This window comes from Bordetella sputigena (assembly GCF_965137885.1).
GTDB classification, from domain to species: Bacteria; Pseudomonadota; Gammaproteobacteria; order Burkholderiales; family Burkholderiaceae_B; genus Bordetella_C; species Bordetella_C sputigena.
Window position 1 is genome coordinate 1 of record NZ_CBCSCA010000014.1, and the last position, 57671, is coordinate 57671.

Sequence of the window (57671 nt, forward strand, 5' to 3'; positions counted from 1 at the left end):
CGATACATTACTCACCCGTTCGCCACTCGCCGCCAGACCGAAGTCCGCGCTGCCGTTCGACTTGCATGTGTAAGGCATCCCGCCAGCGTTCAATCTGAGCCAGGATCAAACTCTTCAGTTCAATCTCTGTTTCGTACAACTCAAGACCCTGATAAATCAGGACCCGAGCCGTCTTTCGCTTAGCGCTCTCAAAGGAAGTGATAGAACCCAGACGATCTTTCAATCATCTGATTCCTGACACTTACTTCTGTGAGCACTTGATTTCTTCGGCCCTGGCTATCCAGACACCCGAACTTACGCTCGCGCATCGGACCGCTCAGGTGCGCCTACATCCATCAAGCGCCCACACTTATCGGTTGTTTCGTTGTTAAAGAGCAGCCCTGCTTTTTCGCCTTCACCACCGTCGCGTCGCGCGGCTTTTGCCTTGCTTCGCGTCGTTGCTGTGTCAGCAGCAGAGAAACGAGATTATGAAGACTTTTTTTGGGGCTGTCAAATCAGCGTCGCATCTATTTGCTTGCCGGCTCGGCCCCCGCCTTGCCTCTCNCCTTCGCCTCGACAGCGAAGGGGCGCGACTATAGCACATCGTTTCGCGGCACGCTGGCGGTGCGGGGAATCCGCCCGCCGCGCTGCTTTATGGATAGACTTCGGCTGATGTGCAGAGGAGTCCGGCATCCGGGCGGCCTCCGCGCCTTGCGTTCAAACACATGATGAAGCCAGCCATGTCCGCCACCCATCCCGACGTATACGAAGACATCCTTATCAACGTCACGCCGTTCGAGACCCGCGTGGCGGTGGTCGCCCAGGGGGCGGTCCAGGAGCTGCACGTCGAGCGCAGCATCCAACGGGGACATGTGGGCAATATCTATCTGGGCCGCGTGGTGCGCGTGCTGCCCGGAATGCAGAGCGCCTTCGTGGATATCGGCCTGGAGCGGGCGGCCTTTATCCATATCGCCGATTTGCGGGAGAACCGCGCGGAGCGCAGCCAGGGGTTGAACCCCACGCCGATCGAAAAGCTGCTGTTCGAGGGCCAGACCTTGATGGTGCAGGTCATCAAGGACCCGCTGGGCACGAAAGGCGCGCGGCTGTCGACCCAGATCAGCATGGCCGGGCGCATGCTGGTCTATCTGCCGCACGATCCGCACATAGGGATTTCGCAGAAGATCGATTCGGAAAGCGAACGGATGCAGTTGCGGGAACGCTTGAGCGCGCTGATGCCGGAAGACGAAAAAGGTGGATTCATCGTGCGCACGCAGGCCGAAGGATCGACGGACGAGGAGCTGCGCGCCGACCTGGATTACCTGCGCAAGCTCTGGAGCAGCGTGCAGGCGGCGGCCCGCAGCAATCCGCCGCCAACGGTACTGCACCAGGATCTGACGCTGGCTCAGCGTGTGCTGCGCGATATGGTGGGCCCGCATACCGGGACGATACGCGTCGATTCGCGCACCACCACGGCCGACCTGCTGGAATGGGCGCGCGTGTATACGCCTTCGGTGGTGGACCGCATCCATCACTACAGCGGGGAGCGCCCTCTGTTCGATATGGCCAATGTGGACGACGAGATCCAGCGTGCGCTGTCTCGCAGGGTGGACCTGAAGTCCGGCGGCTATCTGATCATCGACCAGACAGAGGCCCTGACCACGGTGGACGTAAATACCGGCGGCTTCGTGGGCGGCCGCAACTTCGACGACACCATCTTCAAGACCAACCTGGAAGCGGCGCAGGCGATCGCGCGGCAACTGCGGCTGCGCAATCTGGGCGGTATCGTGATCCTGGATTTCATCGATATGGAAGACGCGGAGCACCGGGAAACCGTGCTGGCCGAACTTCGCAAGGCCCTGGCGCGCGACCGTACCCGCATGACAGTGAACGGCTTTACGCAGCTGGGCCTGGTCGAGATGACGCGCAAGCGCACGCGGGACTCGCTGGCGCACCAACTGTGCGAAGCGTGTCCGACTTGCCAATCGCGTGGGCATGTGCGCACCGCGCGCACCATCTGCTACGAGATCCTGCGCGAGATCCTGCGCGAGGCGCGGCAGTTCAATCCCAAGGAATTCCGCATTCTGGCTTCGCAGCAGGTGGTGGACCTGTTCCTGGAAGAAGAAAGCCAGCACCTGGCGATGCTCGGAGACTTCGTGGGCAAGACGGTGTCGCTGGAGGTCGAGGCTGCCTATACGCAGGAACAGTACGACCTGATCCTGATCTGACGCATGCCCGCGGAAGTATCGTCGCCGGAAGTGCTTTGCCTGAAGACGCCATGACGCGGGGGCGCCTTGGAAGGTCGGCACAAGAACAACGCTACCCGGCGAATCCGCCCTGCTTCAGGAACGCCAGCTCCTGCGCCGTTGAAGTGCGCCCAAGCACCGCGTTGCGATGCGGGAAGCGGCCGAAACGCGCGATGATGTCGCGATGCAGGACGGCGAAGTCCCTGCTGCGGGGATCCAGGCGTTGCGCCAACGCCACCGAGAGCGCCTGGTCGGCGGGGTCTTCCGAATGTTCGAAAGGCAGATAGAAGAAGACCAGCATATCCGGCTCCGCCTGCCCGTCCAGCCCCTGTTCCACCGCCTGCCTGGCGAAGAGGCGCGCCAGCGGATCGGTGGCATACATATGCGCCGTGCCGCGAAAGGCGTTGCGGGGATATTGGTCCAGCAGGATCAGCAGGGCCAGCACGCCCGGCGCGGTCCCTGCCCAATGATCCAGTTCGCGTCGCGCGGCCGCCAGATGCAGGGCCGCGAAGCGCGCGGAGAATTCGGCATCGAATGCCGGGTCCTTGGCGAACCATTTGCGCGGGCCCGCATTCCTCCAGAACTGCAGGACGGGGGCAGCCTCAGCCGGCGCGTCCTGTTGCGTGATCGACATGAAGATGGCTCCTTACCGCGATACGGCGAATTATCGGCGATGCGGCGTCCAGTCGGCGGGTTTCAGCGGGCCGCCGGGCGGGTCGCCTCGATATGGCCCTGCCCCTCCAGCGAAATCCCGTCCTGCTCCGGGACCTCACCCTGGACGCTGATGCGCCATTCGCCGGAAATGACCAGGGGCACATCATCGACTACCCATGTTCCCGCGGCATCGCCGTCCACCGGACGGGCAGGCCGGACGATGCCCTCGATGCCCGCTTGCGGCATGGAGAATGTGGCGGACAATTCCTCGGCGGGCAGCGGATTGCCGTCCTTGCCTGTGAGCGCGATGGTCACCCGTGCATGGCCATCCGCGTTGGCAACGATGCGGGCTTCGCCGGCATAGCGCGTGCCGCGCAGTGGCACGGTAACGTGCCGGGCCGCCAAGGTCACTGCTCGTGGCGCCACGAATGGCGGCGTGAAACGCCACAAGGCGACCACGAAGAGGATGGCCGCGGCCAGCGCGATTTCCCAGCGGATGTTGCGGACCAGGCTGCGCAAGGCGTCCATATTGCCGCCCAGGGTCGCGGCGGTCCATCGCCACCGGTTGGCCGCGCCCAGCGCAAGCAGCGCCACCACGAGCGCGAGTTTGGCCAGGAGCACCCTGCCGAAGTATGTCCGCCACAGGTCCCCCGGCTCGCGCAATTGCCACCACGACAGCAGCAGGCCGGTGGCCACGAGCACGGCCACGATCGCCAGCGCGGCCTTGGAAAAACGACGCAGCGGCGTTTCGCCATATCCCGCCAGCAGCAGGACTGGCAGGCAGGCCAGCGCCCCGAGCCAGGCGGCGACGGCCAGGACGTGCAGGAACACGACGATACGCGCGCCGTTCCCCTCGGTCGCGGTGGCCGCGTGTCCGCTGGACGCCAGCGACAGCCCCAGCAACAGTACAGCCAGCAGCGCCAGCCCGCGGCGCCAGCGCTCGGAGGCGACGACGCTGGCGAAGAGCCCCATCAGGGCGGCGGCTTCGGCGATCCAGACCAGCACGCCGTAGGAGGTGCTCATCGCCGCGCTCCAGCAGGCCCGCGTGATGATGGCCGACCAGGGCGCGGCGAGCGCGTCCAGGCCCTGCAGGCCCAGCGATACGGGCGCCGCGACGACAGCCAGCAGCAGCGCGGGCAGGTGCTTGCGGCAGCCACCTGCCTCGTACTGCGCCGCCCAGGCATTGAAGGCCACGCCGCCGATGCCGAACAACAGGCCGGCCAGTAAAGCGAAGGAGACCGCGATGATGGCCGGGTATAGCATGGGCGCGCGGTACGGCGGCGCCGCGGCGCGGGCCTGGCGGTCCGGCGTGCCAACGACAAAGTTCAGGGTGCCGCCCACCGGATGGCCGTCGGCCGACGCCACGCGCCAGCTGAAAAGATAGCTGCCCAGCGGCGCCTGCGGCGGCACCGCGACCGAAAGTCTGGTGTCATGGACTTCGGGCGGGCCCAATTGCACCTGCCGGCCGCCGGGACCCAGCAATCGCAGTACCAGCGGCGTGACCGGCTCGCTGAAGGTCAGGATGATGTCGCGCGGCGGCGCGGCCAGGACCGCGCCGTCCGCCGGCACGATTTCCATCAGCTGGGAGTGCGCATGCACCTTTGCCGACAGCACGAACAGGCAGGCGAAAAACAAAGCCGCCGCGATTCTTCTCATGACGCCGTTCCTGACTCGGTTGGGCCGGCAGGTTCCGCTTGGCCGCGGCCGGATGCGCGGATGGCGAACCTGTCGTCGGCCGTCATTCTATCCACCGGGCGATGAGCTTGTCGCATTCCTGATGAACACCGAGCCGGGAACTCTATACCTGGCCGCCCTACAAAGGCGGGCCGCAAAGTTCGCGGTTCAATATGGAGTACATCATGCAAGTTTCCCAGCCGTCCGTGCCCAGCATGGACGTGGCCATCGATCTCTCAAACGTGACGTCCAGGGATCATGGCGGCCAGGTATCCAGATATCCCGAGGGCGTAGAAGAAGCCACCGCGCGGATAGTCGAGGAGATGGCCAACTGGACGCCCGCCCGGAGGGCGGCCGAGGAGGTGGCGCAGATAGCCGCCAATCTCAAATTCCTGTCGGAACATGGAGCGATAAAAGCCTGATCGCCCGGCGGCCTCCCTGGATTATTCCGAGTCGCGGAATTGCATGCGGTACAGCGACGCGTACAGGCCGTTGGCCGCCAGCAGTTCTTCGTGACGGCCCTGCTCCACGACCTTGCCGGCGTCCAGGACCACGATACGGTCGGCGTTCTGCACGGTCGAGAGCCGGTGGGCGATCACCAACGTGGTGCGGCCCTTCATGAGCCGTTCCAGCGAGGCCTGCACCTGGCGTTCCGACTCGTTATCCAGGGCGGACGTGGCTTCGTCCAGGATCAGGATGGGCGCGTTCTTGATCAGCGCCCGCGCAATGGCCAGACGCTGGCGCTGGCCGCCGGACAGGCGCGCGGCGTTTTCACCCACCGACGTATGGATGCCCTTGGGCAGGCTGTTGACGAAGTCGCGCAGATTGGCGGCTTCCAGCGCATCCAGCACCTGCTGGTCGCTGGCCTGGCCCAAGGCGCCGTAACCGACGTTCACCGCGATGGTGTCGTCGAAAAGCACCACGTCCTGGCTGACCAGCGACAGATGTGAACGCAGGCTGCCGAAAGTCAGATCCTGGATATCGACACCGTCTATCGATATCCGGCCCGCCGTCGGACTGACGAAGCGCGGCAGCATATTCACCAGCGTCGTCTTGCCGCTGCCGGATCTGCCGACCAGCGCCACGGTTTCGCCCGGATTCACCGTGAACGATACATCGCTGACCGTATCGCGATCGGCATCCGGGAACCGGTGGGATACGCCGCTGAATTCGACCTGGCCGCGGATAGGCTCGGGCAGCGAGCGCGTGCCGGTTTCCCGTTCCGGGACTTCGTCGATCAAGGTAAAGACGCTCTCAGCCGAAACCAGCATGCGCTGCATGCGGCCGGCCAGGTTGGTCAGGCGCTTGATCGGGTCGAACAGCTGCGCCAGCGAAGCCATGAAGGCGGCGAAGCTGCCGGCGGTAAGCGTGCCGGCATTGGCCTGGCCCAAGGCCACGGCGATGATGCCGGCGACCGACAGCGCGATGCAGACCTGCGTCAAGGGCGTCATCGCGGCGTCGGCGATGGCGCTGCGCATGGCGAAGCGGCGCAGGCGCGAGTTGACGTAGCCGAAACGGCTGCGTTCGTATTCATAGCCGTCGAACAGCTTGATGACGCGCTGGCCGTCGATGCCCTCGCCCACCACGCGCGTCAGCTCCGCGTTCATATTGACCGTATCGCGGTTGATCTTGCGCAGCCGGCGGATGAAGATGCGTGCGATCATCACGGATATCGGCAGCATGACCAGGATAATCAGCGTCAGCAGCCAGGACATGTACAGCAGCACGCAAATCAGGGCCACCACGACCAGGCTTTCGCGTACCAGGACGGTGATGACATCGGTGGCGTAGCCCGTGACATTGCCGGCATCGATGGTGAACCGGTTCAGCAGGCGGCCGGTGTCGCCCCGCTTGAATTGTTCGTCGGGCAGTCCCAGCAGCCGGTCGAACATTTCCTGGCGGATGCCGCGCAGTACATTATTGGCGACCCAGGCGAGCAGATAGTCGCTGAAGAAGTTGCAGATGCCGCGCAGGACGATGAGGCCGACGACCGCCAGGGGTATGGCCCAGACATAATAGGGCTTGGCGCCGCTGAATCCGTCGTCCAGCAGGGGCTTCATGATGACCGCCAGCGTCGGCTGGGTGCCGGCGGCGCCGGCCATCAGAAGGACCGCGAGCAGCAGGGCCTTCCAGTGGGTGCCGACGCGCGAATAAATACGTTTCCAGAGCACGGCCTTGACCGGATGCGATCCGGAAGGGCGGGTGCGATTGGCAGAATCCAAGAATCTCTCGCTTTTATACAATCCGTACGGGGCATTGTACCGTCGGCCGCGTGACCGCCCGGGCCAGACTGTGGCATGCCTTACCGTGTTGAACGTCTCTCCGGAATCCCTTTGCGCCGGCCGCCGGCGCCCCTGCTTTTATGCCATCCATAACGCGTCTGTACGTGCGGCTGCCCAACTGGGTAGGCGATGTCTGCATGAGCCTGCCCACCTTGCGGCTGTTGCGCGACGCCGGCCTGCCGCTGGTCCTTTGCGCCCGCCCCTGGGCGCGCGATCTGCTCGCCGGCGTGGCCGGCCAGGATGACTTCATCGCCATGCGAGGCGGGTTCTGGCAGGACCGCGGCGCGGTGCGCCAGCACGTCCGCCGGGCCGGTCCCGGCGGGGTCGCCCTGGCGCTGCCGGATTCCCTGTCCAGCGCCGCCGTCTTCCGGCTGGGAGGGCTGCCGGTAGCCGGCTACCGCGATGATGGCCGCAGCCTGCTGCTGCGCTGGCCGGTGAACAAACCCGCGACGCCGACGCACGCCGTGGAGTCCTGGTATTACCTTGCGCGCCAGGCCCTGCTGCGCTGGGGCCTGCCCGCGGGCGAGGCCGCTCCCGGCGCCGAACTGGGCCTGGCCCTGACCGCGACGCATCATGCACAGGCGCAGGCCTGCCTGGAGCAGGCGGGCCTGGAGGCAGCACGCTTCGTGCTGATCGGCCCGACGGCGACCGGTCTGCATCGGGGGCGCAACAAGGTATGGCCGGGCTTTGCCGCGCTGACGCGCGAGCTGCGAGCCCGCGGAGTGCAAGTGGCCATGTGCCCGCCGCCGGCCGAAGTGGATGCCGCCCGGGCCAATGCGCCCGAGGCCCTGCTGTTGCCCGCCCTGGGCCTGGGCGCCTTCGCCGCGCTGACGACCCGCGCCGCCCTGGTGATATGCAACGATTCCGGGGTCTCGCACGTGGCGGCCGCCGCGGGTGCGCGCCAGATCACGCTGTTCGGCGTCACGCAGCGCGATCGCACCGGCCCGTGGTCCGCCAAGGCGCATTGCCTGGGGTCGGACCAGGGCTGGCCGGACGTGGCGGAGGTCCTGCGCGACGCGGAAGCGTTGTTGAATGGGGATACGGGCAGCCGGGCGCCGCGTGAATTGACAGGCGTGGCGCCGGCCTGAACAATCGTGGCGGTATGTCTATCGTTAGTCTTCTCGCATATCTCATCATCCCGCTCTATCTGGGACTGACCCTGGCGGGCCTGGGCGCGCTGCTGGCCCTGTTCCGCTGGCGCAAGACCGGTCTGGCGCTGGCGCTGATCGGGGCGGCCTGGGCCTACGCCTGGTCCCTGCCCGCCACCACGCTATGGCTGGGCGGCATCCTCGAAAGCGAATATCCCTACCGCTCGCCGGCGGAATTGCCGACCGCCGATGCCATCGTGGTATTGGGCGGCAATATCGCCAACGACCGCCAGAACTGGTTCCTGCCCTATGAACGCGAAACCGCGATCCGGCGTTTCCAGACCGCCGAACAGCTATACGACGCGGGACGGGCGCCCAAGATCGTTCTGTCGGGCGGCGCCTTGACCGGCGACGTCAGCGAGGCTGAAGGCATGGCCCATGCACTGCGACTGTCCGGAGTTCCGCGCAGCGCGATGATCCTGGAGAACGACAGCCGCACGACCTACGAAAACGCCATCCTGACGGAAAGCCAGTTGAAGGAACACAACATCCGGACCGTGCTGCTGGTGACGTCGGCCCTGCATATGCCGCGCGCCATGGCGGCATTCCGCAAGCAGGGCGTAACGGCGATTCCCGCGCCGTCGCAGCCGCAGATCGTGCTGCCGTCGGCGCCGCGGATTTCGCCTTGGCTGCCGGACGAGCGCACCTTCGATGCCAGCCGCTCCATCATCAAGGAGTACACCGGCTTGTTCCTGTATTGGGTGCGCGGGTGGATTTGAAGAGCGCCGCTCCCCTCTCCTGCCGGCCGGGCTGCGGCGCCTGTTGTATCGCGCCGTCCATTACCCGTCCGCTGCCCGGCATGCCGGCGGGCAAGCCGGCCGGCGTACGCTGCGCGCAACTGACCGACGACATGCGCTGCGCGGTGTTCGGGAAACCGGAGCGGCCGGATTTCTGCGGCGGGCTGAAGCCGGCGGCGGATATGTGCGGCGCGGACCGCGAGCATGCCATCGCCTGGCTGACCCGGCTGGAGCACGCTACCGCGCCTTGAGCCGGCGGGCCGGGCGCCGAACCTACCAGCGGCGGCGCTTGCGGTCTTCGTACGTGGTCAGGGTTTTGCGCAGGAAACTGAACAGGCCGGTCGAACCGGCGACCAGTACGCGCGGCAGGCCCATGGGGTCATCCTGGGCGTTCGCCACGCCACGCCTCGTCAGCGTGGCGTTGTCATAGCCGGCGTCGCGCGCCATCGCCATCAGCGCTTCGTTGTATTCGCCGTAGGGATAGCAAAAGGCCGTGACCGGCGCGCCCAGCGCCTCTTCCAGTTCGCGGCGCGATTCGGCGATCTGGCGACGGGCTTCATCGGGACCCAGCTGCGGCAAATGGACATGATCCAGGGTGTGGGAGCCGACTTCGTTGCCGGCCGCCGCCCATTCGCGCATTTCTTCCACGGTCATCAGCGGTGATGGCGGCACCCCTTGCGCATGATCCCAGACGTTGCTGCCGCCGAATTGGCGGGCGACGAAATAGTTGGTGGCGGTGAAGCCCAGCTGCGCCAGCACGGGCATCGCGTTGCGATGCACGTTGCGATAGCCGTCGTCGAAGGTGATGCCGAATACCTTGCCGTTGCGTTCCCCGCGCAGATAGGGCATCAGGTCGCGCATCGACAGGCCGCGATAGCCGAAGCGGCGCATCCAGGACATCTGCCGCTTGAAGCCGGCGGTGTCCACGGTCAGGCCGCGGTAGGGCGTGCCGCGTGGCGGCAGCGGGCCGACCTGGTGATACATGAGGATGGGGATAGCCATGGCGGCGATTATAGGGAGCGCCGTTCAGCCGCCGGCGAGCGCGGCCTGGTATACCGCGAACGTCGCTTCGACGAACGCGGCCAGGTTGAATTCGCGCAGGCTTTTTTCGCGTGCCGCGGCGCCCATGGCCAGCACGCGCGACGGATCGGCCAGCATGCCGCGCAGCACCTCGGCTATGGCCCGCGGATCGCGCACCGGCACGATCCAGCCGTCGCGGCCGTCGACGACGTTTTCCGGCAGGCCGCCGGCGTTGGACACCAGGGCCGGCAGGCCCAGCGACATGACCTCACGGCAGGCGAAGGACAAGGCTTCGCGGTACGACAGCACGAAGCCGACGTCGCAGGCGGCCAGCACGGGCCGCACGTCGTCCAGCAAGCCGGGGAATACCACCTGGTCCTGCACGCCCAGTTCACGGACGCGCGCCATTTTTTCCTCGTTGGGTGGATCGCCCGCGACCAGGACGCGAAAGCGCTGGCGCTCGTCCGGCGCCAGTTGCGCCAGACCGGCCAGCAGGTCCAGCCAGCCTTTGTCGTAATCCGTGCCGCCGGAACTGCCCAACAGGATTTTGCCTGGCGCCGTCGGACCGAAGTACTTTTCGCGCAGGGCGGGACGCAGCGCGTCCGACGGCGGCGCGAAGTAGTCCGTATCGATCCCGTGACGGATGGTCGTGATGGGCAGCCGGCCATACGGCGATGCGCGCAGCAGACCGGCGACGAAATCGCTGACCGCGATGACGCGATCGGTGCCGAACCGCGCGCGCAGGCGATGGCCCACGGTGCCCAGCGGCAGGTCGTTGTGCTTGGTGAACACGATGGGCGGCCGCCGCATGCCCAGGGTGGCGATCATCGCCAGCCGGTGGTCGGTGGAACCGTTCACATGGATGACGTCGTAACGCTCCTGCCGGATCAGGCGGCGCAGCGCCGCCGACTCGCTGAACAAGGCGGCCGCGCGCGAGCGAAAACGCATATCCACCGCCCGCACGCCGGGCAGCTCGCCCGCATAGCGGTACAAGCGGCTGGTGCCCGGCGTGGCGACGGTAATCTCATGCGCGTGCCGCAGGCCGCGCGCCAGGTTCATGATGTAGGTGACGTGCCCCCCGCCGTTGCGCGGATGGAAGTTCGTATAGAGGATTTTCAAGGACGGGGAGCGCCGTCGCGGCGCGCGTTTTCGGATAGGAACATCAGCTTGGCGTAGCGGAAGAAACTGCCGGCCGCCGCGGTCACCGCGAGCACCAATCCATGGCGGCCGTCGAGAAAGCCGCGCCGGATCAGGTAGATGCGGATGAAAGTCCAGAAGCCATGGCCCAGCGCGCCGAAGATGCCGGTACGTTTGCCACGCGCGTGCATCATGGCGGCCGCGTCGGATGAATAACGATTGACCTTGTTGACCAGCGCATCCAGGTGCGGATACGGGTAGTGCAGGAAATGTCCCTGCAGCCGGCCGATGCCGCTGCCCTGCGCGGGCACCACTTTTTCATGCACCGCCGCGTCGCTGAAGCGCGCGGTGCCGCGACGGAACAGGCGCAGCACGTAGTCGGGCCACCAGCCGCTGTGGCGGATGAAGCGTCCGCAGAAATCCGACAGCCGGGCGATTTCGTAGGCATCGTAGCGGGGCGCCGCGATGGCCTCCTGTATGGCCTTGGCGAGCTCCGGCGTCACCCGCTCATCGGCATCGATGGACAGCACCCATTCGCCTTCCGCCAGATTCAGCGCGCGATTCTTTTGCGGGCCGAAGCCCGGCCAGTCGTGGGTCTGTTCGACCGTCGCGCCCATGGAGCGCGCGAGTTCGACGGTGTTGTCGGTGCTGCCGGAGTCGACCACGATGAACTCGTCGGCGAAGGCCACGGAGTCCAGGCATGCGACGATGTTGGCTGCTTCGTTCTTCGTGATGACGATGACCGAAAGCTTCATGCGCGTCCCCTCAGCCGGCGTTTCCAGGCCTTCCAGGCGTGGTAGCGCGGTCCCCAGAAGGGATGTCCGCCCAGCCACAGCCGCCGCGCCAGCCAGCGGCCCGGTTGATCGCGCACGGCGAAGCGGTAGATATGTTCCGGATCGCCGCCGGCCGTGTTCTGGCCCAAGGCGTCGGTGGTATAGAAGTAGCGGAAACCGGCCTGGCGGCCGGCATCCAGATAATCGGCGTCGAAATAGCCCTGCGGCCAGCACAGATGCGGGCTTTGTTCGCCCAGCCGCTGGCCGAGGATCTCGCGGGAATGCCGCAGTTCCTCGGCAACGTGCTCGCGTTTCGCGGCGGTGTCCGCACCGCAGACCTTGTCCCAACGGGTATGGGTGTGCGTGTGGCTATGAAATTCGAACGTACCCGCCGCGCGCATGGCTTCGATCTCGCTCCAGCGCGCCATGACCTGGTCGGCCCGCCCATCCGCGATGGCTGCCTTGCAGGCGGCGTGATCGGGCGCAACGGGCGCCCCCGCCTGCCCCGCGACGGGCCGGGCCGGGCCCTCGCCTATCCAGCCGGTGACGATGAACATGACGGCATGCATGCCGTAGCGATGCAGGATGGGATGGGCATGCACCCAGTTGTCCAGATAGCCGTCATCGAAGGTAATCAGCACGGACTTCTCGGGCGCCGGCTCGCCGGCGAGGTGGGCGGCGAACCGATCGGCCGTCAACGCGGTATAGCCGGAACGCGCCAGGCGTTCGATCTGGCTTTCGAAATGCGCGGGCGTGGCGGCGATCATGCCACCCGCCGGGGTGACGTGGTGGTACATCAGCACCGGCACATTGTGCGCGCGCCGCAGCGCCTGTTGCTTCATCGCCGCCGCTCCGCCAGCCATTTGCGATAGATGATTTCGGTGCGCTCGGCCAGCCGCTGCGGCGAGAAGATGCCTTCTTCGCGGATCATGCGGCGGCCGGCGTCGCCCATCTGGCGGCGCAGGGCCGGATCGTCGATCAGGCGGCGCAGCGCGTCGGTCAGGGCGGCCTGGTCCTTGGACGGCACCAGAAAGCCGCTGACGCCATCGCGGAACATTTCGGACACGCCGCCCACGTTGGTGCCCACCACCGGCAGGCCGCTGGCCTGCGCTTCGACGTAGACGGTGCCGGAGGCTTCCTGTTCGGTGGCCAGCGCGAACAGGTCGAAACCCGCCAGCAGATTGGGCACGTCGCGCCGCGTACCCATCAGATGAATGCGCGACTCCAGGCCCAGTTCGGCGATGTAGGCCTGCACGCGTTCGAAAGTGGGCGAACCGCTGCCCACGAAGACCAGGTGCAGATTGGGACGCGTGGCCATCAAGGGCCGCATGGCGTCGATCAGGGCGATATGGCCCTTGGCCGGCCGCATCACGGCGACGCAGCCGACGACGATATCGGTGTCGGCCAGGTTCAGTTCATCGCGCAGCGTGGACCTTTCGATGGGCGGCGGCGGCACGATGGGCGAATACAGCGTGGCAACGCGTTCGCGCGGCACGCCGCGCGTGATCAGGTACTCCCGCACATGATCGCTGACGGTGGTAACCCGATGCGGCAGTATCGTGTACGACCACATCGACCCGACCTTGCTGGCCAGATGCCGCGTACGCACGATCAGCGGCGTGCCGGCCATGCGCGCCGCCGGCGCCGCGATCACGGTATCGCGGCGGCTGTGGGTATTCAGCACGTCGAAGCGGCCTTCGCGCAGGATGCGGCGGATGGCGGCGATGCCCTTGAAGTAATTGGGCACGCCGTCCATGTCGACCTGATGGACCTTGAAGCCCTCGTCGCCCAGCCGCTTGACCAGCTGCGCGCGCGACTGGCAGATGGCTTCCATGTGATGGCCACGCTCGCGCATGGCGATCATTTCCTTGAAGATCCGGTGCTCCTGTCCGCCGAAAGCCACCGCGGCCTCGGAATGGACGATGCGTAAAGGTGTCATGAGTAGGAAATCTCCACGCCTTCCGGGCGGGTCCATTCATTCAGCCGGTCCAGCAGCGCATCGGCCATGCGCACGCGCCAATCCTCGCCCAGCCGTACCGTGCACAGGAAATTGCCGCGCGCGTAGATCACCTCCACCGGCGTGCCGGGGATGCCGTTCTCCGGTTCGGCGCGGTAGGGATTGAGCAGCTTGCGCAGGTGTTCGGCGTCGGCATTGCCGTTCAGGCGGATGCGCAGCGACCGGGCGCGGGCCTCGCGCGCCAGCTGCAGGTCGAACAGCGATTCCGCGACGATGCGCATGCCGCCGGAATACTCGTCATTGCTGACCTTGCCATGCACGATCAGCAGTTGGTCTTCGCGCAGCCGGTTGCGGTGCTTTTCGTAAAGCTCGTTGAAGATGGAGATTTCCACCTGCGCGGTGCCGTCGTCCAGCACCGCGAACACCATCTTGCCGCGCCGCGTCATCATGGCGCGCACGCCCGACAGCACGCCGCACATCCATTGCGGTTCGCGCTGCGGCTCCAGGCGCGCCAGCGTCATGGGCACGATGCGGCGGACTTCATCGCGCCAGGCGTCGAACAAATGGCCGCTGAAGTAATAGCCCAGCGCCGATTTTTCTTCGGTCAGGCGTGTGTGCAGATTCCACGGCGGCACCCTGGCCAGCTCGCTGGCGACCACATCGCTGCCATCGTCATCGCCGAACAGCGACACCTGGTTGGCGCTGCGCGCGGCCTGCTCGGCGGCTTCCATGGCGGTGGGCACGGAGGCCAGCAGCGCGGCGCGGTTGGCATCGATGCCGTCGAAGGCGCCGGCCTTGATCAGGGCTTCGATGGTGCGGCGGTTCACCGAATGCTTGTCGACGCGGCGGCAGAAGTCGAACAGGTCGCGGAACGGGCCGCCTTCCTGGCGGGCGCGGATGATGTCTTCCACGGCGCTCTGGCCGGTGCCCTTCACGGCGCCCAGGCCATAGCGCATGGTGCGCGGCGGCAGGCCCTTGGCCGTGCGTTCGTCGGCCACGGGTTCGAAGCGATAGCCCGACGCGTTGACGTCGGGCGGCAGCACTTCCACGCCGTTGTCCTTGGCGTCGCGCCAGAAGGTCTGCACCTTGTCGGTGTCGTCCATATCGGACGACAAGGTGGCGGCCAGGAACTCCGTCGGATGGTAGGCCTTGAGCCAGGCAGTCTGGTACGCGATCAATGCGTAGGCGGCCGAGTGCGACTTGTTGAAGCCGTAGCCGGCGAATTTTTCCATCAGGTCGAACAGCTTGACCGCCAGGTTGGGATCGTGGCCCTTGGCTTCCGCCCCCTTCTGGAACAATTCGCGGTGCTTGGCCATTTCCTCGGGCTTTTTCTTGCCCATGGCGCGCCGCAACAGGTCGGCGCCGCCCAGCGAATAGCCGCCGATGATCTGCGAGATCAACATCACCTGTTCCTGGTAGACGATGACCCCGTAGGTGCTCTTGAGCGTGCCTTCCAGATCGGGATGGAAATAGTCGACCGGCGCGCGCCCGTGCTTGCGGTTGACGAAGTCGTCCACCATGCCCGATTCCAACGGACCGGGACGATACAGCGCCAGCATGGCGATGACGTCTTCGAAGGTGTTGGGCCGCAGCTTCTTCAGCAGCTCCTTCATGCCGCGCGATTCCAGCTGGAACACGGCGGTGGTGTTGGCGTCCGTCAAGACCTTGTAGGCCGCGGGATCGTCCAGCGGCACGGCCATGATGTCGAAGTCGCGCTTGCTCTCGTTGAACTGGCGCACATAGCGCACGGCCCAGTCCAGGATGGTCAGGTTGCGCAGGCCCAGGAAGTCGAACTTGACCAGGCCGGCGGCTTCGACGTCGTCCTTGTCGAACTGCGACACCGCGCTGTTTTCCTGGCCGGGCTGGCAATACAGCGGGCAGAAGTCGGTCAGCTTGCCGGGGGCGATCAGCACGCCGCCGGCGTGCATGCCGATGTTGCGGGTCAGGCCTTCCAGCGGCTGCGCCAGGTCGACCAGGCCGCGGACTTCCTCTTCCTGCTCATAGCGCTCCTTGAAGGCGGGCTCGTCCTTGAGCGCGCGCTCCAGGGTCCAGGGATCGGCCGGGTTGAAGGGGATCAGCTTGGACAGGCCATCGCAGAACAGGTACGGCATATCGAGCACGCGGCCGGCGTCTCGCACCACCGCCTTGGCGCCCAGCGTGCCGAAAGTCGCGATCTGGCTGACCGCGTCGCGGCCGTACTTTTCCTTGACGTAATCGATGACGCGTTCGCGGTTGTCCTGGCAGAAGTCGATATCGAAGTCGGGCATGGACACCCGCTCCGGGTTCAGGAAGCGCTCGAACAGCAGGTCATAGCGGATGGGATCCAGGTCGGTGATGCCCAGCGCGTACGCGACCAGCGAACCGGCGCCCGAGCCCCGGCCCGGCCCTACCGGCACGCCGTTGTTCTTGCCCCAGTTGATGAAGTCCTGCACGATCAGGAAGTAGCCCGGAAAGCCCATCTGGATGATGGTCTTGCATTCCCAGCGCAGGCGTTCGAAGTAGGCCTCGCGCTTGGCGTTGCGCTCTTCTTCGTTGGGGAAGAGGAACAGCAGGCGCTTTTCCAGGCCTTGTTCGGATAGTTGGACCAGATAGTCGTCCAGCGTCACGCCTTCCGGCGTCGGGAAATTCGGCAGGCGCGGCTTGCCCAGCACCAGCGTCAGATTGCAGCGACGGGCGATTTCCACGGTATTGGCCAGCGCCGATGGCACGTCGGCGAAGCGCCGCGCCATCTCGTCGCTGTCCAGCATGTACTGGTCGGGCGTAAAGCGGCGCACCCGGCGCGGATTGGCCAGGATTTCGCCTTCGGCGATGCAGACGCGGGCCTCATGGGCCTGGAATTCGTGCTTGTCCAGGAACTGGATGGGATGGGTGGCGACCACGGGCAGGTTGCAGACGCCGGCCAGGCGCAGCGCGGCCTGGACATAGGCCTCGTCGCCGTCCATGCCGGCACGCTGCAATTCGATGTAGTAGGCGTTCGGGAAAGCCGCCGCCCACTGGCGCGCCAGGACTTGCGCCTGTGCGGCATTGCCGGCTTCCAGCGCCTGGCCGACGTCGCCGGCCCGGCCGCCCGACAGCACGATCAGGCCGCTGGACTGCTGCAGCCATTCACGCCGGACTTCCGCGCGACCTTTGTGTTGATTGGTGAGATATGCGCGCGACAGCAGTTCGCACAGGTCCAGATAGCCCTGGCGGTCGCGCACCAGGACCAGTATCCGGTGCGGCTTGTCGCGATCCTCGTCGTTGGTCAGCCAGATATCGCAGCCCGCGACAGGCTTGATGCCGGCGCCGCGCGCCGCCTTGTAGAACTTGATCAGGCCGAACAGATTGGAAAGATCGGTCAGCGCGACGGCGGGCTGGCCCAGCTTGGCGGCGCGCTTGACCAGATCGGGGATACGAACAGTGCCGTCCACCACCGAAAATTCGGAGTGGACGCGCAGATGAACAAACGGGGACGGGGCGATGGCGGCTTCTTCTGACATGACCGCGATTGTACTCAGCGGACCGCTCGCCGGCCCCCTCCCGCCGCATCCCGGGTCCCATCCCGGCGCCGGCTGTGCAAGAATAGGCGGTTACCCCTTACTTTCCGCGTCTTTCGCTATGAAATGGCTGATCCCCGGCATCTGGCTGGCTTCCATCCTGTATGGACACTATCGCGGCCGCGTGCGCCTGCCCTGGTCCCGTGTGTTCCTGGACCATTCGGTGCTGCTGGCCCCGGTGAACGCCTTCATGGTGCTCGTCTCGCGGGTGCCCACCACGCCCTATGTGTCGACGCGCGAAATCCCGGAATTGCAGGTACTGCAGGACAACTGGGAAATCATCCGTGACGAAGCCCTGCAAATGGCCGAACTGCGCCGCATCAAGGCGGCGGAGCGCCATGACGACATCGGCTTCAATTCCTTTTTCAAGTACGGCTGGAAGCGCTTCTACCTGAAGTGGTACGACGCCCGCCATCCGTCGGCGGAAGCGCTGTGCCCGCGCACGGTCGCACTGCTCAAGACCCTGCCCAAGGTCAAGGCGGCGATGTTCGCCGAGCTGCCCGACGGAGGCAAACTGAACCCGCACCGCGATCCGTTTTCCGGATCGCTGCGCTATCACCTGGGGCTGGCCACGCCCAACGACGACCGCTGCTATATCGACGTGGACGGCGAACGCTACAGCTGGCGCGACGGCGAAGGCGTGGTGTTCGACGAAACCTACATCCACGAAGCGCACAACCAGTCCGGCCGGAACCGCATCATCCTGTTCTGCGACGTGGAACGGCCGCTGCGCTGGCGCTGGGCGGAAGCCTTCAACAGCTGGTTCGGCAAGGTGGTGATGTCGGCCGCCAGCTCGCCCAACGATGAAGGCGACAAGACCGGCGCCATCAACCGCCTGACACACGCGCACTGGCGTTTCGACCAGGCGCGCAAGCGCTTCAAGTCCTGGAACCGGCCCTTGTACAAGGCCGTGAAATGGGGCCTGGTCGTGCTGGTAGTGGGCGCCTTCGTCTGGATCTGAGCGACCGGCGCCGCGACGGGTAGGCCGAGATCACCGGGCGCAGTTGCCGCCCGCGCTCCATTTCCAGGAAGACCTCCGCCAGGCGGCGCGCGAACGGCCCGCCCTGCCGCCGCGTCGCGGCCCGGCGACAGGCGATCAGCGGCGCATCGACTCCCAGGACTTCTGCAAACGCTTGACCGATACCGGCATCGGCGTACGCAGCTCTTGCGCGAAGAGCGCGACCCGCAGCTCTTCCAGCAGCCAGCGGAATTCGTCCAGCCGCGGATCGGCCGCGCCCTTCAGCGCGGCACGGGCGCGCTGGTATTGCGTCAGCAGGGGCGCCATATCGGCCATCAGCCGCTGGTCGCGCGCCGGATCGGCCCGCAGTTTGTCGATGCGGGCGGCGGCGGCTTTCAGATACCGGGGGAAATGGGCCAGCTGCGCATAGGGTGAATCGCGCAGGAATGTGGCCGGCACCAGCGCGCCGATCTGCTGCTGCAAGTCGGCATAGGCGGCCGCATGGCCCCGGGCCTGCGGCATCTTGCGCTGCAGGGCCGACCATTCCGTCAGCACGGCGGCGGTCAGCCGCGCGACTTCCTGCGCCAGCAGGCCCAGGCGGCCCTTGCCTTCCAGGCGGCGCGCCTCGAACTCCTCCTGATTGACCGGCCACGGTTCGGCCAGGCAGGCCCGTTCCAGCGCGCAATCGATGATCTGGTCGCGCAGGCTTTCCTGGCTGCCCAGCGGCATGAACAGCATGCTCATGCGGGTCAGGTCCGGCAGGTTCTTTTCCAGGAATTTGATCTGCTCGCGCAGGCCGAGACGAAACAGCCGCAGCAGGCCGGCGCGATGGTGCCGGCGCGCCTCGTCCGGGTCGTCGTACACGTCCAGGTCGCAATGCGTGCCGCGATCCACCAGCGCCGGATAGCCGATCACCGACTGGCCCTTGCGCTTGATTTCCATGATCTCCGGCAGCTGGCCGAAAGACCATGTCGTCAGCCCATCCTGGGCCAGGGCCTGCGCCACCTGCGTGTCGCGCGCCGCCAGCTGCTGGAAGTCGGCCTGTGCCTGGCGGCCGAACTCCGCCTTCAGCGAGGCCAGATTGCGGCCGGCCGCGAGCATGCGCCCATGCTCGTCCACCACGCGGAAATTCATGAACAGGTGCGCCGGCAGGGTTTCCAGCTTGAAGTCGGCCGGCGCCGGCCGCACCTTCACCTGTTCCCACATGTCGGCGGCCAGGGCATCCAGCAGGCCCTGCTGCGGGTCCGCCAGACGGTCGAACCAGCGGTCGTAGAAACCGGCGGCATAGTCGGGCAAGGGCACGCAGTGGCGGCGGATCTTCTGCGGCAGGGACTTGAGCAGCAACTGCACTTTTTCCTTCAGCATGCCCGGCACCAGCCATTCGCAGCGCTGCGGATCGATCTGGTTCAGCGCGAACAGCGGTACGGACAGTGTCACGCCGTCGCGCGGCGAACCGGGCTCGAAGTGATAGTCCAGCGCCATGGTGACGCCCTGCCACTCCACCTTCTTCGGAAAGACTTCGGTGGTGATGCCGGCGGCCTCGTGGCGCATCAAGGCATCGCGAGTCAGCAGCAGCGCGTCGGCGGCCGGCTTGTCCAGGCCGGCGTACCATTTCTCCAGGGTTGCCGTCTGGCTCATCCCGGCGGGAATCTGGCGATCGTAGAAGGCCTCTATCAAGGCCTCGTCGACCAGGATATCGGGCCGGCGCGCGCGGTGTTCCAGCTTTTCGATCTCCGCGATCAGGCGGCGGTTCTGCGCGACGAAGGGTAGCCGGGTATCGATCTCGCCCGGTACCAGGGCTTCGCGGATGAAGAGCTCGCGCGCATGCTGGGGATTGATGCGGCCATAGTGCACGCGGCGTCCGGCATAGATGACCAGGCCGTACAGAGTGGCGCGCTCGTTGGCGACCACCTGCCCCGCTTTCTTTTCCCAGCGCGGGTCGGACCAGTTGCGGCGCAGCAGATGCGCGGCCGCCCGCTCTATCCACGCGGGTTCGATGCGCGCGACGCAACGCGCGTACAGGCGGGTGGTTTCCACCAGTTCGGCGGCGACGATCCAGCGCCCGGCCTTCTTGACCAGGCGCGAGCTGGGATGGATGTGGAAGCGGATATCGCGCGCGCCCTGGTAGTGCCCGCCTTCGTCGCTCTTGTAGCCGATGTTGCCCAGCAGGCCGCTCAGGAGCGCCATGTGGATCTGTTCGAAGGTGGCCTCGGCCTGGTTCAGGCGCCAGCCCTGTTCGCCCACCACCGAGGCAAGCTGGCTATGCACGTCATGCCATTCGCGCAGGCGCAGGGGCGACAGAAAATTCTGGCGCAACAGGGCCACGAGCTTGCGCTGGGACGCCTTGTGCTGCACCTGTTCGCCGTACCAGCGCCACAGCTTCAGGAAGGAAAGGAACTCCGATTTGTCGTCCGCGAATTTGGCATGGGCGTTTTCGGCCGCCTCTTTTTCCTGCATGGGGCGGTCGCGCGGGTCCTGGATGGACAGGGCCGACGCGATGATCAGCATTTCCGTCAGGCATTGCTGTTCGCGCGCGGCCAGGATCATGCGGCCGATGCGGGGGTCCAGCGGCAAACGGGCGAGCTCCTGGCCCGTGCGCGTCAGGACGAAGGCGGGGCCGGCCGCGGCGTCCTGTTCGTCGCGCTGCACGGCTTCGATCGCGCCCAGCTCCTGCAGCAGATGGTAGCCGTCGGCGATCGCTCGTCCCGGCGGCGCCTCGACGAAAGGAAAATCCTCGATGTCGTCCAGCTTGAGCGACTTCATGCGCAGGATCACGGACGCCAGCGAAGAACGCAGCACCTCCGGATCGGTGAACGGCGCGCGGGCGTTGAAGTCGGCCTCGTCGTACAGGCGAATGCAAACGCCCGGCCCCACGCGGCCGCAGCGGCCGGCGCGCTGGTTCGCCGATGCGCGGCTGATGGGTTCGATGCGCAGCTGTTCGACCTTGTTGCGCCAGGAGTAGCGCTTGACGCGCGCCAGGCCGCTGTCCACCACGAAGCGGATGCCCGGCACGGTCAGGGACGTTTCGGCCACGTTGGTGGCCAGGACGACCCGCCGGCCGCTGCCGCGCGGGCGGAATATCTGCTCCTGTTCCGCCTGGGACAGGCGGGCGTACAGCGCGAGGATTTCGGTAGCCGCCGGATGCCGCTTGCGCAAGGCTTCGGAAGCCTCGCGGATCTCGCGTTCGCCGGGCAAGAAAACCAGGATGTCGCCGGGGCCATGGCGCGCGCATTCGTCGACGGCGTCGACGATGGCGTCGACCAGGTCGCGCTCTTCGTCGCCGGCACGCTCGCGGGCGGAACGGACGGCGGCTTCTTCGTCGGTTTCTTCCTGGCGGACGGGGCGATAGCGGACTTCGACGGGGTAGAGGCGACCCGAGACCTCGATGACCGGCGCGGGCGTGCCGGCGGCCGGCGCCGAAACGGACGCGACGACGTCCGGCGCCGACGCGGGCGCGCCGATGCGCGGTTCCGGCTCGGCCGCAAAGTGGCGGGCGAAGCGTTCGGCATCGATGGTGGCCGAGGTGATGATGACCTTGAGGTCGGGCCGGCGCGGCAGCACGCGCTTCAGGTAGCCGAGCAGGAAATCGATGTTCAGGCTGCGCTCGTGCGCTTCATCGATGATCAGCGTGTCGTAGCGCTTGAGCAGGGGATCGCGCTGCGTTTCGGCCAGCAGGATGCCGTCGGTCATCAGCTTGACCGCGGCGTTGGGGCCGGTGCGGTCATTGAAACGTACCTGGTAGCCGACGACCTCGCCCAGGGGAGTTTCCAGCTCTTCCGCGATGCGCCGTGCCACCGAAGTCGCGGCCAGGCGCCGCGGCTGGGTATGGCCGATCATGCGCGTGCGGCCGCGGCCGATGTCCAGGCAGATCTTGGGCAGCTGCGTCGTCTTGCCGGAGCCGGTTTCGCCGCTGACGATAACGACCTGATGTTCCTGGATGGCGCGCGCGATTTCATCGCGGCGGGCGCTGACGGGCAGGTCTTCCGGGTAGCGGATGGGCGGGATGACGCGCGGCGCGGCGGCGGGCTTGGGCGGGGTTGCGGGCCTTGCGGGCGATGCCGGCGATGCGGTCGAGGAAGCGGCGGCCGCTCCGGGCGCGCCCCGGCCGCGCCGAGAGGGGGTTTGAGGCTTGACAGTCATTACCGCGATTATAGATTTCGCGGGAAGCGGCCGCGGCCTGCGTTCCAAGGCACGCGCGCTCGGCGCGCCAGGGCACGCCGCCGCTGTGCTCCAGCACGCCGGTCCGGGCAAACGCCGCGGCAGCGCTTCAGCGCGGCGGGCTGCCCAAGCCCCGGCGTTACCGGATGATCAGCTTGCCATCCGACAGCTTGGCCGTACCGGCCGGCAGGTCCTCGGTCACCGATTCATGCCGATTGACCACATGCAGTTCGACGCCGCCGTGGATCTTGCGCGATGCATGGATGACGGCGTCTTCGGCAACCGTGCTATCGGCCGACAGGCGCCGTTCACGGGCATCCACCCCGGCCAGATCCTTCATCAGCTTGGCATGGGTCTGCACCGCGCGCTCGCCGATGCCGTTGGCGGCCTTCTCGGGATTCTTGCGCAGGAAAATCAGCAACTGCTCCAGCTTGGCTTTTTCTTCCTGCAGACGCTTGCGGGTGCGCTGCAAGGCTTCTTTCTGCGCCTGCGCATGCGGGTTGACGCCGACCTGGATGATGGTCTTGACGCCGGCCATGGTGCCCAGCGTGGCCGCGCGGACGCCGCGCAGCGCGCGCACCTGTCCGCCGTTGATATTGCCCTGCGTGGATCCTTTCGCGCCCACGGTGACGGTATCCCCGGCATTCACCTCGCTCTGGCGGATCTCGCTTTCGACCTGGACGTCCTTGCCCGCGTTGATGGAGGCATTGCCGATGAAGCGCGCCTTGACGGAACCGCGCGCCGTGACCTGCGCCAGGCGGGTGGTGGGCTCGCCGGTGGTCGCGCCTTCAGCCGCCCCCAGTATGCCGCCCTTGACCACCACATTGCCGCCGGCATCGATGTGCGCGGCTTCCACGGTGCCGCTGACCAGCACGTCGCCACTGACCTTGACCGACATGCCGGTGGTAACGTCGCCACGCACCTGCAGCGTGCCTTCGAAGTTGATGTTGCCCGAGTTCAGGTTGACCGCGTCCACCTCGACCACGGGGTTGACCGAGACGCCGCAGGGCATCACCGACGGCGCACCGTCGATGGCGGCGACCAGCACCTCCGGATCGTTGGGATCGCGCACCACGCCCGTCAGATTGTCGTCGTAGGGCAGGTCTTCCGGTGCCGGCGCGGGGGCAGGATTGCCGTAGACATCGATGCCGTCGGCGCCCGCCGTGCCGGGGATCCGCCGCATCAAGGGCATGCCGCTCTTGACCAGGACCAGGTTGCCCATGGAGCGGTAATCCACCAGGGCGTTCTCGTCGACGTCGTCGGCGGCGTGGCGCGACAGCAGGCTTTCGAATCGCGTCGGCGCGCCTGCCTTGGGGGGAATGCCCGAAGCGATCAGCACGTCTTCCGCCACGCCCCCTTCCACCGTTTGCAGCAACAACTGTTCGTCCAGGCCATAAACGACGCCTTGCTGCGCCAACGCGGCGCGCACGTCGCCCAGCTGTATGCCGCGGCCGCCCCTGGCGGGATGCAAGGTGAGGTAGACCTGCAGCTTATCTTCGGTGACGGTCAGTTCGAAGGAGCCATCGACGACTTCGCCGATCACCGCTTCGACGACGCCGTCGTCACCATCCGCGGCGGCGGGAGCGGCGGCAGGCTCGGGGTTGTCCATCAGTTCCAGCACCGCGCCCAGCCGCGCGGCATTGGATTCGATCGCGGCCAGTTCACCGGACACTTCCTGGACGGCCGAGGACACTGCCGCCACGGCGGTGCCGGCCTGGCGCAGGGCTTCGGCGCTGAGGCGGGCCGCCGCTTCCTGGCAGCGCGCGAGGAAACCGGCCACCGCGGCGCTGTCGAGCGCATCGGGCGTCCAGCCGCGCGCCGCCAGCGCGGCTTGCAACATATCGCTGTCGGGCGGTGCCGCCGCGGCGGCAGCCCGAAACCCTGCACGCAGCTCACGGGTAGCAGGATCCAGGGTCAACCAATAGGATTGCGTCACTGCCGTGTATCCTCGAGAAATGACCGACGCATCGGACGACGGCGTGTCTCCATGTCGGCTTGGAATCATTGTTGGACCCGGAGGGGTTCCCGCTTGTCGTCATACTGCTCAGCGCGTATTTCAAAATATTAACGGGCAAACTTCAAGTTGCGACCCTTTTTTTCTAAAAATTAGGTAATTTTTCTTCCGCTTTTGCGGGGAACGCGCTGGCGAAAGCGCCACGACGTCAGCTTCCCGTCAGCCGTCCCGCCTGTTTAGCATCAGGAGACCGAACCATGGATCTGGGCATCGAAGGACGTACCGCGCTGGTCTGCGCATCCAGCAAGGGGCTGGGCCGCGCGTGCGCGCTGTCGCTGGCGCGCGAGGGCGCGCGGGTGGTGATGTCGGCGCGCGGCGCCGACGCGCTGGAGGAAGCGGCCGCGGCGATCCGCGCCGAAACCGGCGCCACGGTGACGGCGGTGGTCGCCGACGTCACGACCGCGGAGGGCCGTGCGCGCCTGCTGGCGGCCTGCCCGGAACCGGACATCCTGGTCAACAACGCGGGCGGCCCGAAGCCGGGCGATTTCCGCGAATGGTCGCGCGACGACTGGATCAAGGCGCTGGACGCCAACATGATCACCCCCATCGAACTGATCAAGGCCACCATCGACGGCATGATCCGGCGCCGCTTCGGCCGCATCGTCAATATCACTTCGGCGGCCGTGAAAATGCCCATCGACCATCTGGGCCTGTCCAATGGCGCGCGGGCCGGCCTGACCGGCTTCGTCGCGGGCCTGGCGCGCCAGGTCGCGGAGCACAATGTCACCATCAACAACCTGTTGCCCGGTCCTTTCGAGACGGACCGCCTGCGCGGCACGGCGATCGCGACGGCGCAGAAAACCGGCAAATCGGTCGAGGACATCCTGGAAGCGCGCCGCCGGACCGTACCGGCGCGGCGCCTGGGCGACCCGGCCGAGTTCGGCGACGCCTGCGCCTTCCTGTGCGGCGCCCGTGCCGGATTCATGACGGGCCAGAATCTGGTGCTGGACGGCGGCACCTATCCGGGCACGCTGTAGCGCCATCACTATAATTTCGCGATTCAACCCAGGTTACGCCTGGCCGCCCTACCCGTTTTCCGGCTCTTATACGCACCATGCCCGACCTGGATCAAGACACCGTTTCAGCCCTGGAAGCCCCCGAGTTCGCTCCCGCGCAGTTCGTGCGCTGGTTTCGTGAGGTCGCGCCGTATGTACATGCGTTCCGCGGCAAGACCTTCGTCGTGGCATTCGGCGGCGAGCTGATCCAGGCGGGCGCCTTGAACACCCTGGTGCAGGATCTTTCGCTGCTGTCGGCGCTGGGCATACGGCTGGTGCTGGTGCATGGTTCGCGGCCGCAGGTCAACGAACAGCTGCGGCTCAAGGGTTTCAGCCATCAGTTCGACCGCGGCCTGTCGCCCACCGACGCGGCGTCGCTGGAATGCGCCAAGGAGGCCGCCGGCGAAATCCGCCTGGACATCGAAGCCGCCTTCAGCCAGGGGCTGCCGAACACGCCGATGTCGCATTCGCAGATCCGCGTGATTTCGGGCAATTTCGTCACCGCCCGGCCCACCGGCGTGATCGACGGCGTGGACTACCGGCACACCGGGCACGTGCGCAAGATCGACGTCGACGCGATGCGCTTCGCCATGGAAAAAGGCTCGGTGATCCTGCTGTCGCCCTTGGGCTTCTCGCCTACGGGCGAAGCCTTCAACCTGGCCATGGAAGACCTGGCGACCAGCGTCGCCGTCGCCTTGCGGGCGGAAAAACTGATCTTCCTGTCCACCACCGAAGGCGTGCGCAACGAAGACGGCACCATCGACACCGAACTGGCGCGCGTGGATGCGGATGCGCTGCTGGCCAAGGGCGGCCTGGACGAGGACACGGCGCTGTTCGTCAAGTACAGCTCGCAGGCGGTCAAGCGCGGCGTGGCGCGCTCGCACGTCGTGCCCTTCAGCCTGGATGGCAGCGTGCTGCTGGAAATCTTCACGCACGACGGCGTCGGCACCATGGTGGTGGAAGACACGCTGGACGACCTGCGGGCGGCCACGCTGGATGACGTGGGCGCCATCCTCAGCCTGGTGGAACCGCTGGAAGCCGACGGCACGCTGGTGCCGCGCGGCCGCAGCACCATCGAACGCGACGTCGAGAACTTCACGGTGCTGGAGCACGATGGCGTGATCTACGGCTGCGCGGCGCTGCATCCCTATCTGGACGAGCAGATGGCGGAAATGGCCTGCCTGATCGTGCATCCGGAATGGCAGGGTTCCGGCGAAGGCGAACTGCTGCTGCGCCACATGGAATCGCGCGCGCGGGCGCTGGGCGCCAAGCGGCTGTTCGTGCTGACGACCCGCACATCGCACTGGTTCATGAAGCGCGGCTTCGTGCAGGGCGGCATCGCCGACCTGCCGCGCGACAAGCAGCAGAATTACAACCGGTCGCGCAACAGCCTGGTGTTCATCAAGCGGCTGTAGAGGATGGCCGCGCCTGGCCGGCCGCGCCTAGCCGGCCGCGCCTGGAGCCGGCCGCGCCTGGGCAAGCCGGCCACTGGCGCGGGTGTTTCGGTAAAATCGACGATCCAACTTTATCCGGCAGCAATACCCATGACCCGTACCGTTCATTGCGTCAAACTGAAGCGCGACGCCGAAGGGCTGGACTTCCCGCCCTACCCCGGCGAACTCGGCCAGCGCATCTGGCGAGAGGTTTCCAAAGAGGCGTGGGAAGAGTGGAAAGGCATACAGACCCGGCTGGTCAATGAGAACCGCCTGAACCTGGCCGATGCCCGCGCCCGCAAGTACCTGCAACAGCAGATGGAGCGTTTCCTGTTCGAGGACGGCAACGTCGAAGCCCAGGGTTTCGTTCCGCCGTCCGCCTGAGCATCAATAAGCAGTGAAAAGACCCCCGGTGGCTGCATCCAGCCGTCGGGGGTCTTTTCGTATCGCGCCGCGGGTCCGGGTGTCCGGCGCCGGCGGGCGCGACCGACGCGTCCTACTCCGTGGTTCCGGTGCTTTCTTCTTCGCCGCGGGCCTGACGCTCGGCGTTCTTGGCCCCGGTGTGGCGCACGTCCGCGCCGCGCACCATGTAGATCACCCGTTCCGACATGTTCTTGGCGTGGTCACCGATACGCTCCAGCGCGCGAGCGATGAAGATCAGGTCGATCGAGGGCGTGATGGTGCGCGGATCCTCGATCATGAATGAAATCAGCTGGCGCAGCGCCGCTTTCCACTCTTTGTCGACATCCTTGTCGTTGCGAACGACCTGGGCCGCCTGCACCGGATCGAGCCGGGCGAACGCGTCCAGCGACTGGCGCAGCATCGAGCCCACGCTATTGCCCATGTGACGCAGGTCCACCATCGGCAAGGAGCGGATTTCGCCGTCATGGATGCGGCGCGCGACGGTGGCGATCTTTTCGGCCTCGTCGCCCGAACGCTCCATATCGGTCAGCATCTTGGACACCGCCAGCAGCATCCGCAGATCGATGGCCGTGGGCTGGTGGCGCGCCAGGATCTGGCTGATGCGCTGGTCGATATCGACCTCGTAGCGATTCACTTCCTTTTCGCGCTCGCGTACCTTGTCGACCAGGTCCAGATCGCCGTTGGCCAAGGCATCGACGGCGTCCTGGATCATGGCCTCCACCACGCCGCCCATCGCCAGAAACTGCGAACGGACGCCTTCCAGGTCGGCATCGAATTGTTTGTTAGTGTGCTCGGTCATCCGGGCTCCCTGCGGGGTTAACGATGGTTCCATTGCCATGCGAGCCTCCAAGAAACGCCATCAGAAGTCCCCAGGCCGCATCGGTCGGCTAGGTTATGACTCCCATGTGACAGGATTATGAAACGCACGGCCGCTCAGGCGGCGCGGCCGGCTAGTGCGGCTATTGGCGCTCCAGGCGCCGTATGCCCTGCTGCGTGGCGAGCAGCGCGACATCCGCGCCGGGCTGCGTAAAAAGGCCGCAGGTAACGACGCCGGGCAGATTGTTGATATACATCTCCAGCGCGGGGGCGTCGGTAATCTCCAGGCCCGCCACGTCGAGTATGACGTTGCCATTGTCCGTGATGAAGCCGTCGCGCAGCGCCGGACGCCCGCCCAGGGCCGCCAGCTTGCGCGCCACCGCGGCGCGCGCCATGGGGATGACTTCCACCGGCAGCGGGAATGCGCCCAGCCGCTCCACCAGCTTGGATTCGTCGGCGATGCAGATGAAGCGATCGGCCACCGACGCGACGATTTTTTCGCGCGTCTGCGCGCCGCCGCCGCCCTTGATCATGTGCAGGTGGCCATCGATCTCATCGGCGCCGTCGACGTAGACCGGCATGTACTCGACGTCGTTCAAGTCCAGCACGGGTATGCCCAGCGCGGCCAGCCGCGCGGCACTGCGTTCGGAACTGGCGACGGTGCCGCGCAGGCGGGCCTTGAAGCGCGCCAGGCCGTCGATGAACAGGTCGGCGGTTGAACCGGTGCCGACGCCGATGACGACGTCCGGGCCGGCGACTTCGCCGACGATATCCAGGGCGGCCATGGCGGCCTGCTGCTTCAATTCTTGCTGGCTGAGCATAAGAGCACTCGAAGGGTAGGTTTCATATTCACGCAAGGCGGCATGCTACGCCGATCGCGCATCTTCGTCGTCCCGCGTGGCGACGGTTTCTTCCGGCAGCTGCGCGAAGGTAGCGGCCGCCGCCGCGTCGTCGGGCAAGGCTTCCACGGCCTTGAGGCTGCGCAGCATGGCGCGGGTCCGGGTTTCGGTCTGGCCTATCTTGGAACTGGCGGTCTCCAGCGTGCGCTTGACGCCGGCCAGGGCGTCGCCAAAACGGCCGAACTCGGTCTTGACGGCGCGCAGCACTTGCCAGACCTCCGATGAACGGCGCTCGATGGCCAGCGTGCGAAAGCCCATCTGCAGGCTGTTCAACAACGCCGCCAGATTGGCCGGGCCCGCCACATTGACGCGCATGCGATGCAGCTTGTCGATCAGGCCGGGGCGCCGCAGGACCTCGGCATACAAGCCTTCGGTGGGCAGGAACATGATGGCGAAATCCGTGGTGTGCGGCGGCGCGACGTACTTGTCCGAGATCGCGCGGGCCTGCACTTCGATGGCCTTGGCCAGTGCCGCGGCGGCCAGGCGCGCGGCATCGGCATCGGCGGCCTGCTCGGCCTCGATCAGGCGCTCGTACTCCTCTTTGGGAAACTTCGCGTCCAGCGGCAGCCACACCGGCGCGCCGTCATCGGCGCGCCCCGGCAAGCGGATGGCGAACTCGACGATCGCGTCGCTGTTCGGGACGGGTTTCACATTGCGGGCGTATTGTTCGGGAGCCATGCTGTCTTCCAGCAGCCGGGCCAGTTGCACCTCGCCCCAGGTGCCGCGCGATTTGACGTTGGTCAGCACGCGCTTGAGATCGCCGACGCCGGAGGCCAGGGTTTGCATTTCGCCCAGGCCTTTGTGCACGGCCTCCAGCCTTTCCGAAACCAGTTTGAATGATTCGCCCAGGCGCTGCTCCAGGGTGGCATGCAGCTTCTCGTCGACGGTGCGGCGCATTTCCTCGAGCTTGCCGGCGTTGTCCGCCTGCAGCGCCTGCAGGCGCTGATCCACGGTCTGCCGGACCTCCTGCAGGCGACGGTCGTTCATGTCGATCAGGCGCTGCACCTGTTCGCCGAAGACGGTGCTGAACCGCCCCAGCGATTCGGCGGATTCGCTGCGGGAGGCCTGCGCCTCGCGCGCCACGCCGTGGCGCAAATCGTCCAGATGCCGGCCCAGCTCGATACGCAGGCCGCGCATGGCGTCGCTCATTTCGCCGCGCAATGCCCGCTGGCTTTCCGCCAGCTCGCCACGCAGCGCGGCCGCGACGCGCTCCTGCTCGGCCAGCGCGGCGGCGAGATTATCGGTCCCCTTTTTTGCCCTGGCGGCGCCCCAGGCGGCCAGCACCGCCGCCAGGGCGGCAAACAGGGCCGCCCCGATGCCCACCCCTATCCACAGCAAAATGTCGCTTTGCGGCAACACGGTCTCCCAGGTATTCACGCCCCATTGTAGGGCGTACGCCACATTGCCGAACTTTCGCTTTCCGGCGCAGTTTTAAAAGGTCACACTACCGGCATCGTCGAATTTTCGTCATAGAACTGTGGCAGTCGCAAAAACAAAACAGCCACGGGAGCGTTCCAGGCCTTAACTATGAGCATCGTCGCCCTGCCCGTCCGGCGCGAGACGGTCGCTGCGCCGCTGCAATCGCAGCCCGCGCCCACCGCCCTGCAAATCCATACCCAGTTCCGCCTGCTGGAGCTGGCCGGGTTGCGTCCCATCGCGTCAGGCGCCGAGCGCCTGGTATACCAGCATCCTTATGACCCGTCCCTGCTGGTAAAAGTCATCGATTTTCCGGCCATGGCCGAGCATCTCAGCACACGGCCGCTGCGCCGCTGGCGCAAGAACCATCAGCGCGAAGGCGCCTACCGCAACCACGTCGCCGAACTGGCCGAATACACCGCCGCGCAGAACGTGGCCGCCGGCCGCTGGAAGGTCCCCATGGCCCGCGTGCTGGGCCTGGCCCAGACGGATATGGGGCTGGGGCTGCTGGTCGAAAAAATTACCGACGGCAAGGGCGGCCTGGCGCCGACGGTCGAACAGATCGTGCGCGAGCAAGGCCTGGGCGAGAAGCTCGCCCGCGAACTCGATTATTTCTTCGACACGCTGGCGGATCACCACATCATCCTGAACGATGTGTCGGCCCGCAACGTGGTGATGGGCGAGAATGCCGACGGCGAGCCGGGCCTGTATCTGATCGACGGCTTTGGCTCCAAGCAGGCCGTCCCGGTGTTCGCCTACAGCAAGACGCTGAATCGCCAGCGCATTCTGCGCAAGTATCAGAGGCTGAAGACCAAGCTGGTGTTGCGCAGCCAGGCACGCGTCCGGCTGAACGACCAGAACGACTGATCTCAGGGGAAAGAGCGCGAAGCGCCGAGAAAAAGCCGGAGAGGGTCAGGACCGCAAGGCCTGACCCTTGCAAGGCCGGCCCTGCCGCGTCACCCAGTCATAGTCCCGCCCCGCCACCTGCCCGCGCCGCAGCGGATTGCGCGTGCAGAACGGCGCATAGGCCGGATCGACGAAGCGATACGGAAGATGCGCGTCGCGGCCTTCGGGTATCCCCAGCCGCACGGTACGGATCAATCTGGACGGCCGCGCGCCTATATCTTCCACGAAGAAGACCGCGGGATCGAAATGCCCGCCGTCCCACTCCGGCACCTTCAAGCCCAGCGAGCGGCACAGCAAGGTCTGGCCCGCGCACAGGCGCTGCGGCGGACGGCTGCTGCCCTGGGCATCCGGATTCAGGGCCTGCATGCGCGCCAGGGATTCCTCGCCGGAGACCGCATCCACCCAGGGATGGGCCGACTTGATCAGGACCGCGTTGCCGGGCCCGCCGGCGCTGATGTTCAGCGAATCCCCGCCGCGCGCGTAATACATATAGATCGCGCCGCCGTCCATGAACAGCGCCCGCCGCTTGTGGGTGTAGCCCAGCGACGCATGGCTGCCCTTGTCGTTCAGGTAATAGGCTTCCGTTTCGATGATGCGGGCCGACAGCCACAGGCCGTCGTGGCGGCGGCGCAGCACCATGCCGATAAGTTCGCGCGCCACCTGGCAGGCGTCACGGTGGAAGAAGGAGTCGGGCAGCATGGGCCCGCCGGTACCGGTATCAGGCAAAACGTTCGGTGTAGCGCTTTTCCGAAAAGCCGACGGTGGCAACGCCATCGGGCGTCACGGTGACCGGGCGGCGCACCAGCGCGGGAAATTCGGCGATCAGGGCCTGCCATTCGCCATCGCTCGATGCGGCCTTGCGGGCTTCCGGCAGGGCGCGCCAGGTCATGGAAGTGCGGTTCACCAGCTTTTCCCAGCCCCCCACCTGCTCCGCCCACTGCTTGAGGGTGCCGGCGGGCACGGGATGATCGCGGTAATCGACGAACTCGTGCTTGACGCCGTGTTCGTCCAGCCAGGTCCGTGCCTTGACGCAGGTACTGCATTGCTTGAGGCCGTAGAGTACGGTGTGTTTCATTGGGTCCCCTTCAAGGCGGCGCGCCGCTGCAGGCGGTTGGCCGCCACGACGCACACGCCGACGATCAGAATGAAAAGCGCCGCAAGCGCGTTGACCTCCGGCTTCAATCCCAGCCGCACGCGCGAAAATACTTCGATGGGCAGCGTGGTATAGCCGGGGCCGGACAGGAAGGACGACAGGATTACGTCGTCCAGCGACAGGGTGAAAGACAGCAGCCAGGCCGACGCGAGCGCCGGCGCGATCAAGGGCAGCGTGATGGTGAAAAACACCTTCAGCGGCGTGGCGCCCAGATCCAGCGCGGCTTCCTCCAGGGAACGGTCCAGGTCGCGCACGCGGGACTGGATGATGACGGCGACGAAGGCCATGCAGAAGATGGTGTGCCCCGCCCAGATGGTGAAGATCCCATTCTCCGGCCAGCCTATGGTGGTGCGCACTTCGACGAACATCAGCAGCATCGAGATGCCGATGACGACCTCCGGGATGACCAGCGGCGCGCTGAGCATGCCGATATAGAGCGAAAAGCCGCGAAAGCGGCCCATGCGCGCCAGCACATAGCCGGCCCAGGTGCCCATGATGGTGGCCGCGGTGGCCGCCAGCGCCGCGATACGGAATGACAGCCAGGCCGCGCTGAGCAAGGCATCGTCGCGGAACAGCGAGCCGTACCATTTGAACGAGAAGCCGGACCACGACGTGACCAGCGGCGAATCGTTGAACGAAAACACCACCAGGCTGAGGATGGGGATATACAGGAAGGCGAAGCCCAATCCCAGCGCCAGCGCGCGCATGCCGCGATGAGGCCCCTTCATTGCCGGGACTCCCCGCCGGGCGCGACCTGTTTGACCTGGTTGTACTGGAACAGCGCCAGCGGGACCAGCAGCAGCAGGACCATCACGCAGGTGACGGCCGCGGCCATGGGCCAGTCGGCATTGTTGAAGAACTCGCTCCACATGACGCGGCCCATCATCAGCGTATTGGCGCCGCCCAGCATTTCGGGGATCACGTATTCGCCGACCGCCGGAATGAACACCAGCATGGCGCCGGCGATCACGCCGGGACGCGATAGCGGCACGGTAATCTGCCAGAAGGCCTGCCAGGGCCGGGCACCCAGGTCGTAGGCGGCTTCGAGCAGGCGCAGGTCCATCTTCACCAGGTTGGCGTACAGCGGCAGGATGAAGAACGGCAGATAGGAATACACCATGCCGATATAGACGGCCAGGTCGGTGCGGTAGATTTCCAGCGGCTGCGAAATAATGCCCAGCGCCAGCAGCAGCTTGTTAAGCAGACCATCGTTGCGCAGGATGCCCACCCAGGCGTAGACCCGCAGCAGCAGCGAGGTCCAGAAAGGCAGGATCACGCCCAGCAGCAGCAGATTGCGCGTGGCCGGCGCCGAGCGGGCGATGTAGTAGGCCATGGGATAGCCGATCAGCACGCAGCAGACGGTGCTGATGGCGGCGATCTTGACCGAGCTCAGGTAGGTGGCCAGGTAAAGGCTGTCGGTGAACAGCAGCGCATAGCCGCGCAGGTGCAGGCTGAAGTTCAGCGCTTCGTCCTTGAGCTCCAGCAGCGGCGTATAAGGCGGCACGCCGAACTGCAGGTCGGCGAAGCTGATCTTCAGCACCAGCAGGAAAGGCACCAGCAGGAACAGGGTCAGCCAGGCGTACGGCGGCACGATGGCCAGCGCGCGCGGCGACGGCAGCAAACGGCGCAGCGGCATGATGTTCATGAGGGCAGCACCGTGGCGCTGTCGGCGTCCCACGCCACGTAGACTTCTTCGTGGACGGCCGGCGCGTCGCCCTGCGCGAAGAACTGTCGCGGCACGGTGGCCTCCACCGTCATGCCCGAATCCAGGCGGATGTGATACAGCGCGTAGCTGCCCATCCAGGCCATGTGGGTGACGGCCCCATGCGCCCAGTTGTAGATGCTTTCCGGCTGCTCCCGCGACACCACGATGCGTTCGGGGCGGATGGATACGTAGACCTGCATGCCCAGCGGCTCGCTGACGCCATGGCTGACGTACAACTGCCGCGACAACTGGTCGGATTCGATGGCGACGTGGTCGGGTTCATCGACCACGATGGTGCCGGAAAACAGATTCGTGCTGCCGATGAAGCCGGCGACGAAGCGCGAATTGGGAAATTCGTAGACGTCCTGCGGCGTGCCGATCTGCACGATCTGGCCTTCCGTCATGACGGCCAGGCGGTTGGCCATGGTCATGGCTTCTTCCTGGTCGTGGGTGACCATGATGCAGGTCACGCCCACCTGTTCCAGGATGCGCACCAGTTCGATCTGCGTGGCCTGGCGGATCTGCTTGTCCAGCGCCGACATGGGTTCGTCCAGCAGCAGCAGCTTGGGGCGCTTGACCAGGCTGCGCGCCAGCGCGACGCGCTGCTGCTGTCCGCCGGACAGCTGGTGCGGCTTGCGGCGCGAATAGCCGGCCATCTGCACCAGGTTCAGGGCCTCGAACACGCGGTCGTGGATCTCCGCGCGATCGACGCCTTCCTGCTTGAGGCCGAAAGCGACGTTGGCTTCCACCGACATGTGCGGGAATAGCGCATACGACTGGAACATCATGTTGACCGGCCGCCGGTACGGCGGCATGCCGGTGATGTCCTCGCCATCCAGCAGGATCTGGCCGGACGTGGCTTCTTCGAAACCCGCCAGCATGCGCAGCAAGGTCGATTTGCCGCAGCCGGAACTGCCCAGCAGCGCGAAGAGTTCGTTGCGGCGCACCGACAGGTTCACCGAACGCACGGCGACCGTATCGCCGAAGATTTTCACCAGATCCGCGACGCGCACGAACTCATCGGAGTCCGCCGCGTGCGGGGCCGCATAACGGCTGTCGTTCATGATGCTCAGCGCCCGGACTTCAGTTCAGCCCACATGCGGGTTTGCAGGCGCAGGATATTGATGGGTTGCGCCTTGATGACGTAGAGCGTCTTGGAGACGTCGGCCGGCGGGTAGATCATGGGGTTGTCCGCCACGTCCTTGACGACGTACTTGCGCGCTTCCTTGTTGGCGTTGGGATAGAACATCTTGTTCGTGATCGCCGCATGCACCTGCGGCGTCTCGATGTAATTGATGAACTTCATGGCGTTTTCGGGATGCGGCGCATCCTTGGGCACGGCCATGACGTCGAACCAGGCCGGCGCGCCGCCCTTCGGGATGAAATAATTGACCTCGAAGGTCTGCTTGTTCTGCTTGGCGCGGTCGCGCGCGATCATGACGTCGCCGGAAAATCCGTAGACCATGCACAGATCGCCGGATGCCATTTCATCGATGTAGCCCGACGAGCTGAACTGGCGGATGTACGGGCGGATCTGTTTCAGGACCTCGAAGGCGGCCTTGTAATCGTCCGGATTGCTGCTGTTGGGATCCTTGCCGATGTAGTGCAGCACGGCCGGGAATACCTGGGCGGCCTCGTCCAGCACCGAAATGCCGCAGTCCTTGAGCTTGGCGGCGTTCTCCGGCTTGAACAGCATGTCCCAGCTGTTCAACGGCGCGTCCTTGCCCATGATCTGTTGGACCTTGGTGACGTTGTAGCCCAGGCCATTGGTGCCGTAGCCCCAGGGGACGAAGTATTTGTTGCCGGGATCGACCTGCGCCACCAGGGCCATGATCTCGGGATCCAGGTATTGCAGATTGGGCATCTTGGCCTTGTCCAGTGGCTGGAACAGGCCGCCCTGCAGCTGGCGCGAGGCATAGTGGGTGGACGGGACGACGACGTCGTAGCCCGACTTGCCGGTCAGGAGCTTGGCCTGCAGCGTGTCGTTGCTATCGTAGGTGTCGTAGCGCACCTTGATGCCGGTTTCACGCTCGAAGCCGGGAATCGTGTCCGGGGCGGTGTATTCGGCCCAGTTGTAGACGTTGACGACGTTTTCCTGCGCCTTGGCCGCCCCTGCCGCCGCCAGCGCCATCAAGGCCGCCGCCGCGCAGCGCGCGCCCGCGTTCGCAACCGCGTTGATCCCCATATCCGAGAGCCCCTTGCCAAGAAGATTATTGCGGGATGCTTCCCGCGCGCAAAGGCAAAATGATAATTCGTTTTCCCGCGGCAGTCAGGCCGGCGCCCGTGCCATCCGCTCTCGATAGGAATGGTCCAATTTCTGAAAAAACGCCAGTCCGGCCGGCCCCGCCACCTTTTCCAGCGAACGGCGCAGCCGTTCAATATTGCGGCGCTGGCCCGCGCGGGACACCCCGCCCTGCCTGCCGCGATCGAAATCGATGATCCAGGCCTTGCCGCGCTCGTCCACCAGGATGTTGTAAGCGTTCAGGTCGGCATGCCAGACGCCGGCCTGGTGCATGCGGGCGATGGCGTCCGCGGCCACGTCCCAGACGGGCTGGTCCAGCAAGGCCGCCAGCGGGCGGACGTCCGGCAGGCGGGCCACCAGGATGGCGGCCTCATAGCCCAGCCGCCCCACCCGCCAGTAGCCCGCGGCCAGGGGCGCCGGCACCGGCAGGCCTTGCGAGGCCAGGGACTCCAGCAGTTGGAATTCCATGAAGCAGCGGGTGCGCGCTTCTCCCAGCCATACGTACCGCTGCCGGCTCAGCCGGGCGATCATGCCGCCGCGGCGGTAATGGCGCAGGACCCCATGGCCGAAACCACCGTCGACGAACCAGGCGGCCTGGCGCCCGCCAGCCTGTACGGGGCTGGCATGGGCGCCGTAATGGGCAGGGTCGAATAGCTCCGGGCCGGGCAGCGCGATGCGTACCGCGTCAAAGCACATCGCCCCGGGCCGGTCACCGTCCCAGGCCAGCCGGCGCACGTCAGCCGGCACGGTTGCGCATCCAGTCGGCGGTGCCGCAGAAGGCATGCAGCAGACGGTCCATCAGCGGCGCCGGCACCCCCAGGTCCTGCATGGCGCGGCCCATGCAGGCCACCCACTGGTCGCGCTCCGCCTCGCCGATGGAGAACGGCAGATGGCGCGCGCGCAGGCGCGGATGACCGTAGCGCTGCACATAATGGTCCGGCCCGCCGAAATAGCCGCACAGGAACAGGAAGAGTTTTTCGCGCGCCGAATCCAGGCTGGGACCATGCGCCGCGCGCAAGGCGGCGAAGTCTTCTTCCATGTCCATCAGGTCATAGAAACGGTTGACCAGGGCGCGCACGGCGTCCTCGCCGCCCAGCAGCTCGAAAATCGTGCGGGTATGGTCCAGGGGTTCGAAGATGGGTTCGACCCGCGTGGTGGTAGTCATGTTGCTTCTCGTAGGGTGACCAGCGGCGGCGTGCGCAGTACGCCGCGCAAGGCCAGCGCGCCGCCGGCCCAGGCGCCCAGCATGCCGGCGGCGATGCCGGCCAGCCACGGCCACAGGCTGAAGGTAATGTCGAAATCGAAGACCCGCTGCGACAGCGCCCAGGCCACCGCGCTGGCGCCGGCCGCCGCCAGCATGCCGGCCAGGCCGCCGACCGCGAGCAGTTCGATGCGCTGCGCGCGCGCCAGCTGCTGCCGGGTGGCGCCGAGGGCGCGCAGCACGGCGGCTTCACGCACGCGTTCGTCGCGGGTGGCGGCCAGCGCGGCCGTCAGTACCAGGACGCCCGCGGCCAGGGTGAAGCCGAACAGCAGTTGCACGGCCTGGGCGACCTGGTCCAGCACGTCCTGCAACTGGCGCAGTATGGCGTCCACGTCGAACACGGTCAGATTGGGATAGCGTTGCACCAGTCGCGGCAGCAGTTGCGCCTGGCCGGGCGGCAGGCGGAAGGAGGTAATCCAGCTTTGCGGCGCGTCGGCCAGGACGCCGGGCGAGAGCATGGCGAAGAAGTTCGCCCGCATCGTATCCCAGTCCACGCCGCGCATGCTGGTGACCGTGACCTCGACCTGCTGGCCGGCGATGTCGAAGGTCAGCTTGTCGCCCATGTGCAGGCCCAGCGTGCGTGAAATGCCGGATTCCATCGACACCTCGCGCGAATCCGGCGCCATCCATCGGCCGGCCTGCAGGGTGTTGTACGACGGCATGCGGTCGCTGTACGAGAGGTTGAACTCACGGTCCACCAGGCGCCGCGCACGGTCTTCCGTATAGTCCGCGGAGGATACCTGGCGGCCGTTCACCGCCACCAGGCGGCCGCGGATCATGGGGAACAAGGTGACGTCGGCGACGCCGGCATTGGTCAGCGCGGCGGCGACGGGCTCGCGCTGGTCCGGCTGGATGTTGATCAGGAAGCGGTTGGGCGCGTCGGGCGGCAGCGTGCGCTGCCAGCCCGCGATCAGGTCGGTGCGCGTCATGGCCAGCAACAGCAGCGCCATCAGGCCTATGGCCAGCGCGCACACCTGCGTGACGGTGGCCGCCCGGCGCCGCACGACGCCCGCCAGGGCGAAACGCAGGGCTGGCATGCCGCCGGCGGCGCGCCGCAGCCGCGCCAGGGCCTGCACGCACAGCCAGGCGACCAGCGCGAAGGCGGCGAAAGCGCCGAGAAAGCCGCCGGCGATCACCGCCCCCAGTTGCGCGTCCCCGGCGAACCACCAAATCAGCAGCGCGAAACCGGCGGCGCCCACGGCGTAGCCCAGCACGCTGCCCATGCGTACCCCGCCGGCATCGCGCCGCAGGACGCGCGCGGGCGGCACGTGGCGCAGTTGGGCGAGCGAGGGCAAGGCGAAGCCCAGCAGCAGCCACATGCCGGTGGCCAGGCCCTGGGCGGCGGGAATGACCGACGGGGGCGGCAGATCGACGCCGGCCATGCGACCCAGCATGGAGAGCAGGCCCAGGTGGACCACGTAGCCCGCCAGGCCGCCCAGGACGGACCCCGCCAGGCCGACCAGTACGAACTCCACCGACAAGACACGGGTGACCTGCGGCTGCGTGGCGCCCAGGCAGCGCATGACCGCGATGCCATCGCGATGCCGCAGCATGAAGCGTGTCGCCGCCAGGGCCACCGCGACGGCGGAAATCAATACGGCGAGCAAGGCGACCAGCGACAGGAAACGCTGCGCGCGATCCAGCACGCGGCGGATTTCCGGGCGTCCGGACTCCACGGTGGCCAGCTTCTGCCCGCGTTGCAGGTGGGTGTCCAGCCACTGCTTGTAGGCGGATACCGCGGGCGCCTCGCCGGCGGCGAGCAAGCCGTAATCGACGCGGCTGCCCGGCGCGAGCAATCCCGTGGCCGGCAATTCGTCGGCGCGCATCAGGACGCGCGGCGACAGATTCACGAAGGACATGCCGCGGTCCGGTTCGTAGGTGACGACGCGGGCAATACGGAAGCGGCTGTCGCCCAGTGTGATCGTGTCGCCCATCTTGACGCGCAGGGAGGCCAATAGCTGCGGATCGACCCAGACCGTGCCGCGTTCGGGTATGCCGCGCGTGGCGCTTTCCGCGCCGGCGGGCGCGGCGGCCGTGCGCAGGCTGCCGCGCAGGGGATAGCCGTCTTCGACCGCTTTGAGCGATACCAGTTGCGCGGCCTGGTCGGCCGAAGCCATGGAGGGAAACTGGAACGTATGGACCAGTTGCAGTCCCTGGTCCATCGCCTGGCGTTCGAAGGCCGGCGGAATCGGTTCGTCGGCGTCCAGTACGATGTCGCCGCCCAGCATCTGGGCGGCATCGCGCTCCAGCGCGCGGCCGACGCGGTCGGCCAGGAAGCCGACGCTGGTCACCGCCGCCACGGCGACGATGAGGGCGATCAATAACAGGCGCAATTCACCCGAACGCCAATCGCGCAGCAGCGTGCGGACGCCGAGCCTGACATCGGAAGCCAGGCCGGAGGCTGCGGCCGCGGGCATGGCGGCATCGAGACGAGCGGCGGAGGTATGCATGGCCTTATCGTAACCTGACAGTTCGCTAACAAAGGCGAAAACGACCCCTCCATGCTTTTGGGGCGGTTCTGCGGAAGGGAAAGCCCCCACGCCGCGCCGGTAAACCGGCTTGCTGCCCCCCGAGGGGGCTTTTTGCCTTGGGGCGGCCCTACGGCAAAAACGCCCCCACGCCGCGCCGGCAAACCGGCTTGCTGCCCCCCGAGGGGGCTTTTTGCCTTGGGGCGGCCCTACGGCAAAAAAGGCGAAGCTCCCTCTCGGAAGCTTCGCCCTCGGGACTGCCACAGCGCCGAGATAGACGCGGGCTTACTTGGCGGCGGGCGTTGCCGGCGTCGCGGGGGTCGCCGACTTCTTGGCCTTGGTGCCGGATTTGGCCTTGTGCTTGTGGGTGGTGGTCTTTGCCGGCTTGGCGGTGGTACCGGCGTCGGCAGCGAAAACTGCCGGTGCGGCGGTCAGACCCAGGCACAGGGCGGACGCGGACAAAAACGCAGCAACGCGGGAGCGGTTGGTCATTTAAGAACTCCAGGTTAAGCAAGGCCACGTGGCCTCATCCCACGGGCACGGCCGATTGCCGTGATCCCCGTACTGCCTTGGAGCAAGCACCCTCGCGAAGGTTTCACGACAGGCAAAAAAAATTGCATGATCTGCGATTTAGACATAGTCCCCGGCAGTTCGGCGCATTTTCCTTCGAACTGCTTTCAGGATGCCGTCTGCCTGCTTAAACCGACATGCTCGAATGCATGGATCGCGCGGCCGTGCGATCGAACGAAACGCGATCGCCGTGATCCCGCGCGTAATGACGCATGCCTGATCCGACGCGCATGAAGGCCATCACGCGTTCTTCAATCTATCCAGCGCGTTCTCCAGGCGATCGACGGCCCATACCTCCAGGCCTTCGATCGGCTGGCGCGGCGCGTTGGCCTTGGGTATCAGCGCGACGCTGAAGCCCAGCTTGGCCGCTTCGCGCAGGCGTTCCTGCCCGCGCGGCGCGGGCCGGATTTCGCCGGCCAGGCCGACTTCGCCGAAGGCGACCAGACCGCGCGGCAAGGGCCGGTCGCGTAGCGAAGAGATGATGGAAAGCAATACCGGCAGGTCCGCGGCCGGCTCGGTAATGCGCACGCCGCCGACGGCATTGACGAAGACGTCCTGGTCCGAGGTGACCACGCCGGCATGCCGGTGCAGCACCGCCAGCAGCATCGCCAGGCGATTGCTTTCCAGGCCCACCGTCAGGCGCCGTGGATTGGAGCCTTGCACGCCATCGACCAGCGCCTGGATTTCCACCAGCAAGGGCCGCGTTCCTTCCTGCGTCGCCATCACGCAGGAGCCCGCCACCTGGCGATCGTGCTGCGACAGGAACAGCGCCGAGGGATTGGCCACGCCGCGCAGACCGCGATCGGTCATCGCGAATACGCCAAGTTCATTGACCGCGCCGAAACGGTTCTTGAAGGCGCGCACCAGGCGGAAGGACGAATGCGTATCGCCTTCGAAGTACAGCACCGTGTCGACGATGTGTTCCAGCACCCGAGGCCCGGCCAGCGCGCCATCCTTGGTGACGTGGCCGATCATCACGATGGCGATGCCGGTCTGCTTGGCCAGCCGCGTCAATTGCGCGGCGCATTCTCGCACCTGCGATACCGAGCCTGGCGCGGCGGTAAGTTCGCCGCTGTATAGCGTCTGTATGGAGTCGATCACGGCCACCGCCGGCTTCTGCTCGGTGACCGCGGCCTGGATGGCTTCCAGGCGGATTTCCGCCAACAGATTGACGTTGCCGGTATTCAGGCCCAGGCGCCGCGCGCGCAACGCCACCTGTTCGGCCGACTCTTCGCCCGTGACATACAGCACGTTGGCGGTTTCGGACAGCGATGCCAGGGCCTGCAGCAGCAAGGTCGACTTGCCTATGCCGGGATCGCCGCCTATCAGCACGACGGCGCCCGCCACCAGGCCGCCACCCAGCACACGGTCGAACTCTTCCAGTCCGGTGGGTTGGCGCGGGACCTCGCGCGCTTCGATTTCAGCCAGGCTGCGCACCGGGCTGGACGCCGCCAAGGGCGCATAGCGATGCGAAGCGGCCGCCGCGGGGGCGGCGGATTCCAGCGTTTCTTCCAGGGTGTTCCAGGCGCCGCAATGCGGACACTTGCCCTGCCATTTCGGGCTGGTGCCGCCGCATTCGGCGCAGACGTAGACGGTTCGGGATTTGGCCATGCCGGCAGTGTACCGGCATGGCGGGTGGATGGCCGCGGCGCGGGGCCGCTATCCGTCACACAGGACGGTCATACAGGGCGGCCTACAGGACAGTCACATCGGACGGCCGCGCCGGACGGCCACGCTGGACGGTCAGGCGCCACGGCCGGGCGCGATGGCCCGGGCGATGGCCTATGCGCTCAGCGTCCGGCGATGCTGCCGCCGCCGTCCACCGCCAGGACCTGCCCGGTGATATAGCCCGCGTCGTCGGACAGCAGGAAGGCGATGGCCGCGGCCACGTCGGCCGGCGCGCCGACGCGCTTCATAGGGATGGAGGACAGGATGCGCTTTTCGGCGTCGCTGCCGACCGGCCGGCTGGCGCGGAACAGCTCGGTTTCGATGGGACCGGGCGACACCGCGTTGACGGTGATGCCGAATTCGGCCAGCTCCAGCGCCCAGCTGCGGGTACACCCGACCAGCGCACTCTTGGCGGCCGAGTAGCTGGTGCGGTCATAGCCGCCATGGATGGCGCGGCTGACCACATTGACGATGCGGCCGGCGCGCCGCACCTTCATCGATTCGACGAAAGCCTGGGCCACCTGCACGGCAACGCGCACGTTCAGATCCAGCACGTTGTACAGCGATGCCAGCTCGATGGATCCCAGCGGCTGGGGCAATACCAGGCCGACATTGTTGACCACCGCGTCGACCGGATACTTGTCGCGTATTTCGCGCAGGGTTTCTTCCGTCTTGCCGGCGTCCGACAGGTCACAGGCATAGAGATAGCCCGGAAAATCGACGTCGCCGGTATGGCGGGCGATGCCGACGACGTGGCACCCCATATCCGCAAGACGGCGCGTCAACGCCCAACCGATTCCCTTGGTGGCGCCCGTTATGAGCACGCATTTATCTTTCATGATCTACCCTCGACAACAACCTGCTTACCGCAAAGCACCGAGTAGACCACCAACCGGACCGTCTGTCTTGGGTTTCGTAACAGTTGGGTGGAGCAATCTGGCGCCGGCGGGATGCCGGCGCGCAGGGGCCCACCGGGCCGTCAATCCACCGAAGCGTGGGATTGCTGGACGATGACGCGCCAGCGCGCGATTTCATCGGCCAGGAATTTCTTGAAGAACGCCGGCGATTCGTTCATCGGCGCCATGCCCAGGTCCTCGAACCGCTGGCGCATTTCCGGTTGCGCCATGGCCTGGTTCACCGCCTTGTTCAGTTTGTCGACGATGGGCTGCGGCGTGCCGGCGGGCGCGACGATGGAATACCAGGTCGCCACGTTCATGTCCTTTACGCCGGCTTCCTCCATCGTCGGGATGTTGGGCACGGCCGGGAAACGCTTGGCGCTGGTGATCGCCAGCGCCTTGAGCTGTCCGCTTTCGATCAATTGCTTGCTGCTGGGAATGTTGATGAAGGTGAAATCCGCCTCGCCGCTGATCACGGCCGTCAGCGCGGGCGCCGATCCCTTGTAAGGAATATGCGTGGCGTCGAAGCCGCCCTTGTTCTTGAACAGTTCGCCCGCCAGATGCTGGGTACTGCCGCTGCCCGCCGAAGAGAAGTTCAGCTTGCCCGGATGCGCCTTGCCGTAGGCGATCAGGTCGCTGACCGATTTGACCGGCAGCTTGGGATTGACCAGCAGCAGATTGGGCGCCTCGGCAAAAATCGCCACCGGCTCGAAGTCCTTCACCGCGTCATAGTCGAGCTTCTTGTAAAGCGTGACGTTGATCGCCAGCGCCGTCGAGGACAGCGACAAGGTATAGCCGTCCGGCGCCGAGCGGGCGACGTAGGAAGCGCCGATATTGGTGCCGGCGCCGGGCCGGTTTTCCACCACGATGGAGCCATGCAGGATGGACGCCAGCTCCTTGGCCAGCAGTCGCGCCGCGACGTCGTTGCCGCCGCCGGGCGCATAGCCGACCACCAGCTTGATGGGATGGTCGGGGTACTTGTCGGCGGGCGTGGATTGCGCCGTCGCGGCCGCGCTCGCCGCCAGCAGCGAACAGCCGAACCACGCGGTCTTGAGTGACAGGCGCTTGAGGGGAAAACGGAACTTCATGTGCGACGTCTCCATGTGTAATGTGTTGTTGTGGTGTTCAGGGGGGACTTGCCGCCCGCCCGGCGGCAAGCATTACGCCATCCGCTCGCGCGTGCGCGAGTTCGGCGATGGCGTTATATCCGATCATGCCCAGGGCGCGGAAGACTTCGTCGCGCAGCAGCCGGGCGGCATGCTGCACCCCGGCCTCGCCGGCGACCACATTGGCGAAATTGAACGGCCGGCCGACGAAGACGAAGTCCGCGCCCAGCGCCAGCGCCTTGACGACGTCCGTGCCGCGGCGAAAGCCGCCGTCGACCATGACGGGTATGCGCGGGCCCGAGCTTTCCAGCGCGGCGATCACGGCGGGCAGCATGCGCACCGACGACGGGCTACCGTCCAGCTGGCGCCCGCCATGGTTGGACACGATAATGCCGTCGGCGCCGCGATCGCGCGCGATGCGGCAATCCTCGGGGTGCAGCAGGCCCTTGACGATCAGCTTGCCGCGCCAGGATGCACGGATCAGGGAAAAGCGCTCCCAATCCATATGGTCCTTGGGGGCGTGGTCGCGTATCGCCGTCGCCGAGATAATCGGCGCGCCGCGGGTCGCGAAGGAATTCTCGAAGTGCGGCATGCCGGTGCGCAGCAGCGTGCGCAGAAAGACCTTCATCAGCCAGCCGGGATGCGACAGCCCGTCCCAGGCCAGCGACAGACTGGGCCGCAGGGGCGTGGTGAAGCCGGCGCGCACCTGGTTTTCCCGGCTGGCGCCGATGAAGGTATCGAAAGTCAGGACCAGATTCCGGTAGCCCGCCGCCTGTATGCGCTGCAGCAGCGGTGTCGTGCGTTCGATATCGCCGGGCAGATAGGCCTGGAACCAGGCATCCGGATTGGCGGCGATGACGTCCTCCATGCGTATGGTCGACGTGCCGCTGACGATCATGGGGATATGGAAAGCCCGCGCGGCCCGCGCCAGGGCGACGTCGCCGCGGTAGGCCGCCAGCGCCGACAGGCCCATGGGACAGATGCCGAACGGAGCCGACCATTGCTCGCCGAATAGCGTGGTGGCGACGGATCGCCGGGAGACGTCGCGCATCACGCGGGTCACCAGCAGGTATTCCTCGAACACCGCGCGGTTTTCCCGCAGCGTGTGCGTGTCTTCGGTACCGCCGGCCACATATTCATAGACGGCGCGTGGCAGGCGACGGCGGGCCTGCCTTTGGAAATCGTCCAGCGAAAAAATGCGCTTCAGGGCCCTGGGTCTGGTCTGCGATGCCATCGATGTGCCGGCCTGGCGCGGTCCCGATGGCCGCGAGCGCCTCGCAGCCAGTGCGTGGGGTCTCCGGACAAAGGCTGGCGCCAATGCCTTTTTTTGTATTTGTCTCTAGGCCGGCTAGTGTGCCGGCTTCGCCCGGAAACCGCATTCGGCCCGGCCAAACGGCTGTTAGGCGCAAACGAATGGGAGACAACCGAATGCTATGCTTTCGCCGCCCGAGCGTCGCGGACGGCTGGCCCCGGCGGGCAGCCCGGGAAGGCCGCTCCGGCAGGCCGCCGGTAACCTCCCGCATGGGCCGACGAGCCATCACAATCCATGGAACTCAGACAACTTCGATCCTTCGTTCGCGTGGTCGAGCTCAGCAGCATGGGACGGGCGGCGGTGGAGCTGGGTATCGCCACCTCCACGCTCAGCCAGCAGATCAGCCAGCTCGAAAGCGAACTGGCGACCCGGCTGCTGCAGCGCCGCTCGACCGGCGTTTTCCCGACCGAAGCCGGCCTGGACTTCTGGCACCAGGCGCAGGTCATCCTGCGGCAGGTGGACACCGCCGCCGCGGTAGCCCGCCAGGGCAGGTTTTCCGGCCAGGTCAGCATAGGCATGGCCACCACCACCGCCGCCGTCCTGACGGTGCCGCTGTTGTCGGCCATGCGGGAACGCTATCCCGCGGTGCGCGTCCGGATCGTCGAGGGATTGACCGCGCATCTGGCCGCGCTGCTGAATTCCCGCCAGCTGGACCTGGCGCTGCTTTTCGAGGCGCACGATCCCAAGCGCTGGAGCGTAACGCCGCTGGTGGACGAAAGGCTGTTCGTGGTGACCCGGCAGGACCTCGCCGGACTACCGCCCACGCTGGCCGAGGCCAAAAGCGTCAGGGTGAACCAGATCGGCGACCTGCCCTTGATCATGCCGGGCAACAGCCACGCCTTGCGGGATCTGCTGACGGCCAGCTTCAACGCGGTGAAACGCAGCCCCAACGTAGTGCTGGAGATCGACGGCGCCCATAGCCTGATGCGGGCGGTGCGGGCGGGATTGGGCGCGACCGTCCAGCCGGGGGCCGTGCTGTCCATGCTGGCGCCGGACGGCCAAGCCATGGCCGACGACCAACTGCTGCGCGCGATACAGATCGAGGATACGTCGATGCGGCGGCGTTGCCTGCTGGCCAGTTTTTCCGACGATGAGCTGTCGCCGTCCGCGCTGGCGACCCGGGTGATCCTGGTGCAGCTGGCCAGGCAACTGGTGCGGGATGGCGTCTGGCACGGCGCCATCATGCTGTAGGCCTCGCCGTCCCTGCTTGCCTTGCGGGTGCGGGCGCCACCGTGCCGGCGCGCCGCGCCGGCCGCCTGCATACCTGATTTGCCAACCCTGGCATAGCTTGCCCTGGCGCCGCCGCCTACCATGCCGTCCATCAAGACAACAAAAACAATGGAGGCAACTTGCGAACAGCTTCTGCGCTGGCGCTGCTGGCGGCGATCGGCCTGGCCATCGCGAGGCCGGCACCCGCCGATGCGGCGGGCGCGGCTGACAGCTATCCCGCCCACGCCATTACCCTGGTCAATCCCTATGCCGCCGGCGGACCCGCCGACATCGTGGCCCGCAGCCTGGCGCGCGGACTGGAAAAACGCCTGGGCCAGCCCGTGGTGGTGGAAAGCAAGCCCGGCGGCGGCGCGTCGATAGGCACGGGCTACGTCGCCCGCGCCAAACCCGACGGCTATACCCTGCTGCTCGGCACCTCCGCCGGCCACGTGGTCACCCCACTGATGCAGAAAACCCCTTACGACGGCGTGCGCGACTTCGCCTTCGCATCCGTGGTCGCCGTGCAGCCCATCATGCTGGCCGTCAACCCAACGCGCGGTATCAGGACCGTCGCGGAGCTGATCGCGCGCGCCCAGGCCGCGCCGGGCAAGCTCAGCTACGGCTCGGCCGGGGTGGGCGGCGCCACGCATCTGGGCGCCGAGCTCTTCCAGCAGGCGGCGCATATCCAACTGAACCATATCCCCTACCCCGGCGCCTCGCCCGCGGTCAATGACGCCGTCGGCGGGCAGCTGGACATGGTGATGCTGAATCTGTCGGCCAGCCTGCCCTTCATACGCCAGGGCCGCCTGCTTCCGCTGGCCTATGCCGCCGACCGGCGTTCGCCGCTGCTGCCGCAGGTGCCGACCCTGGACGAAGCCGGCGTGCACGGCGCCCGGGCGGCAACGTGGTACAGCCTGGCCGCGCCCGCCGGCACGCCCCCGGCCATCGTGCAGCGCTTGAGCGATGCGGTCCGCGCCGTGAACGAGGATTCCGACTACCGGCGCGTGATGGAGGAACAGGCAGTGGAATTGATGGCCCTGACGCCCGCCCAGGCGCAGGCCTATGTGGAGAAGGACCGCGCCGACATGCGCGCGCTGCTGGGCCGGCTGGGCCTGCTGGCGAAATGAGATTCTTATTGGCCCGATCGCTTGCGCGCCGGCACAGGCCGGTGCACCGGCACGCCGGGCGGGGAACCCGATGAACTTCGACTTCAGCGAGCTGGCATCCGCCGATGCATTCAAACTGCTATCCAGCGTGGTGGTGCCGCGGCCCATCGCCTGGGTCGTGACGCAGTCGACGGAAGACCGGATCAATGCCGCGCCCTTCTCGTTCTTCAATGTGGTGAGCAGCGACCCGCCCATCGTGGCGCTGGGCGTGGGACCGCGCGGCGGCCAATTGAAGGACACTTCGCGCAATATCCTGGCCACGCGCGAGTTCGTCATCAACGTCGCGTCCGCGAGTCTCGGACCGCAGATGGCGCACACCAGCCTGGACTACGTGGCCGACGTCGACGAACTGGCACGGGCGGGCCTGACCACCGCGCCGTCGCTGCGCGTGAAGCCGCCGCGCATCGCGCAAAGCCCGGCGGCGTTGGAATGCCGGGTGTGGCAGGTCCTCGAAGCCGCGCCGCAACGGATCATCGTGCTGGCGCGCGTCGTCGCCATGTACGTGCGCGATGACGCCATGCTGGACCCGCGCAGGTTCTACGTGGACACGCCCGCGCTGCGGCTGCTGGGCCGCATGCATGGCGCCGGCTGGTACGCGCACACGGACAATCTTTTCCAGATGCCGGCGCCGGATGCCGCCGGCGACCCCGCGGTACGGCCGCCCCAGGGGCACTGACAGTTTCAGGAGATCCACATGAAGTTGCATTGGTCGCCGCGTTCGCCTTTCGTGCGCAAAGTCATGATCGTGCTGTACGAGGCAGGCATCGACGATCGCGTGCGCTGCGTGCGCACGCCGGTGGCGATGGACAAGCCCAATCTGGAGCTGGTGCGCGACAACCCGCTCATCAAGCTGCCTACGTTGGTGCTTGACGACGGCACCGCGATCTACGATTCGCGCGTCATTTGCGCCTATCTGAATGAGCTGGCCGGCGCCGGCCTGGTGCCGGCCGACGCCCCGGGACGGCTGACCGCCGAGCGGCGCCAGGCCCTGGGCGATGGGCTGCTGGACATGCTGCTGCTGTTCCGCCAGGAACGCAACAAGCCGCCCGAACGACAGACGCCGGCATGGCTGGACGCCTTCGCGTTGAAGCTCAATGCGGCACTGGCCGCGCTGGAACGGGAAGCGCCCGCGCTGCGGGCCACCCGTTTCGACCTGGGCCTGATCGCCATCGGTTGCGCCTTGTCCTATCTGGACTACCGCTTCGCCGATCTGCCCTGGCGCGACGGGCATCCCGCGCTGGCGGCGTGGCACCGCGAATTCTGCGCGCGTCCGTCGGTGGCGCGCACGGCGCCGGACGACGCGGCGGCTTGACACGGATAACCCCCAAGGACATCACATGAGCCGTATTCCATTCCCCACGCCCGAAACAATGACCGCGGCCCAGCGTCAGGTCTACGACCGCATCGTCTCGGGTCCGCGCGGCCGTCTGGTCGGTCCGCTGCGGGCCGCCTTGCACAACCCCGAGCTGGCGGACCGCTGGCAGGCGCTGGGCGCCTTGCTGCGCTTCGGCACCAGCCTGCCGCCGCGGGTCAGCGAGCTGGCCATCGTGGTGACGGCAAGACGATGGAACAGCCAGATCGAATGGCACATCCATGCCCAGGCCGCCGCCGACGCCGGCATCCCCCCCGCCGTGCTGGGGGCAATCCGCGATGGACGCCTGCCGGACTTCGACATGCCCGCCGACGAAGTCGTCTACGAGTATGCGCGCCAGTTGCAGGAAACCGGACAGGTCGCGCCGGCGCTGTACGCGCGGGCGATCGAACATTGGGGAGTAACCGGCGTGGTGGAGCTGACGGCCGTCATCGGCTACTACACGATGGTGTCCATGACGCTGAACGCACATGAGATCCCCATGCCGGATGATGCGCCCGATCCATTGCAGGTGCCGACCGAAGCCGGCCAGCCGGCGCTGAGCCGCCTGCCGCGACTGTCTCAGGCGCTGAGGGCGCCGCAATCACAACCGTCACCGCAATCGCCCGGCTCAGCCCCACCATCCCCATCGTCACAACCATCCGGCAGGAACGGACGATGAGCCGCGCGACGCCGCCGCGTACCGGGGACGCCGACGGAACGCCGGTTCCGGCCAGCCAGGCCGTTCCCTATATTCCCGCCGCCACGGAAACGCCCCGCATGCCGGGACGGCCGCGCCGCGCGCTCATGCCGGACGCCTGCGACGCGCATTGTCATGTGTTCGGCCCCTATGACCGCTTCCCGCTGCGGCACCCGTCCTCATACGCCGCGCCTGACGCTCCGGCCGAGCGCTATCTGGCGATGCTGGATACGCTGGGCGCGCGACGCGGCGTGCTGGTGCAGCCCGCGCCCTACGGCACCGATCCGGTAGCCCTGCTCGATGCATTGCGACTGGGCGGAGACCGCCTGCGCGGCGTGGCGGTGGCCGATCCAGACGTCGGCGATGCCCAGTTGCAAGCCTGGCACGACGGCGGCGTGCGGGCGCTGCGTTTCGTCGAGGCGCGCGATCCGGCGGGACGGCTGTTCCCGGGCAGCGTCGGCTTCGACCAGATCGCCGCGCTGGCGCCGCGCATGAAACAGCATGGGCTGCACGCGCAGTTGTGGGCTCCTTGCGATGTGTACGCGCGCCATCTGCCGGCGCTGGCGCGGCTGGGGTTGACGCTGGTCATCGACCATCTCGGCAGCCTGGTGCCGGCGCGCGGCCCGCAAGACGCGGTATTCCAGCTGATGCGAGGGCTGCTCGCGGACGGCGCCCTCTGGATGAAGCTGACGCTGTGCCGTGTCGGCAAGGCACCGGACTACGCCGACGCGCGGTATCTGCATGACGCCTTCGTCGCCGCCAATCCCGATCAGGTGCTGTGGGGATCCGATTGGCCCTATGTGCGCATGGGGGACAAGGCGCCCGCGGCGGATGCCTTGCTGGACCTGGCGTGGGACTGGTTGGGTAGCGATGCCCTGCGCCGGAAAGTCTGGGTGGACAATCCGGCCCGGCTGTACGGTTTTCCGGGCGGTTGATCGTTCACCCGCGGCGGCGGCTGTCGTCAGGCACTGACGTGCCAGACCCCTTCGCCGCCGATCTCCCGGGCCAGCGCTTCGATCTGCGCGGCGACTTCCATGACGGTGCGGCCGGGTCCCTTGCTGCGCGAATACGCCATCGAAATGATGCGTCCCAACGCCGGGTCGCGCAGCGCGGCCACGCTCAGGCGTCCTTCGTGGACCTCCTGCCAGACGGCATGCAGCGGCAGCACCGTGTACATGTTTTCGTGCTCCACGATGGATTTCATCAAGGGCAGGGAATCGGCTTCGATCAAGGGCGCGATGGTGATCTTGCGAGCGCGCGCGAGCCCATCCAGCGTATTGCGCAGGCCATTGGGCGCGCCGGGCAGAATGAACGGCAAGCCATCCAATCCATCAAAGGAGATTTCGCCCGCGCTGGTGCGCGCATCGCCGGCCGCGCCGACCAGATAAGACTCGACATAGGCCAGCGCCGTCTCGCCCGGCGGACACTTCTCCCCATAGCGATACAGGATGGCGATATCCACGCGGCTATCGGTGAGCCATTCTTCTATCTGGCCGCTCGATCCTTCGAATATCCGCAAATGGACCTTGGGATACTGCTCGCGCAGCCGCGAGAACAGCCGGCGGATCAGCGGGTGGGCGGTGGAAGGCAACAGTCCCAGCCGGACTTCGCCAGCCGGTTCACGCGCCTGCCCGTTGACTTCCAGCTCCAGGCGCTCGGCGTCTTCGAGCAACACCCGCACCAGCGGGAACAGGCGCTCGCCGACTTCGGACAGGTGCACGCCGCGTCCGGTGCGGTTGAACAAGCGCGCATTGCATTCGCGTTCCAGCGCGTTGATGCGGCGGCTAAGCACCGATTGGTCCTGATCCAGATGCAGCGCGGCGCGGGTAATGCTGCCTAGTTCGGCGATGGCGACAAAGGCGCGCCATTTATGCAGATCGGCGGTCAGATCCAGGCTGGGTCCCGCGGCTTTGGGGGTGGGCATGGTGGCTGTCGGAAGGAATAGGCGCACACACTATACGGCAGCCGCGCGGTTCGGGTTACTGCAGTCCCAGCTTTCCACGCCGTATCACATCGCCCCACTTGCGCGATTCCGATTCCATCAGCCGGCGATACTCGTCAGGCGTAGTGGCCTGCGGCACCGCGCCTTGTTCGATGATTTTTTCGCGCAGCGCCGGATCGCGCAGCGACTGCGCGATGGCCTCGGCCATCCGGTCGACGATGGCGGCGGGGGTTCCGGTGGGCGCGATGACGCCGTAGTTGGATTCGACCTCCACGCCGGGCAGGCCCAGTTCCCTGGTGGTGGGCACGTCAGGCAGGCCGACGAAACGGTCGGCGCTGCCCACCGCCAGGGCGCGCATTTTGCCGGCCTTGATGAAGGGCAGCACCGCCGAGGCGTCGGCGGGGAACATCTGGACTTCATTGGACAACAGCGCCGTCGCGGCGGGCGCCGCGCCCTTGTACGGGACATGCATGATCTGGATGCCGGCCTGCTGTTTGAGCAGCTCGCCGGCCAGATGCGGCGTGGTGAGGTTGCCCGCCGATCCGTAGTTGTACTTGCCGGGCTCTTTTTTCGCGGCGGCGATGAAAGCCGGCAAGGTCGTTTCCCGTATCGCCGGGTTGACGACGAAGACGACCGGGATGCGCGCGACCAGGGACACATACTGGATGGCGGCCACGTCGTAGGGCACCTTCATGATGTGCGGCAATCCGGAGATGGCGCCCGGTACGCCGAAGCCGAAGGTGCTGCCGTCCGGCGTGGCGCGCACGGTCGCGTCCACGCCTATGGTCCCGGAAGCGCCCGCCTTGTTCTCCACGACGACGGGCTGGCCCAGTTTCTGGCCCAGCGTGGGCGCCAGCAGGCGCGCCAGGTTGTCGACCGAACCGCCGGGCGGGTACGGCACGATCAGGCGTATGGGCTGGCTGGGCCAGGCGCCCGAACCGGCGGCGTAGGCGGCCGGAGCGGGCAGCGCGGCCAGGGCCAGCGCGGCCGCCAGCAAGGCACGGCGTTTCTTCATGGACTTGTCTCCTTGTGCCCTGCGGGCTTTGGATTTATGGATGCAGGGGCCATGACTTCATCGCTCATGGTTTCCCCGCGGTGACGCGCCACGGCGCGTCCTTCAAGCGTCCTTTAGGCGTCTTCAAGCGCCCTGCATGCCCAATACATGTTTGGCGTAGATATTGCGCTGGATCTCGTTGGTGCCGCTGAAGATGGTGGCCGCCAGCGCGTTGACGTAGGGCGCCAGCGCGTGGCCTTCGCCGTCGTCCAGCGCGGCGCCGCCGTATTCATCGGCGGCCTGTATCAGCAAGGCGCCCAGGCGCTCGTGTGTTTCGGTTGCCCATATCTTCAGCAGCGACAGTTGCGGAGGCAGCGGCTGGCCGGCGCGCGCCATGTCGGCGAACACCTCGTACATGGCGGTCAGGTCGGCGGCATCCAGCCGCAGTTCCGTCAGGCGATCGTGAAAGGCCGCGTCGCCCAGCAGCCCGCGTTGCCGCGCGCGGCCATGGATTTGCTGCAAGGCATGGTTCGCGTGCTTGGGACTGCCGCTGAACAGGCGTTCGAAGCCGAGCAGCTCCTTGGCGATGCCCCAGCCGCCGTTCAATTCCCCTACCAGGTTGGCGCGCGGCACGCGCACCTGGTCGAAGAACACTTCGCAGAACTCCTCGTGGCCCGCCAGCGTGCGAATCGGCCTGCGGGTGATGCCGGGGCTGCGCAGATCGACCAGCAGGAAGCTGATGCCCGCCTGCTTCTTCACGGTGTTATCGGTCCTTACCAGCATGAACATGTGGGTGGCGTCCTGCGCCAGCGTGGACCAGGTCTTCTGGCCGGTCACGACCAGTTCGTCGCCGTCGACGATGGCCGCGCAGCGTAGCGCCGCCAGATCGGAGCCGGCGTCGGGCTCCGAATAGCCCTGCGCCCATACGTCCTGGCCGGACAGGATGCCGGGCAGGAAACGGTCGCGTTGGGCCTGGGTGCCGTGGCGGAACAGGATAGGCCCCAGCATGACCAGCCCCTGGTCGGGCGCGCGCGCCACGCCATAGCGTTCGGCTTCCTCTATATAGGCGATCAGTCGGGCCGGCGACAGCGCCATGCCGCCGTACTCGCGCGGCCACGATGGCGCGATCCAGCCCTGGCGCGCCAGGGTGAAATACCAATCCTTGATTTCCTCCCAGTGCAGACGGCGCGGCACGTGGCGGAGGTGGTCCGGATAGTGCGCGCGGAAAAAGCGCCGCAGCATGGCCCGAAAGTCGGCCTCGGGCATAGCGTTCCAGTCGGCATCGCGCGGGAATTCCTCCGCGGCGCTCGCACCGGGCGGCTGTCCGACCACGGCCGTCGAGCGGCCCATGGTTTCATCCGGCGCCTGCCGTTGGCCCGCATGGGTGGGCGGGTGCGGCAGCCGCATCGGCGCGGCGGGCGCGTATTCGTCGCCGTCCCGCGGCGACGGCATGAGCGCGCCGTAGCGCTGCCGGTGCGCGGTGGCGTTGCCCAGCCAGGCCGCCTGATGCAATGCGCTGCGTAAATACAGGCTGATGTCGCACTCATCGGTATAGCCGATGGCGCCGTGCAATTGCACCGCCAGGCGCGCGGCCTCGATGCCGGCGCGCGCGGCGCGGGCCTTGACCCGGCTGGCCGCCGCGCGCGCCGCGGTCTTGTCGGCGACCGGCAGATCCCTGGGCGCCGCCGGCAGATCCTTGAGCGCCGCTCGCAGGCTGGCGGCCGCCAGTTCCACTTGCGTGGCCGCATCCACCACCCGGTGCTGCAAGCCCTGGAACGAAGCCAGGGGCCTGCCGAACTGCTGGCGGGTGTTGAGGTAGTCGACCGTGTCGGCCAGCACCTGCCGCGCCGCGCCGACCATCTCCGCGGATTGCATCAGGCGGCCGATGTCCAGCGCGGTATCGATGGCGTCGAGCAGGTCCTCGCGTCTTGCGAGCAGGGCGTCCGCCGGCACGACGGCGGCCTCGAATGCCAGATGGCAGGCGCGTGTGCCGTCGGCCCGCATATACGGTTTGGCGATGACGCCGGGCGTGGCGGCGGCCACGTAGAACAACATGGGGCCCTGTTCGCCATCGGCGGATACCAGCCAGCCATCGACGCCCTCGCCGGGGATGACGTGGCGCTTCTCGCCATTGAGGACACAGGCGCCTTCGCGCACGGTTACGCTGACGCCGAACGCGCCGGCGCTCTCGCCGGCCTCCATCTGGCCGTCGGTTTCCTGCCAGGCCAGCGCCACGATGCGCGTGCCGCCGCAGATGTCGAGCAGCAAACGTCGGCATGCCGCCGGGCCTTCGACGCCGTCGCCGTTCTCGTTCGCGCCGCTCCGGCCTCCGCCCTCGCCTTCGCCGCCCTGCTTGCCTTCGCCTTGGCCGGCCTCGTCGCGCTCACTCCGCGCCAGCCGCATGAGCAGCGCCGCCGGCAACACAGCGGCGCCCAGCAGCGGCTCGGGCAGCTGGACGCGCCCGGCTTCTTCCATGACCGCCGCCATGGCATGCCAGCCCAGCCCCAGTCCACCTTGCGCTTCGGGCACGCTCATGCCCAGCCAGCCGACCTCGGCGATCTCGCGCCAGTACTCCCGGTCCTGCACAACCGCGGCGCGCTTGCGCTGTCGCTGGTCGCGCCGGCGCAGGAAGTCGCGCGCGCTGTCGCGGACCTCTTCGATCAACGCGGCATCGGGTGGATTCATATCGGGATTCATATGACGCCCTCCGCCCGCAGATCCGCGATCTCGCTATCGCTCATGCCGAGTTCGCCGGCGAGAACGGATTGCGTGTGCTCTCCCAGCATGGGCGGCGGCAATCCTTCCTGGACGGGCGTGCCGGAAAACCGGATGGGATTGCGGATGTAAGGCATGCTGCCGAGACGCGGATGCGTCATGCGCCCCAGCACCTGGCGATGCCTGACCTGCGGGTCTTCGAACACCTGGTCCAGGGTGTAGATCGGACCGCAAGGTACTTTGGCCTGCCCCAGCGCGGCGTTCCAGTCGGCGACCGTGCGTTCGCGCATCGCCGGCGCTATCAGGGCCGAGAGCTCCGCCTGCGCCGCCGCCCGCAAGGGATTGGTGGCGAAGCGCGGGTCCCGCCCCAGGTCAGGCAGGCCTATCGCCAGGCAAAAGGCCTGGAACTGGGTGTCGTTGCCCACGGCCACCATCAAATGCCCATCCTTGCAGGCAAAGGCACGGAAAGGCGCGGTGATGGCCGAGGCCGTGCCCGTGCGCGGCGGCTGCCGGCCGCTGGCCAGGTAGTTCATCCCGATGTGGGACATCGCGGCGATCTGTGCGTCCAGCAGCGCCAGGTCGATGTGCTGGCCCCGGCCCGACACCTGGTCGCGATGGCGCAAGGCGGCCAGAATGGCGCAGACCGCATAGAAACCGGCGGTCAGGTCCGATACCGAATAGCCCACCTTTACCGGCCCGGCGCCGGGTTCGCCATCCGGAACACCGGTCACGCTCATCAGGCCGCTCATGGACTGGAAGATCGGGTCATAGCCCGGCAGGTGGCTGTAAGGGCCGTCCTGGCCGAAGCCGGTGATGGAGCAATACACCAGCCGCGGGTTCAGCGCGGCCAGCGATTCGTAGTCCAGGCCGTAGCGCCGCAGATCGTTGGCCTTGAAGTTCTCGATCACGATGTCGGCCTTGCGCGCCAGGCGGCGCACCAGTTCCTGGCCGCGCGGATGCGCGATGTCGATAGTCAGGGACCGCTTGCCGCGGTTCATCGCCACGAACGACGATGTCTCGCGCGGCGGCGCGGACGTCTCCGGCCGGGGCGCGGCCGATCCAGCCGGCTCCGTGGCGGCCAAGCCGGATCCGTCGACCGGCATGGGATAGCCCTGATGGCGCACATCGTCGCCACGGCCGGGGCGTTCGACCTTGATGACGTCGGCGCCGAAGTCGGCCAGCATCTGTCCCGCCCAGGGACCCGAGAATACGCGGCTCAGGTCCAGCACTTTCACGCCATCGAGCGCACCCTTCATGATGTCTCCTTTTCAGCTTTTCCGGCCGGGTGACCGGCCTGGTCAGCTTTCTCGTCCGCATGCCGCGGCAAACGCGCCAGCTAACGCCCCTTGAACACCGGCGGCCGTTTTTCCAGGAAAGCGCGGCGCGCCTCCTGTGCGTCCTCGGTGCGGGCGATCGCCGCGGTCATATCCTGTTCGTAACGGTAGCCATCGCGCAGGCTCATGTCCTCGATCGCATTCAGCGTCTGCTTGGCCAGCACCGACGCCAGCGGACTCTTGGACGCCAATTCGCGCGCCAGCGCCATCGCCTCGTCCATCAAGGCTTCGGCAGGCACCGCGGCCTCGACCACGCCCAGCCGGTAGAGTTCGTCGCCATCGACGCGCAGACCCGTCAGCATCATGCGACGCAAGCGGGAATGGCCGAACAGCCGCATCCCGTGCCGGCCGCCTCCCAGCAGTCCCACGTTGATTTCCGGCAGGCCCACGGTGGCGGTCGAGGCGGCGATCAGGATGTCACAAGACGCCACGATGGCCAGTCCCGCGCCCAGCGCCGCGCCGTTGATGGCGCACACCACCGGCTTGGCGCATTCGCGTATGGCGTGGAAGCACTCGCGCGTGCGCCGCGAATGCTGCGGCAGGTCGCCAGGTCCCTTGATCGTGCTGGCGCGATTCTTCAAATCCGCGCCGGCGCAGAAGTTCCTGCCTTGTCCGGATAACAACACCGCGCGAACCTCCGGCGTTTCGGAGATGCGATCCAGCACCCAGGACAGCTCGTTCATCATCGCTGTCGATAGCGCGTTCACCGGCGGGTTGGCCA

At 66.8% G+C, this 57671-nt stretch carries 49 protein-coding genes and 1 rRNA gene (1 of these 50 running past the window's edge); 16 read left to right on the forward strand and 34 right to left on the reverse strand.

Features of this window, described 5'->3' with window-relative positions:
* Nucleotides 1–121, reverse strand: a 16S ribosomal RNA gene (locus ACNA0R_RS22625); the annotation flags it as partial.
* Nucleotides 122–719: 598 nt separating this feature from the next.
* On the opposite strand from ACNA0R_RS22625, the gene rng reads away from it, so the two are divergent.
* Complete coding sequence (rng, locus tag ACNA0R_RS22630) at nt 720–2204, forward strand: ribonuclease G (protein ID WP_415828325.1); 1485 nt, start codon at nt 720–722, stop codon at nt 2202–2204.
* 91 nt (nt 2205–2295) lie between these two features.
* Here the strand turns inward: rng and ACNA0R_RS22635 are convergent, their stop codons facing one another.
* Together ACNA0R_RS22635 and ACNA0R_RS22640 are read right to left on the reverse strand one after the other, a co-directional pair.
* Nucleotides 2296–2856, reverse strand: coding sequence for a DUF924 family protein (locus ACNA0R_RS22635; RefSeq protein ID WP_415828326.1), 561 nt, complete (start codon nt 2854–2856; stop codon nt 2296–2298).
* Between the two features lie 62 nt (nt 2857–2918).
* Nucleotides 2919–4532, reverse strand: a complete 1614-nt coding sequence (locus ACNA0R_RS22640; protein WP_415828327.1) for a copper resistance CopC/CopD family protein — start codon at nt 4530–4532, stop codon at nt 2919–2921.
* A 203-nt stretch (nt 4533–4735) separates the two neighbouring features.
* On the opposite strand from ACNA0R_RS22640, the gene ACNA0R_RS22645 reads away from it, so the two are divergent.
* The gene (locus ACNA0R_RS22645; protein WP_415828328.1) at nt 4736–4972 is read left to right on the forward strand and encodes a hypothetical protein; all 237 of its coding nucleotides are present in this window, start codon (nt 4736–4738) and stop codon (nt 4970–4972) included.
* Between the two features lie 21 nt (nt 4973–4993).
* On the opposite strand, the gene msbA is transcribed toward ACNA0R_RS22645, so the two are convergent.
* Nucleotides 4994–6772, reverse strand: coding sequence for a lipid A export permease/ATP-binding protein MsbA (msbA, locus tag ACNA0R_RS22650; RefSeq protein ID WP_415828329.1), 1779 nt, complete (start codon nt 6770–6772; stop codon nt 4994–4996).
* A gap of 140 nt (nt 6773–6912) precedes the next feature.
* Between msbA and ACNA0R_RS22655 the strand changes: the two genes are divergently transcribed.
* Genes ACNA0R_RS22655 through ACNA0R_RS22665 form a run of 3 tightly spaced genes read left to right on the forward strand, consistent with a single transcriptional unit; the run spans nt 6913 to nt 8968 of the window.
* Complete coding sequence (locus ACNA0R_RS22655) at nt 6913–7920, forward strand: glycosyltransferase family 9 protein (RefSeq protein ID WP_415828330.1); 1008 nt, start codon at nt 6913–6915, stop codon at nt 7918–7920.
* A 14-nt stretch (nt 7921–7934) separates the two neighbouring features.
* Nucleotides 7935–8699 carry a YdcF family protein gene (locus ACNA0R_RS22660; protein ID WP_415828331.1) on the forward strand — a complete coding sequence of 255 codons (765 nt, stop codon included), beginning with the start codon at nt 7935–7937 and terminating at the stop codon, nt 8697–8699.
* Entirely contained in the window at nt 8690–8968 is a 279-nt protein-coding gene (locus ACNA0R_RS22665; RefSeq protein ID WP_415828332.1) for a YkgJ family cysteine cluster protein, read from the forward strand. Before ACNA0R_RS22660 ends, ACNA0R_RS22665 begins: the two co-directional genes overlap by 10 nt.
* 22 nt (nt 8969–8990) lie before the next feature.
* On the opposite strand, the gene ACNA0R_RS22670 is transcribed toward ACNA0R_RS22665, so the two are convergent.
* Genes ACNA0R_RS22670 through dnaE form a run of 6 tightly spaced genes read right to left on the reverse strand, consistent with a single transcriptional unit; the run spans nt 8991 to nt 17083 of the window.
* On the reverse strand, nt 8991–9719 hold the full coding sequence (locus tag ACNA0R_RS22670) for a polysaccharide deacetylase family protein (protein ID WP_415828333.1): 729 nt from the start codon (nt 9717–9719) through the stop codon (nt 8991–8993).
* A 24-nt stretch (nt 9720–9743) separates the two neighbouring features.
* Complete coding sequence (locus tag ACNA0R_RS22675) at nt 9744–10856, reverse strand: glycosyltransferase family 4 protein (RefSeq protein ID WP_415828334.1); 1113 nt, start codon at nt 10854–10856, stop codon at nt 9744–9746.
* Entirely contained in the window at nt 10853–11629 is a 777-nt protein-coding gene (locus ACNA0R_RS22680) for a glycosyltransferase family 2 protein (protein WP_415828335.1), read from the reverse strand. Before ACNA0R_RS22680 ends, ACNA0R_RS22675 begins: the two co-directional genes overlap by 4 nt.
* Nucleotides 11626–12474 carry a polysaccharide deacetylase family protein gene (locus tag ACNA0R_RS22685; RefSeq protein ID WP_415828449.1) on the reverse strand — a complete coding sequence of 283 codons (849 nt, stop codon included), beginning with the start codon at nt 12472–12474 and terminating at the stop codon, nt 11626–11628. The genes ACNA0R_RS22680 and ACNA0R_RS22685 overlap by 4 nt, the downstream gene beginning before the upstream one ends.
* 11 nt (nt 12475–12485) lie before the next feature.
* Nucleotides 12486–13586 (reverse strand): glycosyltransferase family 4 protein, encoded by a 1101-nt coding sequence (locus ACNA0R_RS22690; protein ID WP_415828336.1) that lies wholly within the window; start codon nt 13584–13586, stop codon nt 12486–12488.
* Nucleotides 13583–17083, reverse strand: a complete 3501-nt coding sequence (gene dnaE / locus ACNA0R_RS22695) for a DNA polymerase III subunit alpha (RefSeq protein WP_415828337.1) — start codon at nt 17081–17083, stop codon at nt 13583–13585. Before dnaE ends, ACNA0R_RS22690 begins: the two co-directional genes overlap by 4 nt.
* 118 nt (nt 17084–17201) lie before the next feature.
* Here dnaE and lpxO point away from each other — a divergent pair, with 118 nt between their 5' ends.
* A complete protein-coding gene (gene lpxO, locus ACNA0R_RS22700; protein WP_415828338.1) occupies nt 17202–18101 on the forward strand; it encodes a lipid A hydroxylase LpxO in 900 nt (299 codons plus the stop codon).
* Nucleotides 18102–18236: 135 nt separating this feature from the next.
* Here lpxO and hrpA read toward each other — a convergent pair whose 3' ends face one another.
* Nucleotides 18237–22238, reverse strand: a complete 4002-nt coding sequence (hrpA, locus tag ACNA0R_RS22705) for an ATP-dependent RNA helicase HrpA (protein ID WP_415828339.1) — start codon at nt 22236–22238, stop codon at nt 18237–18239.
* A 157-nt stretch (nt 22239–22395) separates the two neighbouring features.
* A complete protein-coding gene (locus ACNA0R_RS22710) occupies nt 22396–24192 on the reverse strand; it encodes a DUF342 domain-containing protein (RefSeq protein WP_415828340.1) in 1797 nt (598 codons plus the stop codon).
* A gap of 275 nt (nt 24193–24467) precedes the next feature.
* On the opposite strand from ACNA0R_RS22710, the gene ACNA0R_RS22715 reads away from it, so the two are divergent.
* The 3 genes from ACNA0R_RS22715 (at nt 24468) to ACNA0R_RS22725 (ending at nt 27082) form a co-directional block, all read left to right on the forward strand.
* Nucleotides 24468–25247: an SDR family oxidoreductase gene (locus tag ACNA0R_RS22715; protein ID WP_415828341.1), complete on the forward strand. Its 780-nt coding sequence runs from the start codon at nt 24468–24470 to the stop codon at nt 25245–25247.
* 77 nt (nt 25248–25324) lie between these two features.
* Nucleotides 25325–26680, forward strand: a complete 1356-nt coding sequence (gene argA / locus ACNA0R_RS22720) for an amino-acid N-acetyltransferase (protein ID WP_415828342.1) — start codon at nt 25325–25327, stop codon at nt 26678–26680.
* A 129-nt stretch (nt 26681–26809) separates the two neighbouring features.
* Nucleotides 26810–27082 (forward strand): oxidative damage protection protein, encoded by a 273-nt coding sequence (locus ACNA0R_RS22725; RefSeq protein ID WP_415828343.1) that lies wholly within the window; start codon nt 26810–26812, stop codon nt 27080–27082.
* Between the two features lie 112 nt (nt 27083–27194).
* On the opposite strand, the gene phoU is transcribed toward ACNA0R_RS22725, so the two are convergent.
* From phoU to ACNA0R_RS22740, 3 genes are all read right to left on the reverse strand, one after another.
* Nucleotides 27195–27920 (reverse strand): phosphate signaling complex protein PhoU, encoded by a 726-nt coding sequence (phoU, locus tag ACNA0R_RS22730; RefSeq protein ID WP_415828344.1) that lies wholly within the window; start codon nt 27918–27920, stop codon nt 27195–27197.
* A 160-nt stretch (nt 27921–28080) separates the two neighbouring features.
* Nucleotides 28081–28758 carry a ribose-5-phosphate isomerase RpiA gene (gene rpiA / locus ACNA0R_RS22735; protein WP_415828345.1) on the reverse strand — a complete coding sequence of 226 codons (678 nt, stop codon included), beginning with the start codon at nt 28756–28758 and terminating at the stop codon, nt 28081–28083.
* A gap of 45 nt (nt 28759–28803) precedes the next feature.
* Complete coding sequence (locus tag ACNA0R_RS22740; protein ID WP_415828450.1) at nt 28804–30213, reverse strand: DNA recombination protein RmuC; 1410 nt, start codon at nt 30211–30213, stop codon at nt 28804–28806.
* 150 nt (nt 30214–30363) lie between these two features.
* On the opposite strand from ACNA0R_RS22740, the gene ACNA0R_RS22745 reads away from it, so the two are divergent.
* Nucleotides 30364–31119, forward strand: coding sequence for a YrbL family protein (locus ACNA0R_RS22745; protein WP_415828346.1), 756 nt, complete (start codon nt 30364–30366; stop codon nt 31117–31119).
* 45 nt (nt 31120–31164) lie between these two features.
* Here the strand turns inward: ACNA0R_RS22745 and ACNA0R_RS22750 are convergent, their stop codons facing one another.
* The 14 genes from ACNA0R_RS22750 to ACNA0R_RS22815 all read right to left on the reverse strand — a co-directional run bounded on the left by ACNA0R_RS22750 (nt 31165) and on the right by ACNA0R_RS22815 (nt 45461).
* Complete coding sequence (locus ACNA0R_RS22750; protein WP_415828347.1) at nt 31165–31857, reverse strand: DNA-3-methyladenine glycosylase; 693 nt, start codon at nt 31855–31857, stop codon at nt 31165–31167.
* A 19-nt stretch (nt 31858–31876) separates the two neighbouring features.
* Nucleotides 31877–32233, reverse strand: a complete 357-nt coding sequence (locus ACNA0R_RS22755) for an arsenate reductase (RefSeq protein WP_415828348.1) — start codon at nt 32231–32233, stop codon at nt 31877–31879.
* On the reverse strand, nt 32230–33039 hold the full coding sequence (locus ACNA0R_RS22760) for an ABC transporter permease subunit (protein WP_415828349.1): 810 nt from the start codon (nt 33037–33039) through the stop codon (nt 32230–32232). The genes ACNA0R_RS22755 and ACNA0R_RS22760 overlap by 4 nt, the downstream gene beginning before the upstream one ends.
* Complete coding sequence (locus ACNA0R_RS22765) at nt 33036–33947, reverse strand: ABC transporter permease subunit (protein WP_415828451.1); 912 nt, start codon at nt 33945–33947, stop codon at nt 33036–33038. The genes ACNA0R_RS22760 and ACNA0R_RS22765 overlap by 4 nt, the downstream gene beginning before the upstream one ends.
* A 5-nt stretch (nt 33948–33952) precedes the next feature.
* A complete protein-coding gene (locus tag ACNA0R_RS22770; protein WP_415828350.1) occupies nt 33953–35080 on the reverse strand; it encodes an ABC transporter ATP-binding protein in 1128 nt (375 codons plus the stop codon).
* Between the two features lie 5 nt (nt 35081–35085).
* The gene (locus tag ACNA0R_RS22775; protein ID WP_415828452.1) at nt 35086–36147 is read right to left on the reverse strand and encodes a polyamine ABC transporter substrate-binding protein; all 1062 of its coding nucleotides are present in this window, start codon (nt 36145–36147) and stop codon (nt 35086–35088) included.
* A gap of 138 nt (nt 36148–36285) precedes the next feature.
* Nucleotides 36286–37005 carry a 3-deoxy-D-manno-octulosonic acid kinase gene (locus ACNA0R_RS22780; RefSeq protein ID WP_415828351.1) on the reverse strand — a complete coding sequence of 240 codons (720 nt, stop codon included), beginning with the start codon at nt 37003–37005 and terminating at the stop codon, nt 36286–36288.
* Complete coding sequence (locus tag ACNA0R_RS22785) at nt 36995–37423, reverse strand: group II truncated hemoglobin (RefSeq protein ID WP_415828352.1); 429 nt, start codon at nt 37421–37423, stop codon at nt 36995–36997. The genes ACNA0R_RS22780 and ACNA0R_RS22785 overlap by 11 nt, the downstream gene beginning before the upstream one ends.
* Nucleotides 37420–39936 (reverse strand): ABC transporter permease, encoded by a 2517-nt coding sequence (locus ACNA0R_RS22790; protein ID WP_415828453.1) that lies wholly within the window; start codon nt 39934–39936, stop codon nt 37420–37422. Before ACNA0R_RS22790 ends, ACNA0R_RS22785 begins: the two co-directional genes overlap by 4 nt.
* A 336-nt stretch (nt 39937–40272) precedes the next feature.
* On the reverse strand, nt 40273–40479 hold the full coding sequence (locus tag ACNA0R_RS22795; protein ID WP_415828353.1) for a hypothetical protein: 207 nt from the start codon (nt 40477–40479) through the stop codon (nt 40273–40275).
* A gap of 318 nt (nt 40480–40797) precedes the next feature.
* On the reverse strand, nt 40798–42168 hold the full coding sequence (gene radA / locus ACNA0R_RS22800; protein ID WP_415828354.1) for a DNA repair protein RadA: 1371 nt from the start codon (nt 42166–42168) through the stop codon (nt 40798–40800).
* A 179-nt stretch (nt 42169–42347) separates the two neighbouring features.
* The gene (locus ACNA0R_RS22805) at nt 42348–43064 is read right to left on the reverse strand and encodes an SDR family oxidoreductase (protein WP_415828355.1); all 717 of its coding nucleotides are present in this window, start codon (nt 43062–43064) and stop codon (nt 42348–42350) included.
* Nucleotides 43065–43204: 140 nt separating this feature from the next.
* The gene (locus ACNA0R_RS22810) at nt 43205–44209 is read right to left on the reverse strand and encodes a tripartite tricarboxylate transporter substrate binding protein (protein ID WP_415828356.1); all 1005 of its coding nucleotides are present in this window, start codon (nt 44207–44209) and stop codon (nt 43205–43207) included.
* Nucleotides 44210–44246: 37 nt separating this feature from the next.
* Entirely contained in the window at nt 44247–45461 is a 1215-nt protein-coding gene (locus tag ACNA0R_RS22815) for an alpha-hydroxy acid oxidase (RefSeq protein ID WP_415828357.1), read from the reverse strand.
* A 312-nt stretch (nt 45462–45773) separates the two neighbouring features.
* On the opposite strand from ACNA0R_RS22815, the gene ACNA0R_RS22820 reads away from it, so the two are divergent.
* The 6 genes from ACNA0R_RS22820 to ACNA0R_RS22845 all read left to right on the forward strand — a co-directional run bounded on the left by ACNA0R_RS22820 (nt 45774) and on the right by ACNA0R_RS22845 (nt 50900).
* The gene (locus tag ACNA0R_RS22820) at nt 45774–46730 is read left to right on the forward strand and encodes a LysR substrate-binding domain-containing protein (protein WP_415828358.1); all 957 of its coding nucleotides are present in this window, start codon (nt 45774–45776) and stop codon (nt 46728–46730) included.
* Nucleotides 46731–46888: 158 nt separating this feature from the next.
* Nucleotides 46889–47875 (forward strand): tripartite tricarboxylate transporter substrate binding protein, encoded by a 987-nt coding sequence (locus ACNA0R_RS22825; RefSeq protein WP_415828359.1) that lies wholly within the window; start codon nt 46889–46891, stop codon nt 47873–47875.
* A 70-nt stretch (nt 47876–47945) separates the two neighbouring features.
* Nucleotides 47946–48590, forward strand: coding sequence for a flavin reductase family protein (locus ACNA0R_RS22830; RefSeq protein WP_415828360.1), 645 nt, complete (start codon nt 47946–47948; stop codon nt 48588–48590).
* Between the two features lie 18 nt (nt 48591–48608).
* On the forward strand, nt 48609–49226 hold the full coding sequence (locus ACNA0R_RS22835; protein ID WP_415828361.1) for a glutathione S-transferase family protein: 618 nt from the start codon (nt 48609–48611) through the stop codon (nt 49224–49226).
* Nucleotides 49227–49251: 25 nt separating this feature from the next.
* On the forward strand, nt 49252–49947 hold the full coding sequence (locus ACNA0R_RS22840; protein WP_415828362.1) for a carboxymuconolactone decarboxylase family protein: 696 nt from the start codon (nt 49252–49254) through the stop codon (nt 49945–49947).
* Entirely contained in the window at nt 49944–50900 is a 957-nt protein-coding gene (locus tag ACNA0R_RS22845; RefSeq protein WP_415828363.1) for an amidohydrolase family protein, read from the forward strand. The genes ACNA0R_RS22840 and ACNA0R_RS22845 overlap by 4 nt, the downstream gene beginning before the upstream one ends.
* 26 nt (nt 50901–50926) lie before the next feature.
* On the opposite strand, the gene ACNA0R_RS22850 is transcribed toward ACNA0R_RS22845, so the two are convergent.
* The 5 genes from ACNA0R_RS22850 to ACNA0R_RS22870 form a co-directional block, all read right to left on the reverse strand.
* Nucleotides 50927–51889: a LysR family transcriptional regulator gene (locus tag ACNA0R_RS22850; RefSeq protein ID WP_415828364.1), complete on the reverse strand. Its 963-nt coding sequence runs from the start codon at nt 51887–51889 to the stop codon at nt 50927–50929.
* 55 nt (nt 51890–51944) lie between these two features.
* A complete protein-coding gene (locus tag ACNA0R_RS22855; RefSeq protein WP_415828365.1) occupies nt 51945–52922 on the reverse strand; it encodes a Bug family tripartite tricarboxylate transporter substrate binding protein in 978 nt (325 codons plus the stop codon).
* Nucleotides 52923–53045: 123 nt separating this feature from the next.
* Nucleotides 53046–55586: an acyl-CoA dehydrogenase gene (locus ACNA0R_RS22860; RefSeq protein WP_415828366.1), complete on the reverse strand. Its 2541-nt coding sequence runs from the start codon at nt 55584–55586 to the stop codon at nt 53046–53048.
* Between the two features lie 8 nt (nt 55587–55594).
* Entirely contained in the window at nt 55595–56872 is a 1278-nt protein-coding gene (locus tag ACNA0R_RS22865; protein ID WP_415828367.1) for a CaiB/BaiF CoA transferase family protein, read from the reverse strand.
* An 80-nt stretch (nt 56873–56952) separates the two neighbouring features.
* A protein-coding gene (locus ACNA0R_RS22870) for an enoyl-CoA hydratase/isomerase family protein (protein WP_415828368.1) crosses the window boundary here: on the reverse strand, nt 56953–57671 show its 3' portion. It continues 79 nt past the right edge of the window; the window shows 719 of its 798 coding nt (coding positions 80–798); the start codon falls outside the window, past its right edge — the gene reads right to left on this strand; it ends in the stop codon at nt 56953–56955.

Coding starts and splice junctions, on each gene's coding strand:
- rng (WP_415828325.1), top strand. CDS start 720: ATGTCCGCCACCCATCCCGACGTATACGAAGACATCCTTATCAACGTC.
- ACNA0R_RS22635 (WP_415828326.1), bottom strand. CDS start 2,856: ATGTCGATCACGCAACAGGACGCGCCGGCTGAGGCTGCCCCCGTCCTG.
- ACNA0R_RS22640 (WP_415828327.1), bottom strand. CDS start 4,532: ATGAGAAGAATCGCGGCGGCTTTGTTTTTCGCCTGCCTGTTCGTGCTG.
- ACNA0R_RS22645 (WP_415828328.1), top strand. CDS start 4,736: ATGCAAGTTTCCCAGCCGTCCGTGCCCAGCATGGACGTGGCCATCGAT.
- ACNA0R_RS22655 (WP_415828330.1), top strand. CDS start 6,913: ATGCCATCCATAACGCGTCTGTACGTGCGGCTGCCCAACTGGGTAGGC.
- ACNA0R_RS22660 (WP_415828331.1), top strand. CDS start 7,935: ATGTCTATCGTTAGTCTTCTCGCATATCTCATCATCCCGCTCTATCTG.
- ACNA0R_RS22670 (WP_415828333.1), bottom strand. CDS start 9,719: ATGGCTATCCCCATCCTCATGTATCACCAGGTCGGCCCGCTGCCGCCA.
- ACNA0R_RS22680 (WP_415828335.1), bottom strand. CDS start 11,629: ATGAAGCTTTCGGTCATCGTCATCACGAAGAACGAAGCAGCCAACATC.
- ACNA0R_RS22690 (WP_415828336.1), bottom strand. CDS start 13,586: ATGACACCTTTACGCATCGTCCATTCCGAGGCCGCGGTGGCTTTCGGC.
- dnaE (WP_415828337.1), bottom strand. CDS start 17,083: ATGTCAGAAGAAGCCGCCATCGCCCCGTCCCCGTTTGTTCATCTGCGC.
- lpxO (WP_415828338.1), top strand. CDS start 17,202: ATGAAATGGCTGATCCCCGGCATCTGGCTGGCTTCCATCCTGTATGGA.
- hrpA (WP_415828339.1), bottom strand. CDS start 22,238: ATGACTGTCAAGCCTCAAACCCCCTCTCGGCGCGGCCGGGGCGCGCCC.
- ACNA0R_RS22715 (WP_415828341.1), top strand. CDS start 24,468: ATGGATCTGGGCATCGAAGGACGTACCGCGCTGGTCTGCGCATCCAGC.
- argA (WP_415828342.1), top strand. CDS start 25,325: ATGCCCGACCTGGATCAAGACACCGTTTCAGCCCTGGAAGCCCCCGAG.
- ACNA0R_RS22725 (WP_415828343.1), top strand. CDS start 26,810: ATGACCCGTACCGTTCATTGCGTCAAACTGAAGCGCGACGCCGAAGGG.
- phoU (WP_415828344.1), bottom strand. CDS start 27,920: ATGACCGAGCACACTAACAAACAATTCGATGCCGACCTGGAAGGCGTC.
- rpiA (WP_415828345.1), bottom strand. CDS start 28,758: ATGCTCAGCCAGCAAGAATTGAAGCAGCAGGCCGCCATGGCCGCCCTG.
- ACNA0R_RS22745 (WP_415828346.1), top strand. CDS start 30,364: ATGAGCATCGTCGCCCTGCCCGTCCGGCGCGAGACGGTCGCTGCGCCG.
- ACNA0R_RS22750 (WP_415828347.1), bottom strand. CDS start 31,857: ATGCTGCCCGACTCCTTCTTCCACCGTGACGCCTGCCAGGTGGCGCGC.
- ACNA0R_RS22755 (WP_415828348.1), bottom strand. CDS start 32,233: ATGAAACACACCGTACTCTACGGCCTCAAGCAATGCAGTACCTGCGTC.
- ACNA0R_RS22760 (WP_415828349.1), bottom strand. CDS start 33,039: ATGAAGGGGCCTCATCGCGGCATGCGCGCGCTGGCGCTGGGATTGGGC.
- ACNA0R_RS22765 (WP_415828451.1), bottom strand. CDS start 33,947: ATGCCGCTGCGCCGTTTGCTGCCGTCGCCGCGCGCGCTGGCCATCGTG.
- ACNA0R_RS22770 (WP_415828350.1), bottom strand. CDS start 35,080: ATGAACGACAGCCGTTATGCGGCCCCGCACGCGGCGGACTCCGATGAG.
- ACNA0R_RS22775 (WP_415828452.1), bottom strand. CDS start 36,147: ATGGCGCTGGCGGCGGCAGGGGCGGCCAAGGCGCAGGAAAACGTCGTC.
- ACNA0R_RS22785 (WP_415828352.1), bottom strand. CDS start 37,423: ATGACTACCACCACGCGGGTCGAACCCATCTTCGAACCCCTGGACCAT.
- ACNA0R_RS22790 (WP_415828453.1), bottom strand. CDS start 39,936: ATGCCCGCGGCCGCAGCCTCCGGCCTGGCTTCCGATGTCAGGCTCGGC.
- ACNA0R_RS22795 (WP_415828353.1), bottom strand. CDS start 40,479: ATGACCAACCGCTCCCGCGTTGCTGCGTTTTTGTCCGCGTCCGCCCTG.
- radA (WP_415828354.1), bottom strand. CDS start 42,168: ATGGCCAAATCCCGAACCGTCTACGTCTGCGCCGAATGCGGCGGCACC.
- ACNA0R_RS22805 (WP_415828355.1), bottom strand. CDS start 43,064: ATGAAAGATAAATGCGTGCTCATAACGGGCGCCACCAAGGGAATCGGT.
- ACNA0R_RS22810 (WP_415828356.1), bottom strand. CDS start 44,209: ATGAAGTTCCGTTTTCCCCTCAAGCGCCTGTCACTCAAGACCGCGTGG.
- ACNA0R_RS22815 (WP_415828357.1), bottom strand. CDS start 45,461: ATGGCATCGCAGACCAGACCCAGGGCCCTGAAGCGCATTTTTTCGCTG.
- ACNA0R_RS22820 (WP_415828358.1), top strand. CDS start 45,774: ATGGAACTCAGACAACTTCGATCCTTCGTTCGCGTGGTCGAGCTCAGC.
- ACNA0R_RS22830 (WP_415828360.1), top strand. CDS start 47,946: ATGAACTTCGACTTCAGCGAGCTGGCATCCGCCGATGCATTCAAACTG.
- ACNA0R_RS22835 (WP_415828361.1), top strand. CDS start 48,609: ATGAAGTTGCATTGGTCGCCGCGTTCGCCTTTCGTGCGCAAAGTCATG.
- ACNA0R_RS22840 (WP_415828362.1), top strand. CDS start 49,252: ATGAGCCGTATTCCATTCCCCACGCCCGAAACAATGACCGCGGCCCAG.
- ACNA0R_RS22845 (WP_415828363.1), top strand. CDS start 49,944: ATGAGCCGCGCGACGCCGCCGCGTACCGGGGACGCCGACGGAACGCCG.
- ACNA0R_RS22850 (WP_415828364.1), bottom strand. CDS start 51,889: ATGCCCACCCCCAAAGCCGCGGGACCCAGCCTGGATCTGACCGCCGAT.
- ACNA0R_RS22855 (WP_415828365.1), bottom strand. CDS start 52,922: ATGAAGAAACGCCGTGCCTTGCTGGCGGCCGCGCTGGCCCTGGCCGCG.
- ACNA0R_RS22860 (WP_415828366.1), bottom strand. CDS start 55,586: ATGAATCCACCCGATGCCGCGTTGATCGAAGAGGTCCGCGACAGCGCG.
- ACNA0R_RS22865 (WP_415828367.1), bottom strand. CDS start 56,872: ATGAAGGGTGCGCTCGATGGCGTGAAAGTGCTGGACCTGAGCCGCGTA.